Annotated in this window: 52 protein-coding genes (2 of these 52 cut by a window edge); 34 read left to right on the forward strand and 18 right to left on the reverse strand. The window is 34.5% G+C overall.

All coding sequences use genetic code 11. The features are described from left to right. The 8 genes from purL to R2782_RS05915 form a co-directional block, all read left to right on the forward strand. Nucleotides 1–381: the 3' portion of a phosphoribosylformylglycinamidine synthase gene (gene purL, locus R2782_RS05880; RefSeq protein ID WP_371267146.1), read on the forward strand. 3273 nt of this gene lie to the left of the window's left edge; 381 of the gene's 3654 nt are visible here — the last part of the coding sequence; its start codon lies off the left edge, out of view; its stop codon occupies nucleotides 379–381. Nucleotides 382–1079: 698 nt separating this feature from the next. Next, complete coding sequence (locus tag R2782_RS05885; protein WP_371267147.1) at nucleotides 1080–2402, forward strand: LTA synthase family protein; 1323 nt, start codon at nucleotides 1080–1082, stop codon at nucleotides 2400–2402. A gap of 135 nt (nucleotides 2403–2537) precedes the next feature. After that, nucleotides 2538–4316: a long-chain fatty acid--CoA ligase gene (locus R2782_RS05890; protein ID WP_371267148.1), complete on the forward strand. Its 1779-nt coding sequence runs from the start codon at nucleotides 2538–2540 to the stop codon at nucleotides 4314–4316. A 146-nt stretch (nucleotides 4317–4462) separates the two neighbouring features. Further along, the gene (locus tag R2782_RS05895) at nucleotides 4463–4894 is read left to right on the forward strand and encodes a MarR family winged helix-turn-helix transcriptional regulator (RefSeq protein ID WP_371267149.1); all 432 of its coding nucleotides are present in this window, start codon (nucleotides 4463–4465) and stop codon (nucleotides 4892–4894) included. 234 nt (nucleotides 4895–5128) lie between these two features. Next, nucleotides 5129–7519 carry a 3-hydroxyacyl-CoA dehydrogenase NAD-binding domain-containing protein gene (locus R2782_RS05900; protein ID WP_371267150.1) on the forward strand — a complete coding sequence of 797 codons (2391 nt, stop codon included), beginning with the start codon at nucleotides 5129–5131 and terminating at the stop codon, nucleotides 7517–7519. 47 nt (nucleotides 7520–7566) lie between these two features. After that, nucleotides 7567–7923 (forward strand): four helix bundle protein, encoded by a 357-nt coding sequence (locus R2782_RS05905; RefSeq protein WP_371267151.1) that lies wholly within the window; start codon nucleotides 7567–7569, stop codon nucleotides 7921–7923. Between the two features lie 54 nt (nucleotides 7924–7977). Beyond that, nucleotides 7978–9159 (forward strand): acetyl-CoA C-acyltransferase, encoded by a 1182-nt coding sequence (locus R2782_RS05910; protein ID WP_371267152.1) that lies wholly within the window; start codon nucleotides 7978–7980, stop codon nucleotides 9157–9159. Between the two features lie 143 nt (nucleotides 9160–9302). Continuing rightward, nucleotides 9303–11093, forward strand: coding sequence for an acyl-CoA dehydrogenase family protein (locus R2782_RS05915; RefSeq protein WP_371267154.1), 1791 nt, complete (start codon nucleotides 9303–9305; stop codon nucleotides 11091–11093). A 97-nt stretch (nucleotides 11094–11190) separates the two neighbouring features. Here the strand turns inward: R2782_RS05915 and R2782_RS05920 are convergent, their stop codons facing one another. From R2782_RS05920 to pckA, 3 genes are all read right to left on the reverse strand, one after another. Continuing rightward, nucleotides 11191–12288 (reverse strand): endonuclease, encoded by a 1098-nt coding sequence (locus R2782_RS05920; RefSeq protein WP_371267155.1) that lies wholly within the window; start codon nucleotides 12286–12288, stop codon nucleotides 11191–11193. Between the two features lie 5 nt (nucleotides 12289–12293). Continuing rightward, complete coding sequence (locus R2782_RS05925) at nucleotides 12294–13508, reverse strand: RsmB/NOP family class I SAM-dependent RNA methyltransferase (protein ID WP_371267156.1); 1215 nt, start codon at nucleotides 13506–13508, stop codon at nucleotides 12294–12296. Nucleotides 13509–13631: 123 nt separating this feature from the next. Continuing rightward, nucleotides 13632–15251 (reverse strand): phosphoenolpyruvate carboxykinase (ATP), encoded by a 1620-nt coding sequence (gene pckA, locus R2782_RS05930; protein ID WP_371267157.1) that lies wholly within the window; start codon nucleotides 15249–15251, stop codon nucleotides 13632–13634. A 268-nt stretch (nucleotides 15252–15519) separates the two neighbouring features. Here pckA and lpdA point away from each other — a divergent pair, with 268 nt between their 5' ends. Then, nucleotides 15520–16923, forward strand: a complete 1404-nt coding sequence (lpdA, locus tag R2782_RS05935; RefSeq protein ID WP_371267158.1) for a dihydrolipoyl dehydrogenase — start codon at nucleotides 15520–15522, stop codon at nucleotides 16921–16923. A 52-nt stretch (nucleotides 16924–16975) separates the two neighbouring features. Here the strand turns inward: lpdA and R2782_RS05940 are convergent, their stop codons facing one another. The 10 genes from R2782_RS05940 to R2782_RS05985 form a co-directional block, all read right to left on the reverse strand. Continuing rightward, on the reverse strand, nucleotides 16976–17407 hold the full coding sequence (locus R2782_RS05940; RefSeq protein ID WP_371267159.1) for a hypothetical protein: 432 nt from the start codon (nucleotides 17405–17407) through the stop codon (nucleotides 16976–16978). A gap of 2 nt (nucleotides 17408–17409) precedes the next feature. After that, a complete protein-coding gene (locus R2782_RS05945) occupies nucleotides 17410–18786 on the reverse strand; it encodes an MATE family efflux transporter (protein WP_371267160.1) in 1377 nt (458 codons plus the stop codon). A 198-nt stretch (nucleotides 18787–18984) separates the two neighbouring features. Next, on the reverse strand, nucleotides 18985–19866 hold the full coding sequence (locus tag R2782_RS05950; protein WP_371267161.1) for a PPK2 family polyphosphate kinase: 882 nt from the start codon (nucleotides 19864–19866) through the stop codon (nucleotides 18985–18987). Nucleotides 19867–19993: 127 nt separating this feature from the next. Continuing rightward, a complete protein-coding gene (locus tag R2782_RS05955) occupies nucleotides 19994–20485 on the reverse strand; it encodes a CAP domain-containing protein (protein ID WP_371267162.1) in 492 nt (163 codons plus the stop codon). Nucleotides 20486–20712: 227 nt separating this feature from the next. Beyond that, nucleotides 20713–21357: a pyridoxamine 5'-phosphate oxidase gene (gene pdxH / locus R2782_RS05960; RefSeq protein WP_371267163.1), complete on the reverse strand. Its 645-nt coding sequence runs from the start codon at nucleotides 21355–21357 to the stop codon at nucleotides 20713–20715. 146 nt (nucleotides 21358–21503) lie between these two features. After that, nucleotides 21504–22409, reverse strand: coding sequence for a ribonuclease Z (locus R2782_RS05965; RefSeq protein ID WP_371267164.1), 906 nt, complete (start codon nucleotides 22407–22409; stop codon nucleotides 21504–21506). Between the two features lie 78 nt (nucleotides 22410–22487). Continuing rightward, nucleotides 22488–22820, reverse strand: coding sequence for a ribonuclease Z (locus tag R2782_RS05970; RefSeq protein WP_371267165.1), 333 nt, complete (start codon nucleotides 22818–22820; stop codon nucleotides 22488–22490). Nucleotides 22821–22872: 52 nt separating this feature from the next. After that, nucleotides 22873–23799, reverse strand: coding sequence for an aspartate carbamoyltransferase catalytic subunit (locus R2782_RS05975; protein ID WP_371267166.1), 927 nt, complete (start codon nucleotides 23797–23799; stop codon nucleotides 22873–22875). Then, the gene (pyrR, locus tag R2782_RS05980; protein WP_371267167.1) at nucleotides 23792–24355 is read right to left on the reverse strand and encodes a bifunctional pyr operon transcriptional regulator/uracil phosphoribosyltransferase PyrR; all 564 of its coding nucleotides are present in this window, start codon (nucleotides 24353–24355) and stop codon (nucleotides 23792–23794) included. The genes R2782_RS05975 and pyrR overlap by 8 nt, the downstream gene beginning before the upstream one ends. A gap of 87 nt (nucleotides 24356–24442) precedes the next feature. After that, the gene (locus tag R2782_RS05985) at nucleotides 24443–26059 is read right to left on the reverse strand and encodes an ABC-F family ATP-binding cassette domain-containing protein (protein ID WP_371267168.1); all 1617 of its coding nucleotides are present in this window, start codon (nucleotides 26057–26059) and stop codon (nucleotides 24443–24445) included. 153 nt (nucleotides 26060–26212) lie between these two features. Between R2782_RS05985 and R2782_RS05990 the strand changes: the two genes are divergently transcribed. Next, nucleotides 26213–27619, forward strand: coding sequence for a TlpA family protein disulfide reductase (locus R2782_RS05990; RefSeq protein WP_371267169.1), 1407 nt, complete (start codon nucleotides 26213–26215; stop codon nucleotides 27617–27619). Nucleotides 27620–27683: 64 nt separating this feature from the next. Here the strand turns inward: R2782_RS05990 and fsa are convergent, their stop codons facing one another. Together fsa and R2782_RS06000 are read right to left on the reverse strand one after the other, a co-directional pair. Beyond that, a complete protein-coding gene (gene fsa, locus R2782_RS05995) occupies nucleotides 27684–28340 on the reverse strand; it encodes a fructose-6-phosphate aldolase (RefSeq protein ID WP_371267170.1) in 657 nt (218 codons plus the stop codon). A gap of 144 nt (nucleotides 28341–28484) precedes the next feature. Continuing rightward, entirely contained in the window at nucleotides 28485–29288 is an 804-nt protein-coding gene (locus R2782_RS06000) for an SDR family oxidoreductase (RefSeq protein ID WP_371267171.1), read from the reverse strand. Between the two features lie 497 nt (nucleotides 29289–29785). On the opposite strand from R2782_RS06000, the gene R2782_RS06005 reads away from it, so the two are divergent. The 7 genes from R2782_RS06005 to R2782_RS06035 all read left to right on the forward strand — a co-directional run bounded on the left by R2782_RS06005 (nucleotide 29786) and on the right by R2782_RS06035 (nucleotide 37322). Beyond that, nucleotides 29786–31507 carry a tyrosine-type recombinase/integrase gene (locus tag R2782_RS06005; protein WP_371267172.1) on the forward strand — a complete coding sequence of 574 codons (1722 nt, stop codon included), beginning with the start codon at nucleotides 29786–29788 and terminating at the stop codon, nucleotides 31505–31507. A 61-nt stretch (nucleotides 31508–31568) separates the two neighbouring features. Then, nucleotides 31569–32282, forward strand: coding sequence for a hypothetical protein (locus R2782_RS06010; RefSeq protein ID WP_371267173.1), 714 nt, complete (start codon nucleotides 31569–31571; stop codon nucleotides 32280–32282). A gap of 171 nt (nucleotides 32283–32453) precedes the next feature. Continuing rightward, nucleotides 32454–33413, forward strand: a complete 960-nt coding sequence (locus tag R2782_RS06015) for a hypothetical protein (protein WP_371267174.1) — start codon at nucleotides 32454–32456, stop codon at nucleotides 33411–33413. Continuing rightward, nucleotides 33400–34470 carry a hypothetical protein gene (locus tag R2782_RS06020; RefSeq protein WP_371267176.1) on the forward strand — a complete coding sequence of 357 codons (1071 nt, stop codon included), beginning with the start codon at nucleotides 33400–33402 and terminating at the stop codon, nucleotides 34468–34470. Before R2782_RS06015 ends, R2782_RS06020 begins: the two co-directional genes overlap by 14 nt. Before the next feature lie 158 nt (nucleotides 34471–34628). After that, a complete protein-coding gene (locus R2782_RS06025; RefSeq protein WP_371267178.1) occupies nucleotides 34629–35225 on the forward strand; it encodes a hypothetical protein in 597 nt (198 codons plus the stop codon). Nucleotides 35226–35395: 170 nt separating this feature from the next. After that, nucleotides 35396–36469: a serine hydrolase domain-containing protein gene (locus R2782_RS06030; protein ID WP_371267180.1), complete on the forward strand. Its 1074-nt coding sequence runs from the start codon at nucleotides 35396–35398 to the stop codon at nucleotides 36467–36469. 253 nt (nucleotides 36470–36722) lie between these two features. Beyond that, nucleotides 36723–37322 carry a DUF6624 domain-containing protein gene (locus R2782_RS06035; RefSeq protein WP_371267181.1) on the forward strand — a complete coding sequence of 200 codons (600 nt, stop codon included), beginning with the start codon at nucleotides 36723–36725 and terminating at the stop codon, nucleotides 37320–37322. A gap of 197 nt (nucleotides 37323–37519) precedes the next feature. On the opposite strand, the gene R2782_RS06040 is transcribed toward R2782_RS06035, so the two are convergent. Further along, on the reverse strand, nucleotides 37520–39082 hold the full coding sequence (locus tag R2782_RS06040) for an IS1182 family transposase (RefSeq protein WP_371267182.1): 1563 nt from the start codon (nucleotides 39080–39082) through the stop codon (nucleotides 37520–37522). 276 nt (nucleotides 39083–39358) lie between these two features. Between R2782_RS06040 and R2782_RS06045 the strand changes: the two genes are divergently transcribed. The 7 genes from R2782_RS06045 (at nucleotide 39359) to R2782_RS06075 (ending at nucleotide 46457) form a co-directional block, all read left to right on the forward strand. Then, complete coding sequence (locus tag R2782_RS06045) at nucleotides 39359–39922, forward strand: phosphoesterase (protein ID WP_371267183.1); 564 nt, start codon at nucleotides 39359–39361, stop codon at nucleotides 39920–39922. 449 nt (nucleotides 39923–40371) lie between these two features. Then, nucleotides 40372–40767 (forward strand): YciI family protein, encoded by a 396-nt coding sequence (locus R2782_RS06050; RefSeq protein WP_371267184.1) that lies wholly within the window; start codon nucleotides 40372–40374, stop codon nucleotides 40765–40767. 313 nt (nucleotides 40768–41080) lie between these two features. Beyond that, the gene (locus R2782_RS06055; protein ID WP_371267186.1) at nucleotides 41081–41710 is read left to right on the forward strand and encodes a DUF4386 domain-containing protein; all 630 of its coding nucleotides are present in this window, start codon (nucleotides 41081–41083) and stop codon (nucleotides 41708–41710) included. A gap of 43 nt (nucleotides 41711–41753) precedes the next feature. After that, the gene (locus tag R2782_RS06060; RefSeq protein WP_371267187.1) at nucleotides 41754–42491 is read left to right on the forward strand and encodes a DUF6090 family protein; all 738 of its coding nucleotides are present in this window, start codon (nucleotides 41754–41756) and stop codon (nucleotides 42489–42491) included. Nucleotides 42492–42509: 18 nt separating this feature from the next. Next, a complete protein-coding gene (locus R2782_RS06065) occupies nucleotides 42510–43559 on the forward strand; it encodes a serine hydrolase domain-containing protein (protein ID WP_371267188.1) in 1050 nt (349 codons plus the stop codon). Nucleotides 43560–43703: 144 nt separating this feature from the next. Beyond that, nucleotides 43704–44909, forward strand: coding sequence for a diaminopimelate decarboxylase (gene lysA / locus R2782_RS06070; protein WP_371267190.1), 1206 nt, complete (start codon nucleotides 43704–43706; stop codon nucleotides 44907–44909). 129 nt (nucleotides 44910–45038) lie between these two features. Continuing rightward, a complete protein-coding gene (locus tag R2782_RS06075) occupies nucleotides 45039–46457 on the forward strand; it encodes an alkaline phosphatase (RefSeq protein WP_371267192.1) in 1419 nt (472 codons plus the stop codon). A 52-nt stretch (nucleotides 46458–46509) separates the two neighbouring features. Here R2782_RS06075 and R2782_RS06080 read toward each other — a convergent pair whose 3' ends face one another. Further along, nucleotides 46510–47682, reverse strand: a complete 1173-nt coding sequence (locus R2782_RS06080) for a proline dehydrogenase family protein (RefSeq protein ID WP_371267193.1) — start codon at nucleotides 47680–47682, stop codon at nucleotides 46510–46512. Between the two features lie 113 nt (nucleotides 47683–47795). Here R2782_RS06080 and aroB point away from each other — a divergent pair, with 113 nt between their 5' ends. The 4 genes from aroB to R2782_RS06100 all read left to right on the forward strand — a co-directional run bounded on the left by aroB (nucleotide 47796) and on the right by R2782_RS06100 (nucleotide 52071). After that, nucleotides 47796–48863 carry a 3-dehydroquinate synthase gene (gene aroB / locus R2782_RS06085; RefSeq protein WP_371267194.1) on the forward strand — a complete coding sequence of 356 codons (1068 nt, stop codon included), beginning with the start codon at nucleotides 47796–47798 and terminating at the stop codon, nucleotides 48861–48863. A gap of 290 nt (nucleotides 48864–49153) precedes the next feature. Next, the gene (locus R2782_RS06090; protein ID WP_371267195.1) at nucleotides 49154–50554 is read left to right on the forward strand and encodes an arginine decarboxylase; all 1401 of its coding nucleotides are present in this window, start codon (nucleotides 49154–49156) and stop codon (nucleotides 50552–50554) included. Between the two features lie 87 nt (nucleotides 50555–50641). Further along, nucleotides 50642–51616: a deoxyhypusine synthase family protein gene (locus R2782_RS06095; RefSeq protein ID WP_371267196.1), complete on the forward strand. Its 975-nt coding sequence runs from the start codon at nucleotides 50642–50644 to the stop codon at nucleotides 51614–51616. A gap of 11 nt (nucleotides 51617–51627) precedes the next feature. After that, nucleotides 51628–52071 (forward strand): DNA primase, encoded by a 444-nt coding sequence (locus R2782_RS06100; protein ID WP_371267197.1) that lies wholly within the window; start codon nucleotides 51628–51630, stop codon nucleotides 52069–52071. A 37-nt stretch (nucleotides 52072–52108) separates the two neighbouring features. On the opposite strand, the gene R2782_RS06105 is transcribed toward R2782_RS06100, so the two are convergent. Then, a complete protein-coding gene (locus R2782_RS06105) occupies nucleotides 52109–52837 on the reverse strand; it encodes a biotin--[acetyl-CoA-carboxylase] ligase (RefSeq protein WP_371267198.1) in 729 nt (242 codons plus the stop codon). A 93-nt stretch (nucleotides 52838–52930) separates the two neighbouring features. On the opposite strand from R2782_RS06105, the gene rsfS reads away from it, so the two are divergent. The 6 genes from rsfS to R2782_RS06135 all read left to right on the forward strand — a co-directional run. Next, complete coding sequence (gene rsfS, locus R2782_RS06110) at nucleotides 52931–53302, forward strand: ribosome silencing factor (RefSeq protein WP_371267199.1); 372 nt, start codon at nucleotides 52931–52933, stop codon at nucleotides 53300–53302. Between the two features lie 25 nt (nucleotides 53303–53327). Continuing rightward, entirely contained in the window at nucleotides 53328–55283 is a 1956-nt protein-coding gene (ftsH, locus tag R2782_RS06115) for an ATP-dependent zinc metalloprotease FtsH (protein ID WP_371267200.1), read from the forward strand. A 117-nt stretch (nucleotides 55284–55400) separates the two neighbouring features. Further along, complete coding sequence (locus R2782_RS06120) at nucleotides 55401–56003, forward strand: LUD domain-containing protein (RefSeq protein ID WP_371267201.1); 603 nt, start codon at nucleotides 55401–55403, stop codon at nucleotides 56001–56003. Nucleotide 56004: 1 nt separating this feature from the next. Then, on the forward strand, nucleotides 56005–56811 hold the full coding sequence (locus R2782_RS06125) for a phosphatidate cytidylyltransferase (protein WP_371267202.1): 807 nt from the start codon (nucleotides 56005–56007) through the stop codon (nucleotides 56809–56811). Continuing rightward, complete coding sequence (locus tag R2782_RS06130) at nucleotides 56801–57451, forward strand: phosphatidylserine decarboxylase family protein (RefSeq protein ID WP_371267203.1); 651 nt, start codon at nucleotides 56801–56803, stop codon at nucleotides 57449–57451. The genes R2782_RS06125 and R2782_RS06130 overlap by 11 nt, the downstream gene beginning before the upstream one ends. Before the next feature lie 3 nt (nucleotides 57452–57454). Next, a protein-coding gene (locus tag R2782_RS06135) for an acyl-CoA-binding protein (RefSeq protein ID WP_371267204.1) crosses the window boundary here: on the forward strand, nucleotides 57455–57671 show its 5' portion. 56 nt of this gene lie beyond the right edge of the window; only the first 217 of its 273 coding nucleotides appear in the window; its start codon is at nucleotides 57455–57457; the stop codon falls past the right edge of the window.

Consider the following 57671-nt stretch of genomic DNA (forward strand, 5'->3'; position numbering starts at 1 on the left):
GATAGTCAGAAACACGAAAGCGGATTTACTTCAGTAAAAATCCAAGAAAATAATTCGGTGATGCTTTCCACACTAGCAGGTACAACTTTAGGTGTTTGGATATCGCATGGCGAAGGAAAATTCAAATTACCGTATGAAGAGAGTCAATATAATATTGTAGCCAAATACGGTTATGAAAATTATCCCGCTAACCCAAATGGTTCCGATTTTAATACAGCAATGATGTGCGATAAAACGGGTCGTCATCTGGTGATGATGCCGCATATTGAACGTTCTACTTTTCCTTGGAATTGGGCACATTATCCTAAAAACCAAAACGATGAAGTTTCACCTTGGTTAGAAGCATTTGTGAACGCTAGAAAATGGATTGAAAAAAATTAAGCAAATATTAAGTAAGTATTAAGTTACTGTTAATCAATTTCGGTATTTATAAAAGTACATTTGACTTTACAAATACTGAAATGAGAAATATTACCTATTTAAGACCGTTACTAATTTTTTTTTGCTTAGGTATATTAATTACTTCTTTAAGTAGATTTATTCTGTTTATTTATTTTATTGATAGAGTAATACAAACGGAGAACTATTGGTATATCTTTCCCATAGGTCTACGTTTTGATATTATTCTTCTGAGTTATCTTTCCTTTCTCCCGTTTGTTTTTTTAACATTTACCCCCAGAAAGTTTCTACACATCATTCAAAAACCAATCAATCTCTATTTCCTGTTTTTTTTGCTGATAATTTTACTAACAGAAATAACTTCTGTCAATTTTATCAGTCAATATGATACTAGACCAAATAGAATTTTTCTGGACTATTTAATTTATCCTAGAGAAGTAATAGGAACATTATTAAAAAGTTACTTACCGTCACTACTGTTAACAATAATAACCTTAGTAATAGCTTGCTACTTTGGCATAAAAAAAAGTAAACTTCTCTTTAAAATTGAGCCTAAATCTTTAAAGAATAGATTAATCGTAATGCCGGTATTTTTATTTCTATTGGTTTTTGGGGCACGTTCAAGCTTAACATCTAAACGTCCTATTAACCTAAGCAATGCTGTCTTCTCAACCGACCAAATGACTAATTCATTGGGATTAAACTCTTTATACACACTTGGATTTGCAATTTATTCCATTAAAAATGAAACTAATATTTCAAAATTATATGGAAAAATGGCAATTGATGAAGCCTATGATAGGGTAAAAAAATACATGACTACTAAAAAAAGTGGGTTTACTTTTGATAGTATTCCTTTTTTACACAGCAATAAAACAGACAGTATATCCGAAAAATACAATGTTGTCATCATTCTAGAAGAAAGTCTGGGGGCAGAGTTTGTAGGCTCTTTGGGCGGATTACCGCTAACTCCGGAATTTGATAAACTCACTAAAGAAGGGTTGCTGTACACCAATTTATATTGTACAGGAACAAGAAGTGTTCGTGGTATTGAAGCAGTGATTTCCGGATTTTTGCCAAGCTCATCAGAAAGCGTCGTGAAATTAAGTAAGGCACAAGACCATTTTTTCACATTAGCATCAGCCTTTCAAGAAGAAGGATATGATACTAGTTTTATATATGGAGGAATGGCCAATTTTGATAACATGGCTTCCTTTTTCAGTGGAAATGGATTTAGAACTATTATTGACGAAACAGATTTTGATAAAGATAATCAACACTATGCTTTAAAAGGAACTTGGGGATACAGTGATGAAGATTTGGTAACTAAAGCCAATCACTACTTTAAATCATTAAATGATAAACCCTTCTTCTCATTGCTTTTTTCAACTTCAAATCATGAGCCTTTTGAATACCCTGACGGAAGAATAATTCCTTATGAAAAAAATAAAAACACGGTGAATAATGCTATTAAATATGCCGATTTTAGTATTGGTAAATTTTTTAAATTAGCTAAAAAAGAAGACTATTTTAAAAATACTATTTTTGTAATTATCGCTGACCACAATACTAGAACTTACGGAAAGTATTTAGTACCTGTAAAAAAATTCAGGATTCCGGCTTTAATCATTGGTCCGAATGTACCAAAAGGGATGACTTTCAACTTACAATCTAGTCAAATTGATATACCGCCTACTATTTTGAGTTATAGCGGAATAAAAGCCGAAACACCAATGATTGGAAGAAGTATCTTCGAAATTAATGCTGAAACTAAAGGGAGAAGTATAATGCAATTCCATGATAATTTTGCTTTTCGGGTTGAAGATAATGTTGTAGTCCTACAGCCCAAATCTAAGCCAAGGCAATTTAAGGTAATAAACGATAGTATCCTTAAACCAACAAAAATAGATATAGAACTATCAAAAGATGCTTTAGCTCATTTGGTTGTAGCTGAGAATCTTTACAAAACAAGAACTTACAGGTCTAAAAAAAAATTACGCTAAATTTTAAAAAAATTAATTGTCAATTTTATTCTTTTATTTCTTGAAATCAGGGAGTTGATAAAATTCAACTCCTTTTTTTATGAAAATGATTTGAAAATGATTGTTTTTTCTCTAATTTGCGTAAAAACTATAGAAATGATTTCAATAACTCGACTTTTTGATTTTCCGTACTATCAATTAGAAAAAAACAACATTCCGGATTGTTTGGTTACTAAGTATAAAGGAGAATGGATCAAAACTTCTACACAAGAATACTTAGATAAAGCAAATGCTATTTCGAGAGCGTTTATTCGAATGGGTGTGCAAAAAAATGATAAAATTGCAATCATTTCTTCTACAAATAGAACAGAATGGAATATCATAGATATTGGTTCGCTTCAAGTAGGAGCTCAAACCGTTCCTATTTATCCTACTATAGCTTCTGAAGATTATGAATATATATTAAATCATTCGGAATCCAGTTATTGTATCGTTTCAGACCAAGAAGTGTATGATAAATTAATTGCAATTAAAATCAATGTCCCTTCGCTAAAAGATATTTTTTCTTTTGATGAAATTGCAACGTGTAAAAATTGGAAAGAATTACTAATTTTAGGTGCAGACACTTCCAATCAGGATGTAGTGGAAGACAGAAAAAACAATGTTAAACCGGATGAATTAGCCACAATTATTTACACCTCCGGAACTACGGGAAGACCAAAAGGTGTAATGCTTTCTCACAATAACATTGTTTCTAATGTTCTGGATAGTGCACCGAGAATTCCATTTGCAGAAGGTACTAGTCGTGCCTTAAGCTTTTTACCCGTTTGCCATATTTTTGAAAGATTGATTTTATACATCTATCAATATTACTCCGTATCAATTTATTTTGCTGAAAGTATTGATAAACTAACCGATAACTTAAAAGAAGTCCATCCAAATGTAATGACAGTTGTTCCTCGGTTATTGGAAAAAGTGTATGATAAAATTTACAGTAAAGGAGCTGAGTTGTCTGGAATTAAAAAAATGCTCTTCTTTTGGGCAATTAATCTGGGATTACGATACAAACCCTACGGCCAAAACGGTTGGTGGTATGAAAAACAATTAGGAATTGCCCGAAAATTAATATTTAGTAAATGGAAAGAGGCACTTGGAGGAGAATTAAATGTTATGGTCTCCGGAAGTGCTGCTTTACAGCCAAGATTAGCTAGAGTTTTTGCTGCTGCCGGAATACCCGTTATGGAAGGTTACGGCTTAACAGAAACTTCGCCTGTAATTTCTGTAAACGATATGCGAAATGGGTTATTTAGAATTGGTACTGTAGGTAAACTCATTAAAGGAGTTGAAGTGAAAATTGCTGAAGACGGAGAACTGCTATGCAAAGGTCCTAATGTAATGATGGGTTATTATAAAGACGAAACACTTACAAACGAAGTAATCAAAAACGGTTACTTTCACACCGGTGATATCGGTGAATTTGATAGTGATGGTTTTCTTCGCATTACTGATCGCAAAAAAGAAATGTTTAAAACTTCCGGTGGAAAATATATCGCTCCACAATTAATAGAAAATCGATTAAAACAATCTTTTTTTATCGAACAGGTAATGGTGATAGGAGAAGGGGAGAAAATGCCCGCTGCTCTTATTCAACCAAATTTTGATTTTGTGCGAGAATGGGCAAAAAGACACCATATATCTATCCCAGAATCTAATGAAGGTTTAGTAGCAAATCAAAAAGTAATTGAACGCTTTCAAGAAGAAGTGGATGAAGCCAATGAAAAATTCGGTAATTGGGAAAAAATCAAACGTTTTGAATTAACTCCGGATGTATGGTCCATTGATGGTGGACATTTAACACCAACAATGAAATTGAAACGAAAGATTGTTCGTGAAAAATACAAACATCTTTATGATAAAATTTATAAATCAACATAATCGCTCAACTCTCCTATCGGAGAGTTTTTTTTGCCTTAAACATTTTAAATTTTGATAAAAAAAAGTGAATATAAAAATGTTAAATTTTAAAAAATACTATGCGTGCATAATAAATTTTAGTATATTTGAAAACGTTTTCGTAAAAAATGAAATATAAAACAATAGATTATATTCTACGAGCAACTTGGCAAACAGTAGCCCGGATGTATAATGAAGAGGCATCTAAATTCGATGGCTCTATGGCTATCGGATTTGCATTGTTAAGCATTGATAAAGATGAAGGAACTCCTTCCTCCTACATTAGTAACCGGATGGGAATGGAAGCAACTAGCTTGACAAGGACTTTAAAAACACTAGAAGAAAAAGGGTTAATCGTCCGCAAAAAAAATCCCGAAGATGGTCGAGGAGTGTTAATTTACCTAACAGAATTAGGCAAAGAAAAAAGAGAATTATCACGGAATACCGTTTTAAAATTCAACGAGGTAATCAGAGATAACATTTCAGAAGAGCAATTAAAAAACTTTATGGAAGTTGCAGAAGTAATTACAGATTTGATTAATGAGAAGAAGATTTTTTAGATGGAAGTTGGGAGTATTCAGTCGCAGTATCAGTTTTCAGTGAAGTAATGATAAAATTATAAGCCATAATGAATCCATTCAAATCCTTTTGCGCCAAGCAAATAAAAAAAATCAGCGAAAATCCATTTAATCCAACTAATCCGTGTTCTATTGGATGATAGGTGAACTGTTAACTTAAAAAAATAAAACAAACAAAAACCAGCTGAAATTCTAACCCGCAATAAGAAATAAATAATGAAAAGAACAATTAAAAAAGTGGCTGTCATCGGTTCCGGAATCATGGGCTCCGGTATTGCGTGTCATTTTGCCAACATTGGCGTGGAAGTACTTTTGTTAGACATTATTCCCAATGCATTAACTGAGGCGGAAGAGAAAAAAGGACTCACTTTAGAAAGTAAAGTAGTTCGTAATCGCATCGTAAATGACAGTTTAACGAACGCTCTAAAGTCAAACCCCTCGCCTATTTACAGTCAAAAATTCGCCAACCGAATCACTACGGGTAATACGACGGATGATATGTCTAAAATCGCTTCAGTTGATTGGGTAATCGAAGTAGTAGTGGAACGTTTAGACATCAAAAAACTCGTTTTCGAACAAGTGGATAAATACAGAAAACCGGGAACTTTGGTCACTTCCAACACTTCCGGAATTCCGATTCAATTTATGAGCGAAGGAAGATCAGAGGATTTTCAACAGCATTTTTGTGGAACGCATTTCTTCAACCCGGCTCGATACTTAAAACTATTCGAAATCATTCCGGGACCAAAAACGAGTCAGTCGGTTTTAGATTTCTTAACCAATTACGGTTCTCAATTTTTAGGAAAAACGTCGGTCGTTGCCAAAGATACTCCGGCCTTCATCGGTAACCGAATTGGAATTTTTGGTATAATGAGTTTGTTTCACCAAGTGAAAGAAATGGGTCTAACCATTGAAGAAGTAGATAAATTAACCGGACCGGTAATTGGTCGTCCAAAATCGGCAACGTTTAGAACAGTCGATGTGGTTGGTTTAGATACCTTGGTTCACGTGGCAAACGGAATTTACCAAAACTGCCCGAATGATGAAGCTCACAACTTGTTTAAGCTCCCTACTTTCATTGATAAAATGATGGAGAACAAATGGTTGGGAAGCAAAACCAAACAAGGATTTTATAAAAAAGTAGATAAGGATATTTTGTCGTTAGATTTGGATACGATGGAATACCGCCCAAATAAAAAAGCTTCTTTTGCTACTTTAGAATTAACGAAAACTATCGACAAACCGATTGATCGTTTTCGTGTTTTGATAAAAGGAAAAGACAAAGCAGGAGATTTTTATAGAAAGAATTTTGCCGCCATGTTTTCCTATTGTTCAAACAGAATTCCTGAAATATCTGATGAATTATACAAAATTGATGACGCTATGAAAGCCGGCTTCGGATGGGAAAATGGTCCGTTTGAAATTTGGGATAGCATTGGTGTTGCAAAAGGAATTGAAATGATGCGTACAGAAGGCTATGAACCGGCCGCTTGGGTCACTGAAATGGTGAAATCTGAAAACGCTTCTTTCTACACCGTAAAAAATGGAGCCACTTATTTTTACAACATCCCAACAAAATCGCAAGAAAAAGTTCCGGGTCAAGATGCATTCATCATTTTAGACAACATCAGAGAAAGCCAAAAAGTGTGGGCTAATTCAGATGCCACGATTCATCATTTAGGTGACGGTATTTTGAATTTAGAATTCCATTCAAAAATGAATACCATTGGTGGTGGCGTTTTACAAGGCATCAATAAAGCCATCGATTTAGCGGAAAAAGAATACAATGGATTAGTTATTGGAAACCAAGGAGCAAATTTCTCCGTGGGTGCCAACATCGGAATGATCTTTATGATGGCTGTTGAACAAGAATATGATGAATTAAACATGGCTATCAAGCATTTTCAAAATACAATGATGCGTTGCCGCTACTCCTCTATTCCCGTTGTTGTTGCTCCACATGGCATGACACTTGGTGGTGGTTGCGAAATGACTATGCATGCCGACCGCGTTGTGGCTGCTGCAGAAACTTACATTGGTCTAGTTGAATTTGGAGTTGGAGTAATTCCAGGTGGAGGTGGTTCTAAAGAAATGACCGTTCGTGCTGCTGATTTATTCCGTAAAAATGATGTGGAATTGAATGTATTGCAAGAATATTTCTTAACCATTGGTATGGCAAAAGTAGCGACTTCCGCTTACGAAGCTTTTAATTTCGGCATTCTTCAACAAGGAAAAGATATTGTGGTGGTCAATCGTGACAGACAAATTGCAGTAGCCAAACAAATTGCATTGCAAATGGCAGAACAAGGCTACACTCAACCAATTCAACGCAAAGACATTAAAGTGTTAGGAAAACAAGCGTTGGGAATGTTCTTAGTGGGAACCGACCAAATGCAAGCCGGGAAATACATTTCGGAACACGATAGAAAAATTGCCAACAAATTAGCGTATGTAATGGCTGGTGGTGATTTATCAGAACCAACATTAGTGAGTGAGCAGTATCTGTTGGATATTGAACGTGAAGCATTTTTATCGCTTTGTACGGAACGCAAAACATTGGAGCGTATTCAATTTATGTTGACTAAAGGGAAACCGTTGAGAAATTAGTATTAAGACGGAAGTATTAAGTATTAAGACAGAAAAAGACTACATATATGCACAATTTTGAAAAACTTAAAATATGGCAAAAAGCAATGGATATTGCTGTTGAAGTTTATGAGATTTCTTTATTGCTTCCAAATGATGAAAAATTTAACTTAATACATCAAATTAAAAAATGTGCAGTTTCTATACCATCAAACATTGCTGAAGGCTCAGGAAGAAATCACAATAAAGAATTTATTCAATTTTTAGGAATAGCAAATGGATCAACTTTTGAATTAATAACACAATTAATATTAGCCAAGAGACTAAAACTCATAAATGAAGAAATAGTTCAACCCATCATTAACCAGTTAGTTGAAGTTTCAAATATGAACTTTTCCTTTCAAAAAACATTACAAACAACATAATTAATTAGGAGTTAAAGTCTTAATACTTAATATTCCCATCTTAATACCAAAAACATGAAAACAGCATATATAGTATCAGGATTTCGTACCGCAGTTGGTAAAGCCCCAAAAGGAGTATTCCGTTTCAAAAGACCTGATGAATTGGCAGCAGAAACTATTCAGTTCATGATGAACGAATTACCCGATTTCGACAAAAAACGCATCGACGACGTGATGGTGGGTAACGCTATGCCCGAAGCCGAACAAGGTTTAAACGTAGGTCGCTTAATTTCTTTGATGGGATTAAAAGTGACCGATGTTCCGGGTGTAACCGTGAATCGTTATTGTGCTTCCGGCTTAGAAACTATTGGAATGGCTACGGCTAAAATTCAATCCGGAATGGCCGATTGCATCATTGCCGGTGGAGCCGAAAGCATGAGTTTTATTCCAATGGGTGGCTACAAACCTACTCCGGATTATGCTGTTGCGGCAAATGGAAATGAAGATTATTACTGGGGAATGGGTTTAACGGCAGAAGCAGTAGCCAAACAATTCAACGTGTCGCGTGAAGACCAAGATGAGTTTGCCTATCATTCCCACCAAAAAGCTTTAAAAGCTCAGGCAGAAGGAAAATTTGACAAACAAATCGTTCCAATTACGGTTGAGCAAACCTTTTTGAATGAAAACGGAAAAAAAGAAACCAAATCCTATACCGTTACCAAAGACGAAGGACCACGAGCGGACACGAATAAAGAAGCATTAAGCAAATTAAAACCTGTATTTGCTGCCGATGGATCTGTAACCGCCGGAAATTCATCGCAAATGAGTGATGGTGCCGCTTTCGTATTAATCATGAGTGAAGAATTGGTAAATGAATTAGGCATTAAACCTATTGCCCGTTTAGTCAACTTCGCATCAGCCGGAGTAGAACCCAGAATCATGGGAATCGGTCCGGTGAAAGCTATTCCAAAAGCCTTAAAACAAGCCGGTTTAACATTGAATGATATAGATTTAATTGAATTAAACGAAGCTTTTGCATCACAATCTTTAGCTGTTGTTCGTGAGTTAGGTTTAAATCCGGATATAGTAAACGTAAACGGTGGTGCAATTGCATTAGGCCATCCACTTGGTTGTACAGGTGCAAAATTATCGGTTCAATTGTTTGATGAGATGCGTTTGCGTGGCAGTAAATACGGAATGGTAAGTATGTGTGTGGGAACGGGTCAAGGAAGTGCGGGAATTTTTGAATTGCTTTAAATAAGATAGATTCCGCTTTTTGTCATTCCGACGAAGGAGGAATCCCATAATGATTGAGGAATAACGTGATAAGATATCTCCTTCGTCGAAATGAAGAAACATAACTAATTGATAAAATAACTATCAAAAAATAATAAAGAATAATGGAAGATATAACAAGAGGAGGACAATTCCTAGTAAAAGAAACCAAATGTGAAAATGTATTCACACCCGAAGATTTCTCAGAAGAGCAAATCATGATGCGTGATTCGGTAAAAGAATTTGTGGATAAAGAAATTTGGCCAAACAAAGACCGATTTGAAAAGAAAGATTATACATTTACAGAGGAAATGATGCGTAAAGCAGGAGAAATGGGCTTTTTAAGCGTTGCTGTTCCGGAAGCGTATGGCGGAATGGGAATGGGATTTGTGGATACCTGTTTAGTATGTGATTATATTTCGGGTGCAACCGGTTCATTTTCCACTGCTTTTGGTGCTCACACCGGAATTGGTACGATGCCGATAACTCTTTATGGAACCGAAGAGCAAAAGAAAAAATACGTTCCCAAATTAGCCTCTGGCGAATGGTTTGGTGCGTATTGTTTAACTGAACCCGGAGCGGGTTCTGATGCAAATTCCGGAAAAACAAAAGCCGTTTTATCAGAAGACGGAACACATTACAAAATCACAGGACAAAAAATGTGGATTTCTAATGCCGGATTTTGTTCGTTATTCATTGTTTTTGCTCGCATTGAAGATGATAAAAACATCACCGGATTTATTGTAGAAAATGATCCTTCTAACGGTATCACGATGAATGAGGAAGAACACAAGTTAGGAATTCGTGCTTCTTCTACGCGTCAGGTTTTCTTTTCAGATACAAAAGTTCCGGTTGAAAATATGTTGGCCGGTCGTGGCGAAGGTTTTAAAATTGCCATGAATGCGTTAAATGTTGGTCGAATTAAATTGGCAGCTGCTTGTTTGGATGCACAACGAAGAGTGACTTCTAATGCAATCAATTATGCTAATGAAAGAATTCAATTCAACACGCCAATTTCTCAATTTGGAGCCATTCGCTATAAATTAGCGGAAATGTCCACTTCGGCTTATGCGGGAGAAAGTGCTACCTATCGTGCCGCAAAAGACATTGAAAACCGAATTAAAATTCGTGAAGCAGAAGGTGCAACGCACCAAGAAGCTGAATTAAAAGGAGTTGAAGAATTTGCTATCGAATGTTCAATTCTTAAAGTTGCTGTTTCTGAAGATGTGCAAAACTGTGCCGACGAAGGTATCCAAATTTATGGTGGAATGGGATTTTCTGAAGATACTCCGATGGAAAGTGCGTGGAGAGACGCCCGAATTGCAAGAATTTATGAAGGTACAAACGAAATTAACCGTATGCTTTCGGTAGGTATGTTGATCAAAAAAGCCATGAAAGGTCATGTGGATTTATTAGGTCCGGCCATGAAAGTGCAAGAAGAATTGATGGGTATTCCATCGTTTGATACACCGGACTATTCCGAATTATTTTCGGAAGAAAAAGAAATGGTAGCCAAATTGAAAAAAGCTTTCTTAATGGTTGCAGGTGCTGCTGTTCAAAAATACGGAATGGATTTGGATGCTCACCAACAATTATTAATGGCGGCTGCCGATATGTTGATTGAGATTTACATGGCAGAAAGTACCGTTTTACGTACCGAAAAATTAGCTAAAAAAGTGGGTGAAGACAAAGCCAAAGAACAAATTGCGATGGCTAAATTGTACTTATACAAAGCGGTTGATGTGGTATCCCAAAAAGGTAAAGAAAGTATCATTTCTTTTGCCGAAGGCGACGAACAACGCATGATGTTGATGGGCTTACGAAGATTCACCAAATATACCAATATGCCAAATATTGTAGGTTTAAGAGAAACCATAACGGCAAAATTAGTAGCTGAAAACAGTTACTGTTTTTAATCAATTTTAGTTTAGTTGTTGATGAAAGAGCCACGTTTGAAAAAGCGTGGTTTTTTTTATAAAAAAACTCCAAATTACTTTGGAGTTTTTCTTTATACTAATTAACAATGACTTTTTTTGTAACCGACTTACTCGCCGAAGTGATTTTTAAAAAATAAAATCCTGACGATAAATTGTCAATAGTGTATGTATTATGTTGTTGAACCGGATGATGAATTTGTTGAACTATTTGACCGTTGATTGAAATTAACTGAATTTCATCTAAAATTACTTCCGATTTAATGTGAATTCGATTACCATTCGAAGGATTTGGGAATACAGCAAAATTAAAGTTGGTTTCTGTTATCGGTACAGAAAGTGAATTTCCCCAAATAGCCTGCACCCACTGCGGATTATCAATAAAAGGATTTCTATTCCCTTGGTGCTGATAAACATCATTATTTCTATCAATTTCTTTTTGAGAAACAGGATCATTAATGTGCCAAGCATAAAGAATATCTAAAAATGGATCGGCAATCGCCTTGTTTGAACTTCCATCAAACATGGCATAGGATGACCAATTAGAAACTAAATTTTGATATCGTGTTACAAAATAAAAGTGAATTCTGGCAATATCGCCTTTGAATTCATTAATTGGTTCAAAAACTACTCCAGAATAACCAGCGGCTAAACCTGAATTGATGTTATTTCCTGCTTTAGAACCATTTTGAGTTGGATTTGAAATCCCGGATTGTGAAATTAAATTAGACCCCACAATACCATACGGATAATTCCCTCTAAATCCATTTACACGACCATCGGTTGGCAGTAAATGATGAGCATCACCCCGCATAGGTGAATTTGAACTAAATACAGACTGAGGAATAACATGTTCCTTATTGTAGCAATCTCCTTCACCACTATAATTTCCACATTCATCTTGAACATCAAAATTATACGGATCATTGCCATTGGGGTTTTCAGAATAAATATCTAAAATCGTATTATCATTTTCATAGTAATGATCAATGTCGGCAATCGGGAAAAAATTATCAATCGCATTATAACCCTGATCATTATGGTCTTTGATAATATTGTATAATTGCGTTTTTAAGGTAAAACCCGTTCCTGTTGCAGAGTTATAGTAACCGGCAGGAGGTTGCGCAAAAGCAATTAAAATAAAGAAAACAAATAAAAGAGTAATTTTAAATTTCATAGTAATTATAATTTTCGTTCTAACAAGGCCATATAAAACCCATCAAAACCTGATTCAGAGGCTACAATTTTTTTTTCTTTTACAAAGGTAAAGTTTTTTCCATTTTCTGTAGTTAAGAAATGCTTAACTTGTTGTTGATTTTCAGAAGGTAAAACTGAACAAGTTGCGTAAACTAATTTTCCGCCGGGTTTAACAATACGAGAGTAACTTTCTAAAACCTCAGCTTGTACTTTGCGTATATTATCAATAAATTCAGGTTGTAATTTCCACTTACTATCCGGATTACGTTTCATTACACCCAATCCACTACAAGGTGCATCAATAAGCACTCTATCTGCCTTTTCATATAATTTTTTGATCACTTTCGTGGAATCAATAATTCGGTATTCAATATTAAAGGCTCCATTTCGTTTAGCACGAAGTTTCAATTGCTTTAATTTACTTTCGTATAAATCCATCGCAATAAGCTGACCTTTGTTTTGCATTAAAGAAGCCATGTGCAAAGTTTTCCCTCCTGCACCGGCACAAGTATCTACTACACGCATTCCGGGTTGTACATCCAGAAAAGGAGCTACCAATTGCGAACTGGCGTCTTGTACTTCGAACAAACCTTCTTTAAATGCATCGGTTAAGAAAACATTGGCTCTTTCTTTCAATACTAAAGCATCGGGTTGATCTTTTAAAAATTCCGATGCAATGTCTAAATCCATTAAAATGGTACGTAATTTTTCTTTAGTGGTTTTTAAAGTATTTACGCGTAAAATTACTTGAGCTTGTTGGTTTTGAGCGGCAATTTCTTTTGTCCAAAGATCTTCACCTAATTCTTTCACCCCTAATTCATCCATCCAATCCGGAATAGACTCACGGTATTTTCTAATTTTTGATAATTCGTCAAAACGTCCTTTGATTTTACGTTGAGGTGTTCCTTCCAATTGTCGCCAATCCGGAATTGGATAACCTCTTAAAACTGCCCAAACAGCAAACATTCTCCATAAATCATCACGATTGTAGGGTTCTTTCACTTCGGCTATTTCGGCGTATAAACGCTTCCATCTCACAATTTCGTAGATGGTTTCTGCCACAAACTTTCTGTCGGAGCTTCCCCAACGTTTGTCTTTTTTTAAAGCTCTGGCCACCACTTTATCAGCATATTCGCCTTCGTTAAAAATAGCATTTAACGAATCAATGGTAGTATAAACTAAATTTCTGTGTAATCTCATTTCTTTAAAATAGCGAGCAAAGGTAGTATTTATTATCAGTTCGATAAAATTAATCATTAAAAAATCCAAACCCGATAGAAAACTCCATCGGGTTTGGTAAACTAAATTTATGATACTAAGTAGTTAGACCAAAACATTCTCTAAGGTTGGTCCGGCATACACTAACTGTTTGCCTTCTTCCGTATTAGTATATTGTTCAAAATTTTTAATGTACCGAGCTGCCAAATCTTTTGCTTTTATTTCCCACTCTTCTTCTGTTTTGTAGGTGTCACGTGGATCTAAAATTCCATTGTCCACATTTGGTAATTCTGTTGGAATAGTCAAATTCAAAAACGGAATGTGTTTGGTTTGCATTTCATCTATTTTACCGCTAATGATAGCATCGATTATCGCACGAGTATTTTTTAACGAAATTCTTTTTCCGGTTCCGTTCCAACCCGTATTGACTAAATAAGCTTTGGCTCCATGAGCTTTCATTTTTCCAATCAATGTTTTAGAATACATGGTTGGATGAAGGGTTAAGAATGCCTCTCCAAATGCGGGAGAAAATGAAGGTTGCGGTTCCGTAATACCTCTTTCAGTCCCAGCTAATTTTGAAGTATAGCCACATAAGAAATGGTATTGTGCTTGGTCATCGTCTAAGATAGAAACCGGAGGCAACACACCAAAAGCATCAGCAGATAGATATATAATTTTCTTAGCATGACCGGCTTTGGAAGGCAGAACTATTTTATTGATATGATAAATTGGATATGAAACTCTAGAGTTTTCGGTGATGGAATGATCATAATAATCTACTTCACCATATTCATTCACGACTACATTTTCTAACAAAGCATCCCGTTTTATAGCTCTCCAGATATCGGGTTCATTCTCTTCCGATAAATCAATGACTTTTGCGTAACATCCTCCTTCATAATTAAACACACCATTATCATCCCATCCGTGTTCATCGTCTCCAATTAAATACCGTTTTGGGTCCGCAGATAGTGTCGTTTTTCCGGTTCCTGATAATCCAAAGAATAGAGCAACATCTCCTTTTTCACCTACATTTGCTGAACAGTGCATAGAAGCCATTCCTTTTAAAGGTAGATAATAGTTCATCATGGCAAACATTCCTTTTTTCATCTCTCCACCGTACCAAGTTCCGCCAATAATTTGGATTCTTTCAGTTAAGTTGAAAACGATAAAGTTTTCAGAATTTAATCCATGTTCCTTCCAATTCGGATTGGTCGTTTTAGAACCATTCATGACAATAAAATCAGGTTCTCCAAAATTTTCCAATTCATAAATAGAGGGACGTATAAACATATTGGTTACAAAATGTGCCTGCCAAGCCACTTCCATTACAAAACGAACTTTAAGGCGGGTATCCGGATTGGTTCCACAAAATGCATCCACTACATATATTTTTTTGGAAGTAGAAAGTTGTCGTAAAACCAATGATTTTAATTCGCTGTAAATTTCTTTAGTAGTTGGAAAATTCACCTTGTCATCCCAATAAATGGTATCTTTTGTAACTTCATCTTTAACGATATATCTATCTTTAGGAGAACGTCCGGTAAATACTCCTGTTTTCACAGCCACTGCTCCCGTATCGGTTAAAGCTCCTTTTTCAAATCCTTTTCGCATGTGGGAAGTTTCCGCTTGAAACAATTCTTCGTAAGAAGGATTATAAACCACTTCATGATAGCCCGTGATGCCTAAATCATGTAATTCTCGAATGACTTTAATGTTTTTCATAATAATGGATATTTAAAGATTGTAATTTCATTTATCTATGTATCAAATTTCCGATTTATCTTAGGAAATAAACCTGATAAATATCACGTTTCAAAGAAATCTACGAAAACGTTTTCATTATTAATTATTGATTTTCAATAGGTTAATAAATCTTTAGGTCATCTATATTAATTTAGCTAAAGTTTAATAAGTTAATGCATTAAAGTCCTTTGAAACTTTCGTAAATTTGCAATCGTTTAACTGATTTTCAACTACTAAATAAAACTATATGAGTCAATTTGATGTGGCCATTATCGGTTCAGGACCAGGCGGATATGTTGCTGCCATCCGTTGTGCACAACTAGGATTTAAAACGGCTATTATTGAAAAATATTCGGTTTTAGGCGGAACCTGTCTTAATGTAGGCTGTATTCCCTCGAAAGCGTTACTATCTTCTTCTCATCATTGTCACGATGCAGTGGCTCATTTTGAAGAGCACGGTATTGAAGTAGGTAAAGTAAAAGTGAATCTTGAAAAAATGATTGCCCGCAAACAAGCAGTGGTGGATCAAACTACCGGGGGAATCAAATTTTTGATGGATAAAAATAAAATTACCGTTTTTGAAGGAGTTGGTTCCTTTGAAGATGCTACCCACGTGAAAATATCCAAAAACGATGGTTCATCTGAGACGATTGAAGCGAAATATTCAATTATTGCAACGGGTTCTAAACCGTCAAATTTACCCTTTATTACCTTAGATAAAGAACGTGTCATTACTTCTACCGAAGCCTTAAAATTAAAAGAAGTTCCAAAACATTTAGTCATCATTGGTGGTGGAGTAATCGGAATTGAACTAGGGCAAGTTTACCTTCGTTTAGGAGCACAAGTTTCGGTGGTGGAATTTATGGATAGAATTATTCCGGGAATGGATGCTTCGTTATCGAAAGAATTGACCAAAGTGTTGAAAAAACAAGGAATGAAATTCTATACTTCACACAAAGTAAAATCGGTGAACAAAAAAGGAAAAACCATTACTGTGGAAGCGGAAACCCCAAAAGGAGAAATTTTATCTTTGGAAGGCGATTATTGTTTAGTTTCTGTGGGAAGAAGACCTTATACAGAAGGTTTAAATGCTGAAAAAGCAGGTGTAAAAGTAACTGATAGAGGTCAGATTGAAGTAAACGATCATTTGCAAACATCCGCTTCAAATATTTATGCTATTGGCGATGTGGTTCGAGGAGCGATGTTAGCTCATAAAGCAGAAGAAGAAGGTGTAATGGTTGCCGAAATTTTAGCCGGACAAAAACCACATATCGATTATAATTTGATTCCGGGTGTGGTTTATACTTGGCCGGAAGTGGCCGCTGTTGGTAAAACAGAAGAACAATTAAAAGAAGAAGGTGTAGCCTTTAAATCAGGAAGTTTCCCATTCAAAGCATTAGGAAGAGCAAGAGCGGGTGGCGACACGGACGGATTTGTAAAAATCTTAGCTGATGCTAAAACCGATGAAGTGTTGGGTGTTCACATGATTGGTCCACGTTGTGCCGATTTAATTGCCGAAGCAGTTACTGCAATGGAATTTAGAGCCAGTGCCGAAGATATTTCGAGAATGAGTCATGCTCATCCAACGTTTGCAGAAGCCATTAAAGAAGCAGCTTTGGCTGCTACCGATAATCGGGCGTTGCATATGTAATCCAAAATGTTATATAAAAAAACCAACTCGAAAAAGTTGGTTTTTTTTATGCTTAAAACTTCCAATCAAATTCATCTTGATTTTTGATGATTGCTCCAATTTCTACTTTGATCACTTCATCAAATTCAGTTTGCAAAATCGTCCAAAAATCTTCATTGAATAAATTTGTGACTGTATCAAACGATTCTGATTCAAATGATTTTAATCCTTTTTTAGATAAAAATGCTTTGGATTCATTGGCGTTTTTACTGATGATTTTTTCACCAAATAAAACCGCATTTGGATTGGAAATGATAATGTAGCCTAACTTAAAATCTTCTTCTGCATAAAATGTTAAGCGAGCTTTTAATAGATTGTAAAGCATAATAACATTATCCTCATCATCGATAAATGAATGATTGGGTTTACCGTAAATAGCTTCTACATCATTTTGTTTCATGCCAAAAAGAAGTTGGTCATAGCCAAATTTTGGTTTAATTTCCATTGTTATGTATTTTGAATGATCAATTTTTTGGTTAATAAGTTAAAACGATAAAACAAGAACAATGCCGCTACGGTTAGTCCGGCCAACAAACCAATCCAAACGCCAATGGCTTTTAAATCGGTATATAATCCTAAATAAATTGAAATCGGAAAACCTACTATCCAATACGCTACAAAAGTAATATACATTGGAATTTTCACGTCTTGCAAACCGCGTAAAGCTCCTAAAACTACTACTTGTAATCCATCTGAAATTTGAAACAAAGCAGCTACCAATAATAAATTGGATGCAATTGCCACAACTTCTAAATTATCTTTTAAATAAACGACCTGTTCAATATCTAAAAATGGTAACGGTAGGACTTTATGAAAGACAACGAAAATCAAGGCAAAGAAAATTTCTAAAATTGTAGCCAATAAAAAAATAGAAATGGCCACTACTCGCAGCTTTGTATAATCTTGTAATCCTTTTTGATTACCCACCCGAATCATTGCCGTTACGCTCAATCCCATCGCAAACATAAAGGTTAACGAAGCTAAACTCAATGCAATTTGATTTGCCGCTTGGCTGGTTGTACCAATCATTCCGCAAAGCCAAATGGCTCCTGTAAATAATGCAACCTCAAAAAACATTTGCATGGCAGAAGGCGTTCCTAAATTGACAATCTTTTTAATCGTTTGTTTTGAAATTTCATCCCAACTGAATTTTTGAAAATACGGATGAAATTTTGGTTTCTTCACCATTACATAATGCATAAAAACCAACATTACAATTCGGGAAGTAATGGTACCTATGGCTGCTCCCAAGATACCCAATTGTGGAAAAATCCATATTCCAAAAATCAACAAATAATTGATTACCACATTAACGATATTTGCCACAACGGTAGCCCACATAGAATATTTTGTTTCACTTTTTCCATCGGCAAATTGCTTATATGCCTGAAACATAATCAATGGAATTAAGGAAAAGGCAACAATATCTAAATACGGTTTTGCTAAAGTAACCACCTCTTCGGGTTGCCCCATGAATTGAATAATGGGTTTCGCAAAAAAGATAAGTAGAAATAAAAGTACACCTAATAAAGTACATAAAAACAATCCGTTGTGAAATGCACTTCTCCCCTTTTCAATCGAATTTTCTCCATCAGCTTCAGCTACAATTGGTGTGATGGCTGTAGAAAAACCGATTCCTAACGACATTGCAATAAAAATAAAACTATTCCCAAGTGAAACAGCAGCCAATTCTTTTGGGCCGAGTTGTCCTACCATCGCATTATCTACTATACCCACAACGGTATGACCTAACATACCAATGATGATGGGATAGGCAAGGCGTAAATTGTAGTTAAATTCTTGAATGTATTGTTGGAATTTCATAGCTCTTTTTTCGGCAGACAAAATTAGAACTTTTAATGTGATAATTAAGAGTGAAAAAAAATGAAATTAACAATCTCATTGGCAAAGTTGAGACAAACAAAAATTTACAACCTTTAATCAAAAAAAAAGGCATCGCAATAGCTGTTCTTTTAATTATTAATTTGCCAATAAAAACTAATTGTGTTACAACAGCAATGCTTACCGCTCAGCTTTTAACAAATCATGATACATCTTAATGTTTTCCTTGACTTTATCTTCTAATTCAGGTTCTTTGATGTCGGTATACTTTTGTAATTCTTCGAGAATGGTTTTTGCAACAATATAGCGAGCGGTTTCCTTGTTGTCTGCCGGTACAATATACCAAGGAGCATGTGGTTTTGAAGTGCGATTAATTGCTTCTTCATAACAGTTTTGGTAATCATCCCAAAGTGCTCTTTCTTTCAAATCACCGGGAGAAAATTTCCAATTGTGTTTCTCAGTTTCAAGGCGACGAAGCAAGCGGTGTCGTTGTTCTTCTTTACTGAGATGCAAGTAAAATTTAAGAACAATTATTCCGTTTGAAGCAATATGTTTTTCAAAAGCATTAATACTTTCAAAACGGTTTTCCCAGAATTCAGGTGTAATATCATCCACGGTTTCAATTCCGGGGATATTTTCATTCAATATATATTCCGGATGTACTCGTGTCACCAGCACATTTTCATAATGTGTTCGATTGAAAACAGCAAATTTTCCTTTTTCCGGTAAGGCAATATAATGTCGCCACAAATAGTCGTGTTCCAACTCAGTTGAATTAGGTGTTTTAAAGCTGTGTACAACCACACCTCGTGCATTGAACTCTTTAAAAACTTCTCTAACTAAACTGTCTTTACCTGCAGTATCCATTCCTTGTAGACAAATTAAAACACCATAGCGGTTATGTGCATACAAGGTATCTTGTAATTTACTTAACTTTTCCCTTGTTTTTTGAAGCAGTTTTTCCTTCTTTTTTTCAGATATTTCAATATCTAAAAAAGTGGGGGTTTTAGCTAAACTTATCTCTGAATCTACTTTAAAATGTTCAGGTTGTATATTTTTCATTGCGTATGGAATTAATATTTCAGCAAATTACAAAAAATAAATGAACACAATAATATTCTATTATACATAAAAAAAACCATCCGATAACGAATGGTTCTTCTTAGGTTAAGGTAAAATTGGGGCAAAATTACCTTTTCATAAAAATGTTGGTGTAGTATTTTTTTCCGGTTGTAGGATTAGTTTTTACTGAAATTCCAAAGTGTGTAAAATCACCTTCTATATTATCTTTGTGCCCATCACTCATCAACCAAGCATGTAAAACACCCTCGTTTGATTGATAATTATATGCCACATTTTCACTTACTTGAACAGCTCCTAAAACTTGTTTGATATTAGATGCTCTTTGGTCAAAATATTGGTGACCTACAACATCATTTTCAATCATGTAGTCGTTGTGCTCTGATGATTTAAAAGAAATGTGATTGATTTGTTCTAATGGATTTAGACCTACGCTAATTCTGTGCTCATTGATTTTATTCATCAAATCCAGCTCAGTTTCATTGTATGAAAAATTTTCAACGATAGGTGCTGTAGTATCTTCTGCAGAATCAGAAGAACAAGAAACTAAAGTGAACATAATTGCAATCGGCAACAATGCTCTGAACATTTTTGCTTTCATAGTAGTAGGTTAAGTTTTTAAAAGTAGATGTGGGGCAAATACTTTTATGTTGTTTTAATTATTTTTAATTAAAGCGTTAAAATAGATGTGGGGCAAATATCTTTATGCTATTAATAAGAACGTTTCGTTTGATTTGATGTGTCAATATTACTACTATGTCGTTAAAGTGCAAAATAAAATCGATGAAATGCACTTTTTTTAAAATTAAATTTCTTTTTTCTTACAATTTATGGTGATAATCGTTCTATTTTCCAAGAATAGTCTTTTTGTAATTGGTAACGAATTCTGTCATGCAATCGGTTTGGACGACCTTGCCAAAACTCTACCTCCTGTGGTCTTACTAAAAATCCGCCCCAAAAAGCCGGTCGTGGAATTTCTTTTCCTTCAAATTCAGATTCCAAAACTTTCAACTTCTCTTCTAAAACAGTTCTGGAAGCGATTACCCTACTTTGATTGGAAACAATTGCTCCTAATTTACTTCCATCGGGACGCGAATCAAAATAATTATCAGAAACCTGAGCAGAAGTTTTCTCGGCAATTCCTTTAATAATGACTTGTCTTTCCATCGAATGCCAAAAAAAGGACAAACAAACATTCGGGTTGGTTTCAATAGCTTTTCCTTTTTCTGATTCGTAATTGGTATAGAAAATGAATCCCTCTTCGTTGAACTTTTTTAATAAAACCACACGTGCTTTTGGAAATCCATCTAAACCAATGGTTGAAACGGTCATGGCATTGACTTCTTCTATATCACTTTGTTCCTCCGTTTCATAAAACCAACGATGGAATAAATTGATTGGATCTTCCGGAATGTTTTTTTCAATGAGTTCACTTTTTTCGTACGATTTTCTGTAATTGCTAAGATCTTTCATTTTTTAGAGGTGCTAGGATTTTGAAGTACTAAGGTTCTCAGGTACTGAGTGGCTAAGGTACAAAAAATGGTGGATAGTTTTCAGTGAACAGCCGCAGTTTACAGTCTCAGTCAGTCGGCAACAGACAACAGACAACAGATAACCGATTAAAACTCAAACTCCTTCCCATCATCCGCCAAAAGGATAGTTGGGAAAATAGTTTCAGCCTCGGTTTTAAATAATTCAATAGAATTGTAGCGAGTAGAATAATGCCCTAAAACAAGGTTTTTTACTTTTGCCTGTTTGGCAATTTCTGCGGCTTGTTTAGCCGTAGAATGCATAGTTTTCTCCGCAAGGTGGGCTTCTTTTTCTAAAAAGGTTGCTTCATGATACAAAACATCTACCTTTTCTATTAGCGGAATTAAATTTTCATCATAAACCGTATCCGAACAAAATGCATAACTTTTTTCGTGTTCAGGATCAAATGTAATTTCTTGATTAGGAATAATTGTACCATCATCTAAGGTTATATCGCCTCCGTATTTGATTTTTTGGTAATAAACAACATCAATTCCTAGGCTTTGAATTTTATCAATATTGAGTTTTCGCTCTTTATTTTTTTCTTGGAATAAAAATCCGTTCGTGTAAATACGGTGCTTAAGCGGGATGGTTCTTACAATCACTTTTTCATCTTCAAAAAGCACTTCACTTTCTTTCGACTCTAACTCATGAAAATAAAGGTTGTAACCGGTGTAGGAATTTCCTGCTCTTAGTTGTAATAAAATTAATTCTTTAATCCCTTTCGGTCCATAAACATGCAAATCACTTTCCCGATTAAGTAACATAAACGTAGAAATCAATCCGACCAAACCAAAAAAATGATCGCCATGCAAATGCGAAATAAAAATGTGATTAATTTTAGAGAATTTAATTTTGTTTTTCCGCAATTGCACTTGTGTTCCTTCACCACAATCAATCAAAAACATACGGTTTTTAATTTCTAACACTTGTGAAGTGGGATTAGTAATGGTACGTGGTGTGGCGGCGTAACAGCCGAGGATGGTTAGTTTCAATGTTTTTTTGTTTCAGGTTTCAGGTTGAAAAACTTTGTTAAATAATTCCAACTCCAAACTAATTACTCCCAACTCCAATTAAAATCCTAAATCGCGTTCAATTTCTTCCATCTCAATGATATCGTGGGCTTCTAAAAGTGTTGGGACAACAGTTAATTTGGTTGGAATGGCATTAAAATCAATGCCATCAGCCACAATAACAAAGGATTTTTTTCCTTTTTTATGAATTTTTGATAAATCGCCAAACAGCTTAATTTGTTTTAAGTCAACCGATTTATCCATCGACATGTCCAAAATCAAATTTTGATTTTTAAAACCGTTGTGTTGCGTAGTTACTTTTTCTAAAAAAGCTAAACAATCACCTTGCGTATTTTTTAAAATGGTAGTATGTCCTTTCTGATCGACTTTCATATTTTCTGAAAAACTGAGGTACTTGGTTGCTGAGTTACTAAGATATGGAAAATTATTTGATTTTTGAAGCCAAAAGGTAAATAACTGCCATTCTAATCGCTACTCCGTTTTCCACCTGGTCTAAAATAACCGATTGTTTGGAGTCGGCTACATCACTCGTAATTTCTACTCCACGATTAATTGGCCCAGGATGCATGATGATAATTTCTTTGTTTAATGAATCCAAAAGTGATTTATCTACCCCATATTGCATAGCATACTCGCGTGTGGAAGGAAAATAATTCACATCCATTCGTTCGTTTTGCACACGAAGCATATTGGCTACATCACACCATTCTAGAGCTTTTCGTAAATTAGACTCCACCGAAACCCCTAAACTTTCAATATGCTTCGGAATTAATGTTTTTGGGCCACAAACTTTCACTTCTGCCCCTTGCATTTGCAAAGCAAAAATATTGGAAAGGGCCACTCGGGAATGCAAAATATCGCCTACAATCACTACCTTCTTCCCTCCTACTTCTCCTAATCTTTCTCTAATGGAATAACTGTCTAACAACGCTTGGGTAGGATGCTCATGAGCTCCATCACCGGCATTGATGATGCTTGCTTTTACATTTTTTGAAAGAAAATAAGCTGCACCGGGATTGGCGTGACGCATTACGACCATATCGACTTTCATCGCCAAAATATTGTTGACTGTATCAATTAACGTTTCCCCTTTTTTAACGGATGATTGTGCTGCAGAAAAACTAATCACATCCGCAGAAAGTCTTTTTTGAGCGAGTTCGAAGGATAATTTTGTCCGTGTACTGTTTTCGAAAAAAATATTAGCTATGGTAATATCCCGTAAAGAAGGTACTTTTTTAATCGGACGGTTGATTACCTCTTTAAAATGATCGGCTGTTTCAAAAATAAGTTGAATATCTTCCGGTTGAAGGTATTTGATGCCTAATAAGTGGTTAACAGTCAATTCAGACATTTGTTGTTGTTTGTGTGTTGGTAGTTATTAAATATACAGTATCCTCGCCTTCATTTTCAGTCCAGCAGACTTTTACTTTTTCATTGTTAATGGCATCCACTTGTCGTCCGCGATAATCAGGTTGTATCGGTAAATGACGACTAAAACGGCGGTCAATCAGCACTAAAAGTTCTATTTCGCTTGGTCTTCCGAAGGATTGAATGGCGGTTAACGCAGAACGGATACTCCTTCCGGTGAATAAAACATCATCAATAAAAATCACTTTTTTATCTTCTACAACGCAATCAATTTCCGTACGGTTGGCTTCCAAAGGTTTATCACCACGCCGAAAATCATCTCTGAAAAATGTAATGTCTAAAAGTCCTAACTGAATGTCTTTAATGTTGTATTCTTCTTGCAATAATTTTACGATTCGCTTTGCTAAAAATGATCCGCGAGGTTGCAATCCAATAATTACAGTATTTGAAAAATCATGATGTTTTTCAATCAGCTGACAGGCCAAACGATGGAGAATGATATTGACTTCTTTGGAAGTGAGCAATACTTTTTGACTCATAGAGATTGTGTTTGGAGTGTAAAGATATACTTTTTTGTGGTTTATTTTTCAAAAAAAATCCCGAAACAGTGTTACGGGATTATGTTATTAGGCATACATTTTTTTTCTCAATTCTTTGATTTTATCGTTCTCTAAATATTCATCAAAGGTCATGTATCGGTCGATAACGCCATTTGGTGTAATCTCAACTACGCGATTGGCAACCGTTTGAGCAAATTCGTGGTCATGTGTGGTGAACAAAACCGAACCTTTAAAGTTCTTCAAAGAATTGTTAAAGGCTTGAATTGATTCCAAATCCAAGTGATTGGTTGGTTCATCCAACATTAACACATTGGCACGAAGCATCATCATCCTAGAAATCATACAACGTACTTTTTCTCCACCCGATAAAACACGTCCGGTTTTAAGAGCTTCTTCTCCGGAAAAAATCATTTTTCCTAAAAATCCGCGAACATATACTTCATCACGTTCCTCTTCTGTTTTGGCCCACTGACGTAACCAATCGACTAACGTATAATCATTTTCAAAAAAGGCATGATTATCAGCCGGTAAATACGATTGGGTAGTTGTTATTCCCCAATCAAAAGTTCCCGTATCGGCTTTTAAATTACCATTTAAAATTTCGTAAAATGCGGTGGTAGCACGTGAATCTTTTGAAAACACGACTACTTTGTCGCCTTTTGCCATGTTCAAATCTAAATTTTTAAACAATGTTTCACCTTCAAGTGAAGCACTTAAACCCACTACATTTAAAATTTGATCGCCGGCTTCACGTTCCTGGTCAAAAATAATAGCCGGATACCTTCTGCTAGACGGTTTTATTTCATCTAAATTTAACTTTTCAATCATTTTTTTACGCGAAGTAGCTTGTTTGGATTTCGCTACATTGGCACTAAAACGACGGATAAATTCTTCAAGTTCTGCTTTTTTCTCTTCAGCTTTTTTGTTTTGTTGAGCACGTTGTTTGGCGGCTAATTGGCTACTTTCATACCAAAACGTATAGTTTCCTGAATAGTGCGTAATTTTTCCAAAATCAATATCGGAAACATGTGTACAAACCGCATCCAAAAAGTGACGGTCGTGCGAAACCACCAACACAGTATTTTCATAATTGGCTAAAAAATTCTCTAACCAACCAATGGTTTCAAAATCCAAATCGTTGGTAGGCTCATCCATAATTAATACATCCGGATTACCGAAAAGAGCTTGAGCCAAAAGTACACGTACTTTTAATTTGGCTTCCATTTCACTCATTAAGGTATAATGATAATCGGCAGGAATACCTAAATTGGATAACATCGAAGCGGCGTCAGAATCGGCATTCCATCCGTTCATTTCTTCAAATTGTACTTGTAATTCACCTATTCGCTCCGCATTAGCATCATTATAATCGGCATACAAAGCATCCATTTCTGCTTTTACAGCATACAAGACTTTGTTTCCCATTAATACGGTTTCCAAAACAGTATGTTCATCAAACATGTTATGATTTTGATTTAATACCGACATTCTTTTTCCGGGTTCTAAAATAACACGACCCGAAGTGGGCTCCATTTCGCCGGAAATGATTTTCATAAAGGTTGATTTTCCGGCACCATTTGCTCCGATTATACCGTAGCAATTACCCTGTGTGAAGGTTACATTAACTTCATCAAACAATATTCTCTTGCCAAATTGAACTGATAAATTGGAAACTGTTAACATGTATTTCTATTTTTTTAAAAGCGATGCAAAAGTAGCAAAAATAAAGCAATTTAAAGCCGTCGTTATTTAGAATAAATATAGGTTTAATTTAACTGTCTGTTAACAAGATGTAAACAGAAGATAAAATACTTTTGTTATAAATTAATACCACAAATGATTGCCTATTCAAAAAAAATACCTCACTTAACTATTTTAACGCTATTATTATTTTTTTCCGGATGTCAAAAAGAATTTGGGAGTGATAATTTTACGGCTTATTTTGGTGGTGAAGTCATCAATCCGAAAAGTAATTTCGTCTTATTTCTCAAAGATGACGAAGTAGTTGATACGCTTTTTTTGGATAAAAACAATCGGTTTATTAAAAAATTCGATTCTCTTGCTCCCGGTCTTTATACGTTTAAACACGAACCCGAATACCAATATGTTTACTTTGATAAAAATGACAGCTTGATGGTTCGGATTAACCCCATAGAATTTGATGAGTCTATTGTTTTTTGTGGTCGTGGAGACGATAAAAACAACTTTTTAATGGAACTTTATCTTAAAAATGAAGCCGATAAAAACAAAATGTTTGATGTGTTCGATTATCCGGTTGAACAATTTATTGCCAGTTGTGATTCGGCCTATAAAAGTAAAGTATCCTTTTATGAAGCTAAAAAAGAGAAATTGAAATGGACAGATGATTTTGATTTGTTTGCCAAAACAATGTTGAACTATCACCATTTTTCTAAAAAGGAAATTTATCCGATGGCTCACAAAATGAGAACCGGCGAAAACATTAGTAATCTGTTGCCGGCAGATTATTACGCTTACCGTAAAGAGGTAGATTTTAACAACAATCTATTGGTTAATTATTCTCCTTTTGTGCGGTATTTAACTCATTTCTTAGGCAATGTTTCATTCAGTGAAACACATGCTGTAAATGTGGAAGATGAAGACCTGGCACAACACATTCACAAATTGAACATAGCCGATACCCTTTTTAAAAACGAAAAAATAAAAAATAAGATTTTAGATAATATTGCTTTTTCTTATTTATTAGAAGATCAAAACATTGTAAATAATCAAAAGTTTTTATTGCGTTATAATGAGTTATCGACGGATAAAAGCAAACAAAACGAAATCAATAAAATTGGTACATCGATTCAAAATTTGAAATCCGGTAATGAGTTACCGAATGTAGCTTTGGTTGATTTGAATGGAAAATTGGTTAATAGCCAAACCCTATTTAATCGAAAAACTGTAATCTTCTTTTGGACAGAAAATGCTGAATCACATTTGTTGGCTGTACACAAAAAAGCATTGGCTTATTATCAAAATAACCCAAACTATCAATTTGTTGCCATTAATATTGATGAAGACCAAACTAAGTGGAAAAACTTATTAGCAAACTACCGTTTTGGTACTATTAATGAATTTAGAGCCGCTAATTTTGAGGAATTAAAAGACAAGTGGGTGATTACAAAATTACACCGTACCATCATTTTGGATGAAAACGGTAAAATTCACAACGGGTTTGTTAACCTATTTGATGTTCAATTTGCTGCTAAATTGAAATAGAAGGAAACACAAAATAAAAATCCCGTCATTTTTTTAAAATGACGGGATTTTTTATCTTTAAAAACTATTGATTAGCTTTGGCATGATCAGCCAAAAATTGAGCCAATCCAATATCTGTTAATGGGTGTTTTAGCAAACCTAAAATGGCCGATAGTGGTCCGGTCATTACGTCTGCACCAATTTTTGCACAATTGACAATGTGCATCGTGTGACGAACCGAAGCTGCCAATATTTCGGTTTGATAACCATAATTATCATAAATATCTCTGATTTCTTCTATCAAAGCTAAACCGTCAGTTGAAACATCGTCTAATCTTCCAATGAAGGGAGAAACATAAGTTGCACCTGCTTTGGCTGCCAATAGAGCTTGACCGGCAGAGAAAACTAAGGTTACGTTGGTTTTGATACCTCTGTCTGAAAAATATTTACACGCTTTTACCCCTTCTTTGGTCATGGGTAACTTTACGACAATTTGTTCATGTAATTCCGACAACTCCTCGCCTTCTTTAATCATTCCTTCGTAGTCGGTTGCAATTACTTCGGCACTTACATCACCATCTACAATGTTACAAATGTCTACATAATGTTTCAATACATTATTTTTTCCGCTGATGCCTTCTTTTGCCATCAAAGACGGGTTAGTTGTTACGCCATCTAAAACGCCTAAAGCTTGTGCTTCTTTGATTTGTTCAAGGTTGGCAGTGTCAATAAAAAATTTCATAAGTGAGTTGTGTTTAAATTCAGATGCAAAGTTACAAAAATCAATAGCAATGACAATATCAAAAGTCAATGACAATAGAAAATAGATAATCAAAAACTAAACAACATTATTTTGAAATTGATTTTTGATATTACCATTGAATCTTTAAAGTTTGTAATGCTTCATCAACATTTTTTCATACATCTTATCCGGTAAAATGCGTTTTAAAACAATTGAAAAACGTTGAAGAAAACTGCCTACTTTATAATGCACATGGGGTTGAGCGGTTTCAATAATTTTATGAATAGCATACGCCATTTCATCCGGATTACTGCCAGAATCTACATGTTCATCCATCATTTTAAGGGTGTTTCCGTAGTGAAGTTTATACGCTGAATCGTCGATTAACGGAGCATGATAACGACCTGTGGCAATATTAGTAGCAAAATCGCCAGGAGCCACATTGGTCAATTGAATACCGAACGGTTTAACTTCCATGCGAATGGCTTCTGTAATAAGTTCCAAAGCTCCTTTGGAGGCGGAATAAACACTACGGTAAGGCAACCCCATGTAACCGGCAATGGAGGTAACATTGATGATTAAACCCGATTGTTGCTTTCGCATTTGTGGCAAAACAGCTTTGATTACTTCAATGGGGCCAAAAAAATTGGTTTCAAAGTTATTCTTGATTTCTTGGGTGGGAATTTCCTCCAGCGGACCGGTAATTCCGACACCGGCATTGTTGATAACTACATCCAACCTACCTTCGTTTTGGATTAATTCGGAAACGGCTTTATTAATACTGTTCACATCACGTACATCTAATTGTAATAGTGGAAAAACCGAATCTTTTACTTGATTTGGATTTCTACTTGTTCCATAGACAACATAGCCTTTTTGATGCAAAAAAGCACCAATGGATTTACCAATTCCGGAGGAACCGCCGGTGATGAAAACGACTTTAGACATGCTTGGTTTTAAAATGCCAAAGATACAGAAAAAGTAGTTGATGAAGACTGTGCTGTTTAATTCTATTCAACAAACAAAATAGCAATAAAACAAAAATACCAAAAGCTTTAGCAAAGGTTTAGAACATATAAAGTGTTTGTCTTACTAGAATGATTTGACTTCATTTGACATGATTTGAAATGATTTGAGCCCTTTTGACTATTTTATTGCCTTTCACAGGAGTTTTGTTCGGGTTTTGTTCGGGTTTTGTTCGAACCGTGTTCGGAAAAAGAGGGTGTTTTCCGAACAAATACGGAAGCTCTTCCGAACAAATCCCGAACGAAACCCAAAAAAAGTGTCTTTTTTTGGGTTTTGTTGTAGTATTATTTTTATTTTTTTTAAACATTAAGAAGTGAAGCGTTTTTTAAATTGAATAAGTACAGGTATCACTCAGCACCTTAGCCACTTAGTCACTTTTATAATTTATTTTTATATATTTGTTTTTTATTATACGCCATATGACTATATCTATCCGAAAAATTGAGCACAGAGAAGCAGTACGCATTGGTATTTTTTTTGAAAAAAATTATACCATTCAACAACAATTAAAAACGATTGGTGCGGTGTACAGCAAGACTTTTCAATGTTGGTACATCGATTACTCCAAAGTAGCTTATCAACAACTTAAAGCCTTATTTCCTGATTTACAGATTCAGCAACCGGTGGCCGGTGAAACAAGTAGCCGTGACCTTCCACCCACAGCAACAAGCGACATTCAGTTAGGTTTACCACCACTAAACAATCCTGAACACAAAGTGACACCCTCACTTCAAACAAAATTACAGCCGAAACTGTTAAACAACATTGGCAAATATTGGGTTTTTACATTGCGGTATCATCAATTGATCAACAAACAACTTTTATCGGTTAAGGGTGTTTATTGGAATGCCAATTATAAATGTTACATGGCCTTGCGACATCCGGATGTAAAAAAATCGGTGGAGCAAATTCTTGAACAGCCTCATTTCTTTGGTGAAGATTACCTCAGTAAAGAGCGTAGTTTTAAAGGCGAAAAAATCATCATTAAACCTCATTTGGAAGACGAGGCTTGGATGGAAGTCTATGTACCTAAATTAGTAGCCGTACATGAAAAAATCAAACGTTTTTCGATGGCACGTTACAGCAAAATAAAAGACTGTTATTTGATTCCTGCTGCTCCCGTAGCTTATGAGAGTTTGGGTTTACAAATGGACGTTTTATCAATTGAAATGGTCAATCAACTTCCACCCAATTACCTACAAAAGAAACATTTACCCAACCGAAAACAAATTGAATTACGCAATGCAAAGACGCGTATTTTTGACCAAGTTCCGGAAGTGGGTAGGCCTTTTGTAGTAAAAATGATGGACACCATTATGGCCTGTAACTACAGTTACAACACTTTACAATCTTACAGTAGTGCATTTATTCAGTTTTTGAAGGAGTTTGACTTTCGAGATCCTGCTACTATTGAGCCAGATGCCATCATCCGTTTTTTGGCCTCCTTGATGGAACGCGGATTAAGTGCCTCCAGCGGTCATACAATGGTAAATAGTATTCAATTTTATTACCATCAGGTGTTGGATAAAAAATATTACACGTTTAAATTGCCTCGACCAAAGAAAGAGAAAAAATTACCAACGGTGCTAACCATGGAGGAGTGTTTACAAGTATTTAAGGCTGTAGACAACCCCAAGCATAAGTTACTTTTATTGATTGGGTATGGAGCCGGATTACGTGTAGGCGAAATTGTGACTTTACAATGGAATGATATTTTGTTTGATGAGCATAAGATTCATTTAAAGAACGCAAAGGGCAAAAAAGACCGCATGGTTATGCTACCCTACTCAATTATTCAGTCGTTACTGGTTTATAAAAAATTGTACAAAGGCAAACAATATGTTTTTGAAGGACAATTTGCCGGAGAACCTTACAGCACTACGAGTGTTCAAACGGTTATGCGACAGGCTTTGGAAAAAAGTGGATTAAGCAAAAAAGCTACCGTTCATACCTTACGACACAGTTTTGCCACGCATTTATTGGAGAATGGCACGGATATTCGCTATATTCAACAATTCTTGGGTCACGCCAGCATTAAGACTACCACCATTTATACGCATTTGACCAAAAGTGCCGTGGATAAAATAAAAAGTCCGTTAGATATTATGGTGGATGAAAATAACAGGAAAAAACTTGAGTAGTTATTTTGCGGATTAAAAAAAGTTATATAAACTTGTGTATATTTACTAGTTGCCTGTAATTATGAACGACTATTACGTTTACATACATCTGAATCCAACGACTAACGAAATTTTCTACGTTGGAAAAGGCAAAGGACACAGAAAATCAGCAAAGACTTCTCGGAACGAAAAATGGACTGAATATGTTTCAAAACTGTCTGAACCGCACAAAGTTTTAGTTTTAAAAGAAAATTTAAGTGAAAAAGATGCTTTGGACTTGGAAAAAAAAGTTCTGAAAAAAATTGACTTTCATTATGACGATACAACAACAAATATTGCAGAATCTGAACCTGACTGGAACGAAAATAGTGGAATTCTAATCAAATTAGATTTTGGAAATATCTTTTCGGAATCAGACAAAACGATTAGTTACCGATTTCAAAATCTGACTGACAAAGAAATAATTAAATCCTTACTTGATTTTCCAAACGAAATCAAACTTTCAGAAATACAAAAAGAATTTGATTTGATTTGCGATTTCTTCCACGATAATTATGACAAATTGGAGGAAATTGACGATGACCTATTTATGGATATAGAAAGTGCATTAGACTCAATAAATGACTTAATAGACGAATACAAAGTTTCGGATAACGAGAATCTGACCGAATTCCTTAAAGACTTGGAAAGAGAAAGATTTGATGTAGAATTTATTCTCGACGAGAAACCAAAAGGAATGCAAAAGCAAATTGCCAAAAGAATTATTAATTGGATAGACGAAAAAATAAAAAAATAACTACAGGCAACAATGGCTATAATTCATTGCGGTTGAATTCCTCATCGGAATTCAACGCAAATTTGCTATCTTTCGGCTACGGCGGAAAGAATCCTGCGGATTTTTCCGCAACGAAATCATAGCCTAGACCGTTATGCAGCACCCGAAGAAGATACTACGACTTAAATTAAGATGACAGTGAAAAAAATTACACGCGGAATAAATAAGGACTTTGCAGACGCATTCAAACAATGTGAACTTGATAAGCTTTTAGCAGACCATAAAGACGAATTATTTATTGGAGTTCGAAATAACTATTTGAATCTTTATTACAATTGCGACAGTATTGCGAAAGTTGAATATAAACAAGGTAAAATAATTTGTGAGATAGATAAATATTATCTTGATGGAAAACATTATAAGGGCAGTAATAAAACAAAGAAAATTGATTCTTCCGAAATCTATAAAAATTACCAAACAATTAAAGCAAACAGTAACACTAAAGCGACAGACGAAAAAAAATCACAATCAAAATTAGTCCTTTTGAACAACAATAATAAGGATTCAAGATGGTACTGTTTTGATGTTGAATGGGTAAAAGCATTTGAGAATCAACAACAGAAAAATGAAGCAAAATTTAATGGACGGTTTGACATTATGGCTATTTCAAAAAAGAAACCACAGAAAGTTGCTTTAATTGAACTAAAATACGGCAATGGTGCAATTGGAGGGGAAAGTGGAATATTCAAACACATCGAAGATTTTAAAAAATATAAAGACAAAAAATATTTCGACAAATTTGAAATTTGTCAAATAATTGAGAGTCAAAAGTTTCTTGGAGTAAACCTTCCTGATTCATTAAAAAATCTATCAATAATGGATATTGGAGGCTATGAATTTTATGTAATCACATTGAATAATAATTCCGAAAATATTAATGGAAGTACTCCAAAACAAACAATGTCGGGTTATCTTTTTAGTGATAAACGTTGGAATTGTAAAAAAGTATCCCAAAAAACAGTACAAGCCAGCTTTGGCGATGTAACAGACATAAATAATTCACTACACGTAAATTTCTTGTTTTCAAAACAAAATCTTGATGGGTTGATAATTAATGATATCATAGAACATACTGACTATGAAAGAGAATAATAGTTTTAGAGAAAAAAGAAAACAGCATGATTTAAAACTAATCGAAGCTGGCAAAATTTTTAATGGCGACAAAGGAAAGAAACCATACTTTTTACGAGACAAAAATAATCTAAACGGCATTTGGTTACCGAAAGCCGACTTACTTATGAATAGTAAAAACAATTTTTATCCTCAAATTGCAGATGAAGTAATCTTGTATTTTGCTCTAAATAGTATTTCATTTCATCATTTAGAAGGAGACACCGACGTTGGTTTTTGTATCCCTTCTGGTCATACTCTATCATCTCAAATTGCATGTTTAAATCATCTTTATCCGCTACGTTACGACAAAGAAGCAGTTCTTTCCATTGCAAAGCAGATTAATTCTGAAATTGTAGATGTCATGCAAATTGAATCAGATACATTTTTACCAGGGTTCATTTCATTTGAAGTTATTAGCAATATTGACCATTTGAACGAAACAAAAGGGAGTCAAAAGCTTACTCGTGGGACAATGTGTACTTCTGTAGATGCGTTGATTTATGGTAAACTTAAAGACGACAATAAAATAATCATTCCAATTGAATGGAAATATACTGAAAATTACCACGAAGACGGAAAGATAGACAAAGATTATTCTATTGAAAATAGAGGGAAAGAAAAAGAGGGAAAAGGGAATGAGCGTTTGCATCGATATTCCGACCTGATTAATTGCTCAGAACAACTTTCATGGAAAGAAGATGACTACAAAAGTTCTGTGTATTTTTTTGAGCCATTTTACCAACTTATGCGGCAGACACTTTGGGCAGAACAAATGATAGCGAATAAGAAAACTGAAACAACCAAAGCAGAAAAATTTATTCATGCACATATAATTCCAAACGAAAACGAAGAATTGCTACAATATGAATATCCTGTCAGCATGAAAGGTATGAAAGAAACATGGGAATCATGTTTGACAGACATTAATAAATATAAAATAATTGAGCCGAAGAATCTCCTTGCAAACATAGATAAAGCTAAATATCAAACACTTATTAATTACCTGACAACTAGATATTGGAACGACAATGAATAAATAAACGGGCGACTGCATAACAAAGGCTAAAATCAAGCGGGCAGAGTGTGGTAATTTGAAGGGCAGTGCAACTAATAAACTGCATCGTAAATTGACAGTGAAGTGCTCCGAAATGCCCGCCAGCTTTTAGCCTCAGCCGTTGTGCACAAGCTGAAAAAATGAGAATTACACAAAAAGATAAGGAAAAACTCGATTTAGCATTTAACGAATCGAAAATAAACTATGTTGGAATTAAATCGGATACAGTTGAAATCCTTATGGATTGTATTTCTATGAATTCAGAAAATAAATTCCCAGAAGATGACCGACACAAATTTATGTTTAATGATTTTGGGAGAATAGCAATTAGTTACAGATTGGGAGAATGGGACAATGAAAAAGCAGAAATAATAAAAATTAACGAAACTGAATTGAAGTCAAAATTTGACAAGTTAAAGTTGGACTCAATGTATGGCTGGGAATATATCAATCTTGGAGACAAAACCTTTGACGATTGGAATGAAAAATTAAGTCTTGACCTAATTAAAAAAGACAATTGGAATGAAATGAATACGATTGACTTATTTGCAGAACAAATCGGAAAAGATGCTGTGACAATCGATATCAGAATTTGGTTCACAGACTTTCAAATTTTCGACTATTTTGGAAAAGAAATAACGAAAACGGAATTTGTTGCAAATGCTGAAAGAGGTTGGAATCAACTATACAAAACTGGAATTTCGTCTGATAATCATAAAACAAAAATAATTGAATAAAAGCCAGTGCACAACAATGTATAACCGCAATTACGGCGGATTCGACTACGTCCGAATCCACTCGGAATTGCTAACGTCAGTGCCAAACCGAAAATAATCGCTAATTTAACCCGTAACTGACGGTTATACGAGACCGTTAGCTGCAAGTGTACAAAAAATCACGTATAAAAATGAAATATTACCTTTTCCTTCTATTAATTTTTTCATTAAAATTAACTGCTCAAAACTTTGAAAATTCAATTGAAAAAACTGAGAAATTAGTTGAGAAATTTCAAGGCAAAAACAAAATTCCTGGGATTGCTATTTCAATTTCTTATAAAGATAAACTTATCTATTCAAAAGGATTTGGAGTTTCAAATTTAGAAACAAAAGAACCAATTGATCCGTCAAAAACAAAATTTAGAATTGCAAGTATGACAAAAAGTCTAACTGCATTAACTATCGGAAAATTAATGGAAATGGACTCTATTGACATTAATAAAAGTGTATATTCTTACCTAAAAAAATTACCTAAGAAAAAATATGACTTTACAGTTAAAGATGTTGGAGGACATTTGGCTGGAATTATAAGAGTTCCAACCGGAGAAAGATACGATTGTAAAAATACATATTCACAAGCGGATTTTTATAACTCTTTTGAAAATGACGATTTACTTTTTGAACCAAAAAAACAATTGAGTTACAGTAATTACGGATATAAATTGCTTGGCTTAATAATTGAACAACAATGTGGAGATAATATTACAAATTGTCACCGAAAATTAATTTTAGATAAGTTAAATCTTGACAATATAACTCCCGATTCTAAAAATAACGAATCTTTAAACAATAATTTTTACATTGAAGAAAAAGGACAAAATGTTTTAGCTCCTTGTCTGGATTGCACATTCAAACACGCTCAAGGTTGTTACATTTCTACGTCTGAAGACATTATTAAATTAGCTAATGGAATAATTTATAAAGACCGATTATTAAAAGAAGAAACGATTAAAGAGCTTATTAAAAGTCAAGAAACACTTGATGGAAAAAAAACGGGATATGGATTTGGGTTTTCTTCAAGAAGAGATTTTTTTGGAAACTATTTTTTTGGGCATAACGGAGGTTACCAAGGAACCACAACAGAATACAGAATATATCCCAAAGAATCACTTGTCATAACGGTTTTAACAAATAAAAGTGGAGATTTTAGATTAGATGATTTGTTAAATGAAATAGGATTTCAATTTATTGAGCAAATTAAATAAAAACACCTGCAGCTAACATCGTATTGCTAAAATGCGGGATTGAAGGCTCTTGCGTTAAAAGTTTTGTAAAATTTAGTCGCAAAAAAATGTTTCCGCTTCCATTTTTTATTAATTTAGTCAGCGGAAAACATTTTTTGCTTTTTGCAGTTTTTAAGAGAAATTTCAGGTGTAAAAGCCCGCACTTCAGCAATACGTTTCTCGTTAGTGGCTATTTTAGGACGGTACTTCGTAAGAACAAAACGACTTCAAAAGAATGAACTATAAAAGCATTGCTGAAAATATAATTGACTTGAAAAATGCAGACTTAGCATTAAGGGAGAAACTAATTCAAAGCCGACAACTTAGTAATGGGTATAACGAAGAAATGAAAGAGTTGCATAACAGAAATGCTAAAATATTAAGCGACATAATAGACAAAATCGGCTATCCGACAATGGACAAAGTTGGTAAAGAAGCAAACGAGGCGACTTGGTTAATAATACAACATTCTATCGGACAACCTGAATTTATGAAAAAATGTGCAAAACTGTTGAAAAAAGCCGTTAGCGAAAACAAAGCAGCTCCGAAAAGTTTAGCCTATCTAACTGACAGAATAGCAGTTTTTGAAGGTAAGAAACAACTTTACGGAACTCAATTTGATTGGGACGAATATGGAAATTTAAGTCCAAATCATTTTGACGACTTAACCAAAGTAAATGAAAGAAGGAAATCAATAGGACTTAACACACTTGAAGAGCAAACGGAGATTATAAGAAAACAGGCGGAAAATGAAAATCAATTGCCACCGACAGACCTTGAAAAAAGAAAGCAGGAAATTGAAGAATGGAAAAGAAATGTAGGTTGGACAAAATAAAAACAGCCACTAACACGGGTTTTGCGTCAGGCGGGCTGACGTGCAAACCTGAAGCTTTGTGCTACTCATAAACTTTAGTAATAAATAGAAACTTTGTGCTTCGAAACCCGCCCGAACGCAAAGCCCGAAACCGTCAGGCTGTGAAAAAACCCACTTTCCTTCAAAATTTTATTTTATAAATCGCTTATAACTTTGTTTTAAGCCACTCTAAATTGGGTTGTGTTTTGATTGGTTTCAAAAATGATTTGAGCTAAATACAGCTTTAAATATGTCGTTTTTAAACAAAACAAGAACTTTTTCTTGTAGGGTGAGTTCCAAGTGTGTAGTTTGGCTATTAAATCGGGTACACCAAGGATGTTGATCGAGCGTTTGATATTATAAACCAACATAATTAAGCTGTGTTCTCCGTTTACTTTTTCGAGTCCTATTAAGTCGGTGTAGTTGTAGCCCCATTTGCGTTTGATTGTTCCAAAGATGTGTTCGTTTATTTCTTGCCGCTTTCGGTAGAGTTGAGGGTTGGCTTGATAACGTTTTTGATTTTCTTCTACGGCATCGGCATATTGGCTTCTATCGATTTCTCGTCCTCCTTTTCTACTGGTGCATTGGTCTTTTACCGGGCAGGTTTTGCAAGCTGATGTGCGGTATTTTTGGAACATATAACTTGTATTTTCTCCATCTCTGGTTTTCTTGTGCCAACTGCCCGAAGTGGTAAGAATTTGACCCTCAGGACAAGTGTAGGTGTTGTTTTCTTTATTGTAGATAAACTTGGATACCAAGTAATCGGGTTGTGTACCATTTTCGTTGCTCTTGCCTTGGTCTGGAACCGCTACGATGGTGGTGATGCTGTCTTTTTTACAGGTTTCTATTTCTCTTCCGTTGTGATAACCTTTGTCTACTAATACGGTAAAGGTTGCTACTTCGAGGTTTTCTTTGGCTTCCTTTGCAATGGCCGAAAGTGCGTTTTTATCATTTCGATTTATGGTGTGCGTGGCTACTACCAAGTTGTGTTTGTCGTCTACGGCGGCTTGAATGTTATACGACACTTCGACCACTTGACCTTGAACCAACAAAGCTCTAGCATCGGGATCGGTAGTACTTACTTGCGGTTCGCCACTGGCTTGGAGCTGTTCTTCCAGCAGTTCGTAGCGGATTTTATTTTGCTTTAAACGCTCTATCTTTTGTTGAATATTAGTAATCGTTGTGGTGTTTTCTTGGCTGTCGTTTTGCTCTAAAGCGGTGAGATATTCTTCGGTTTTAGCTTCGATATACGCTAAGTGCTTGTCTATTTTCTTTTGATTGAAGTTGGCCTTTTTGCTATTGTGGGCTCTGGATTTAGTGCCATCAATGGCAATGGTATTTCCGGAAATTAAATCGGCCTCTTTTAAAAACGAAACAAAAAGTTTAAAGAGTTGTTTCAGGGCTTGGGGATTGTCTTTCCTAAAATCAGCTATCGAGTGATAATTGGGACTAATTGCCTCTAACAGCCATTGCATCTCCAGATTGCGAAGGCATTCTTTTTCGAGTCGTCTCGAACTGCGAATACCGTTGAGATAACCGTATAAATAGATTTTTAAAAACACTACGGTATCAAAACTCGGACGACCTTCTGATTTTAAAACTCTTGGGGTAAATCCTAATTTTTCTAAATCGATATTACCCACAAAAGCGTCAATAAATCGAACAGGATTCTCAGCGGATATAGTATCTTCTAAACTCGATACTTGTAACTGGTTACGGGAAATTCCTTGGATATGTTGCATCTTTAAATATAAACCTTTTCTGTTTTTCTTACAAGTTTTTTGGTATATTTGTTAGAAGGATTACTGCGTCAATTCGCTACCGCTCGGGTGTGGAGGTTTTTTCACAGTCTGACGTTGTAGGGCATTAAAACAGAAACCCTTAAATTTGAAACTTATAAAAATATAATATGCGAACCTTTAAAAATAGAAAGATGTAACCTTCGGAGTCCAAAGTTGAATTGAGAATTCAATAATCGAAAAGAGTGAAAAAATAATTATAATTTAAAGTACAATAAGATGAGTAAAATATATTTTACCTCAGACCACCACTTTGGACATAAAAATATAATCAAATTTTCTGAACGCCCTTTTAAGGATGTGAATGAAATGGATGAAATTTTAATCCAAAAATGGAATGAAAAAGTAAACCCAGAAGATGAAGTTTATCACTTAGGTGATGTTGGACTTTCTTCTTCGGGAAAATTAAGAAAAATTCTTGACAGACTGAACGGAAAAATTTATCTGATTAATGGAAATCACGAAAAATCAGCCCAAGATTGTCACTCAAGATTTGAATGGATAAAAGACTATTATGAACTAGTCGTTAAAGATGATGAATTTGAAAGAGGCGAACAATTGATTGTCCTTTTTCATTATGCAATGAGAGAATGGAACGCTTCACATTGGGGAGCATATCATTTATACGGTCATTCTCACGGAACATTATCTGACGACCCAACTTCACGTTCATTTGACATTGGAGTTGATTGTCATAATTTTTATCCACTATCATATGAAGAGGTTAAAGCGATTATGAAAACTAAAAGCTGGAAACCACCATTTGAAAAGGGTAATAGATAATAACGCCCTACAACAAGGTATAAAAAACATAGGGCGTTTGGAGTTAAATTCAAACGTCCTTGTTACTTACAAATTTTAGACATTAACCGAAACGTACGGCTTGTCAACTGCCCTACGTTTCTTATACAAATACGTTAAGTCAAAATTGGCTACGCCTACGGACAAATCGCAACTGCGTTGAAAAGTAATCAACCGAAAAAGAAGCTAATAATCCTGAATTGGTAGCGACTTCTCAAACCGATACCTTAAAATTCACCTCTGGAATACGAGCTATCTTTTAAGACAGTAATGGCAATTATTGGTTTGGAAGTCATAATGAAGGCTTAAGTTTTTATATTGGAACATTACTAATTGAACAAAATAGAAAAAAACAAGTCGGAATAAAAAATCTGTTTACCTGAAATGATAAAAATTTTTTGCCCATAAAAATAACAAACAACACAAATAAAATGAAGTTACCAGCTAAAGAAATAATTGTATCAATTGTCCTATTCTTTTTTTTATCAGCTGATTTATACTCGCAAAATAATAAGCCATCAGCTCCTACAACATTTTTTGTTCTATTCCATACTCCGGGAAAAAATTGGGTGGCATCATTGCCTTTTAAAGAACAACCCAATGTAATGGAACATGTTAAATACATGTCAACTTTTTTGGAAAGCAAAAAACTCATCATGGGTGGTCCTTTTTTAGATAATAGCGGCGGTATGATGATTTATAGTTGTGAAAAAATCGAAGAAGCTCTTAAAATAGCAAATGATGACCCTTGTGTTAAAAATGGATTATTAAATGTTGAAGTAAAGCAATGGTTTGTGCCAATGAAAACAATTGAACAAAAAAATTAATAAATAGCATTATAAATATTAACCTACTTCCTTTCCTTTTTTTGAGTCAGTAAATCCAATTGAGATTAACTTTATATCAAATTTTTAATTGCATCATGCTTAATTAATTTCACTTCACTTTTTTGAGTATTGATGAGTAAAAGTATTTTGCTCGTATTTATTTGCTTTTAAGTAAATACCACTGTGTGTGCTATTGCTAAAGCTGTTATTTTTAAAAACCATTAATTAATGGTATATTTGAAAAGTCTGTTATTGAAGTCACATGTTTACCAAGTGATATAACCAAAGGAATAAATTTCCATTTACTTTATAAATGAACAAAAAAACAGTAAATCACAGATCACTATCAATCATTGCCGGTATTAGCTATTTGATAATTTTTTTCTCCGCAGTATTTGCCAATTTCTTTGTAATAGCATCAATTCAAAACGAGCCTTTGGTAACGCTACAAGAAAATCAACTGATGGTACGATTAGGAATAATGGCTTTTTTACTCACCGTTGTTTTTGATGTAGTAGTAGCATGGGCCTTACAAAAACTATATCATGACCATGTTTTAAGTAGTCTCAGTACTTATTTCAGACTGATGCATGCAGCCATAATGGGTGTTTCTGTCTATGCTATTGTAGAATGTTTATCGCTATCGTCTGAGGTCGAAATCATCAAACACATTGATACATTTAATACCATTTGGTTGATTGGGTTATTCTTTTTTGGCTTCCACCTCATTCTTTTAGGGCAAATACTCAAAAGACCTTTATTAATTTCTATTTTTCTCATTATTGCCGGCTGTATGTACATTATAGATACCGGTGCACATTTTTTGCTTTCTGATTATAAAAAATACAGTTCAATATTTATCCTTTTAGTTGCTATACCAAGCGTTATTGGTGAAATGGCTTTGGCAATTTGGCTTTTAGCCAAGAAAGACCGTATAAAATAAATACATCGAAATGATAAAGTTTTTTAGAAAAATAAGAAAAAAAATGCTCTTTCAAGCAAATACCATTCAATACTTAAAGTATGCAATTGGTGAAATTATTTTAGTCGTTATTGGTATCTTGATAGCCCTACAAATCAATAATTGGAATCAACGCCGATTAGATAAAAAAAATGAACAAATTTATTTGAATGGATTAAAGGAAGAATTTCAAATTAGTAAACGAAAGTTAGAAGAATTGAGAAGCGTTAATCAAAAAAATTACAACGGAGCAAAAAAAATAATTGAATATATCAACTCAGAAAATCAATTACCCACAGAAGAACTGTTTTCTAAATTATTGTATCAAACATTTTCTAATGATATTGCCTATAATCCTAATAATTCTCTTTTGAATGAAATGATTAATTCGGGTAATCTAAAAAACCTGAGCAATACATCCTTACGAAAAGAATTAACCAATTGGATTTCTTCATTAGAAGATGTTGCAAAACAAGAAGATGAGTTGTCGATTCAACGCGTAAAAGTATTGGATATGTTTCGAAACAGTGAAACTGATTTAAGTGCCATTTTTAAACATGCCGGTATTATTGATATGCTGGGTTTACCCAATACCAAAACAGAAATCAGTAATCTGATTTTATTAAATTCAAACGAATTTCATAATAATGTCTTAATGTTTATCTTCACAAATTATGCAACTGAAAAAGCACATTTTGAACCCTTGATGCAGGATTTGAATACTATCATCAAACAAATAAATCAAGAATTAGATCAACAGTAAATTCGCACTTCATCAACAATGATTAAAAACCCCAAAAAAAATAGTATTCGAATTATACTGCTCGTCGGAACTATAATTTCGCTCTATTTTGTTCCTTGGCCTCTTGTAAAAGCTTGGGTAAAACCTTTGCCAAATTCTGTACAAGAGCAAGTAAACGCTGCATTGGACATGGGTTTTGACGGAATTATTGTATATGTAGATGGACCTAAAAATGATTCAGCACATTTTGTAGCTGGTTTAAAAAACAGAGCAAACAGAATTCCGGTTGATCAAAATGCTCTTTTTAAAATTGCCAGTGTAGGAAAACTTTATTATGCCCTGGCTATTGCCAAATTAGTGCGAAGTGAAAAACTTTCTTTAGATAAAACCCTTACCGATTATTTACCCGAGTTAAAAGGCCGAATTGAGTATGCAGAGCAAATCACCTTAAAAATGATGGTACAACACCAAAGCGGAATTCCAAATTATACTGACACTTATATGTATTGGGCAAATCCTAAAGAAACAGCTGATGAAAATCTTGCTCTCATATTAAATAAACCTGCTAATTTTAAACCCGGTGAAAAATATCAATATTCAAATACAAATTATTTATTAATCGATAGAATTATTAACAAAACACTAGGATATCCTACCTTTCATTATATACAAAAAGAAATTCTGGATCCTTTAAACCTGCACCACACTTTTGGCTCCATTACAAATGTAAACATAGAGGATGTTATGAGTGGTTACTATGTAGGATATGACAAAGATTTAAAAACAGAGAACAATGGTTCTATGCTTGCCACAGCAAAAGATTTGGGAAAATTTATCCGAGCATTGAATGACGGTACGGTATTTAAAGATAAAAAAGAACAAGAAATTTATAGTGCTATTTATGAATTCGGACATACCGGATTAATTCCCGGTTACCAAACAATTGCCAAATACCATGCAGATATTGATACGGTAGTCATTCAATTTACCAATACGGTAAATTTTGAAGGTTATCTTTGGAGTTTATCAGAGATTGAATACAACCGAATTGTAAAGATATTGAGAAAAAAAAGTAATCGGAATAAATAGATTTTCCAAAAGAGCAATACTACCTTAGTAGTATAATTCGCTTCGCATTATTGTTACAAATATAACAATTTGTTGTTTTTTGTTTTATTCAGTCAGAAAATTGTACGCTGTTCACTTTACGTCTACATTTGCCGAAAAATTGAAATGAACTCCTCCGATTTATTACATTTAGCCGAGCGATTTGGAAGCCCCTTATACGTTTACAATGCCGAAAAAATTGAATCTCAATACAATCGTTTAGTCAATGCCTTTTCAAAAGTAGAACGATTGCAAATCAATTATGCCGTCAAAGCTTTGTCTAACCTTTCAATACTAAAATATTTTAATAAACTCGGATCGGGTTTAGATACGGTTTCATTTCAAGAAGTTCAATTGGGCATAGCTGCCGGTTTTGATCCGAATCGCATCATCTTTACTCCAAACGGCGTTTCTATTGATGAAATTGAAGAAGTAGCGGCATTGGGTGTTCAAATCAACATTGATAATTTATCTATCTTAGAACAATTTGGTACAAAACATCCGCAAACTCCGGTATGCATTCGTATCAATCCGCACGTGATGGCAGGCGGCAACACCAATATATCGGTAGGTCATATTGATAGTAAATTTGGTATTTCTATTCATCAATTGCCACATTTACTTCGCATTGTAGAAAATACAAATATGCACATCAACGGCATTCACATGCACACCGGTTCTGATATTTTAGATATTGAGGTGTTTTTGTATGCTGCTGAAATTCTTTTTGAAACAGCCAAAAATTTTAAAACATTAGATTTTATAGATTTTGGAAGCGGATTCAAAGTGCCTTATAAAAAAGACGACATTGAAACCAACGTAGAAGAGTTAGGAAAGAAATTAGCGAAACGCTTTAACCAATTTCAAGCGGAGTATGGCCGCCCACTAACCTTGGCTTTTGAACCGGGAAAATTTTTAGTAAGTGAATCCGGTTATTTTTTGGCTAAAGTAAATGTGGTGAAGCAAACTACTTCCACTGTCTTTGCAGGAATTGACAGTGGATTTAATCATTTAATCAGGCCAATGTTATACGGGTCATATCACCATATAGACAATATTTCAAACCCTAAAGGAAAAGAACGTTTTTATTCAGTGGTGGGCTACATCTGTGAAACCGATACGTTTGCCAACAACCGCAGAATTGCTGAAATCAAAGAAGGAGATATTTTATGTTTCCGAAATGCCGGTGCATATTGTTTTTCTATGGCTTCTAATTATAATTCAAGATATCGCCCGGCAGAAGTACTTTGGTATGAAGGAAAAGGGCATTTAATTCGGCAACAGGAAAACATGGAGGATATTTTGAGAAATCAGATTGAGATTACTTTTTGATATTACGCTAACCAACATAACTGTAAAAAAGTCGGAATTGAATTTCGACTTTTTTTTTGACTTGTAATTAATACTAAATTAACGGTTTTTTTATTTCCTTTTTCTACTTTTGAAAAAAATTAATACCCTATGAACAGAAGGAATTTCTTCAAAAACGGCTCAATGGTTACATTGGGTGCAGCGTTAGCTAATCCGCTTGAATCCTTACTTTTATCTGAGGATGTGGCAACAGCTCAAAAAAATAAAAAAGCAAAAAACATCATCATGTTGGTGAGTGACGGCATGAGTTCCGGAACGTTAAACATGGCCGATATATATCTTCAACAAAAAAACGGAAAAGGTTCAAACTGGTTAAATTTATATCGTGAAAACATTGTTTCTAGGGCGTTAATGGACATGGCTTCGGCCTCTTCTATTGTTACCGATTCGGCTGCTGCAAGTTCTTCATGGGGAAGTGGCTTTCGTGTGAAAAACGGTGCGTTAAATATCGGTGTAAACGGAGAAGAATATTTACCCATTTGGCAAAAATTTAAAAAAGCCGGTAAAATGGCGGGGTGTGTAACAACCGTTCCTATTACGCATGCCACTCCGGCCGGTTTTTGTGTAAATAGTAAAAGTAGAAACAGCCAAGCTGATATTGCCGAATCTTATTTAACTCAAAATTTTGATGTATTGATGGGTGGTGGTCAACAGTATTTTTCTCCTAACTCCAGAACAGATAAAAAAGATCTCTATACAGCTTTTCAATCCAAAGGGTATCAAGTAGTAAAAACAAGAGCAGAAATGTTTGCTACATCAAACACCAAGCCTATTTTAGGTGTTTTTGCTGAAGACGGACTTCCCTACTCCATTGATTGTAAAAACATAAAAGATTTAGTAAATACCATTCCTACTCTCGCCGAAATGACTCAAAAAGCCATTGATAGCATGAAAAATCATAAAAATGGTTTTGTATTGCAAGTGGAAGGCGGAAAAGTAGATTGGGCAGCTCATGCTAATGATATTGCCGGATTACTGTATGATCAAGTGGCTTTTGATGAAGCGGTAAAAGCGGCCATCGACTTTGCTGAAAAAGACAAAGAGACATTAGTGATTATTACCACCGACCATGGAAATGCCAATCCGGGATTAATATATGGTCACAATGTGAACAATCATTTTGACAGTGTTCAACATTTTAAACATACAAATGAATGGATATTAAATGGTTTTACAGCCAACACATCAACCAATCAAATTAAGGAACGGATTGCGTTTGCGAATGGTTTTAACTTAACTGATGAGGAAGCCAAAACAATTTTAAGTTATTATACTAATTTGGAAAAAAAGGATGACGGATTATATAATTATAAAAACCTCCCTTATAAAATCTTTGCCGAAATGCAAAAAAGCAGAACATCCGTAGGATGGATAAGTATGGATCATTCTGCCGATTATACTGAATTGGCGATGTTTGGACCGGGAAGCGAAAAATTGAAACCCTTTATTAAAAACACCGATTTACATTATTTTATGCTGGAAGCAGCAGAGGTGGAAAATAAATTTTAAAGTTACCTGCCTTATAATCTAAAAAAACACAGCTTAAGGCTGTGTTTTTTATTTACTCTTCTATTTTTCTTCTTCCCCGCTCCTTCTTAATCAACATCAACTCCCGACTCGTTTGTCCGGCTACAGAAGTATTTTCTTCTGCTCTTCGAATCAAGTAGGGCATCACATCTCGAACCGGACCAAAAGGCAAATATTTGGCCACATTGTAACCATTTGCTGCTAAATTAAAACTAATATTGTCGCTCATACCATACAATTGTCCAAACCAAATGCGTTCGTCATTAGGAGCCAATCCTTTTTCTTTCATCAATTCCATTAACTTGTAGGAGCTCCATTCATTATGCGTTCCGGCAAAAATGGCCATTTTGTCAATGTTTTCAACCATATAGGCTACGGCTGCATCATAATTATCATCGGTTGCTTGCTTTGTTTCACAAATGGGAGATTTATATCCTTTTTCTTCAGCACGTTTGTTCTCTTTCTCCATGTAAGCACCACGAACAAGCTTCATCCCAATATAAAAGCCTTCCGATTTGGCTTGTTGGTGCAGTTTTTTTAAATAATCTAATCGATCCCAACGGTACATTTGCAACGTATTGAATACAATGGCTTTTTCTTTGTTGTATTTTTTCATCATTTGTGCAACCAAATCATCGGCGGCATCTTGCATCCAACTTTCTTCACCATCAATTAACAGGGCAACATCTCGCTCGTAAGCTAACTTACAAATGGTTTCATAGCGGGCTACCACCCTATCCCATTCGGCATGCTCATCAAAAGTCAAAGGATTCTTTTTGCTTACTTTTTTATATAAATCAAACCGTCCAAAACCTGTTGGCTTAAAAACTGCAAACGGAATGGCTTTTTTTTCTTTGGCAAATTCAATAATTTTTAGCGTTTTTTTCATAGCGGCATCAAATTCTATCTCGTCTTCTTTGCCTTCCACAGAATAATCCAATACAGAACAAACACCTTTGGTAAACATTTTTTCCATCACCGGCATACAATCATCTTCACTTACTCCACCACAAAAATGGTCAAAAACCGAAGCCCTGATTAAACCCTCTACCGGTAAATGGGCTTTGAGAGCAAAATTGGTAACCGCAGTTCCAATACGAACGAGTGGTTCACTATCAATCATTTTAAATAAAAAATAAGCTCTATCTAATTCAGTATCACTTTTTAACGAAAAAGCAACTTGTGTATTATCAAAGATTTTTTCCATATTTTGTTGAAAATAATATAGCAAAGATACGGAGTGTTTGAGAATGTTATATTTTTTTTGACTTAATTTGTATCAAATTTTTTTTGAATTAAACGTACCTAAAGTTGAATTTCATGCAATCCATCCAAGCCGGTGATTATTCCATTTATTTTAACCAAGAATCCTACGCTTTTTTAAATTCCTTTTTAAAAAAACAAAACTATTCTAAGTTATTTATTTTGGTTGATTCCAATACGAATGAAAATTGTCTTCCTCACTTTTTAGCTCAATTGGCGACCGAAAATGAAATTGAAATCATCGAAATAGAATCCGGTGAGGGTTTTAAAAATATTGAAACATGTATTCAATTGTGGGAATCACTCACTGAATTAGGTGGTGATAGAAAAAGCTTACTCATCAATGTTGGCGGTGGCGTGATTACCGATATCGGTGGGTTTGTAGCTTCTACTTTCAAACGGGGAATCGATTTTATTAATGTCCCAACTACCCTACTGGGTATGGTTGATGCATCAATTGGAGGAAAAAATGGCGTTGACTTAGGCAATTTAAAAAATCAAATTGGGGTAATTCAATCACCTAGAGCGGTTTTGATAGATAGCATTTATCTGGAGACACTTCCTCAAAACGAATTGCGTTCCGGATTAGCTGAAATGTTAAAACACGGACTCATTTTTGACAAACAGTATTGGACTAAATTTAAAAATTTGAGTCAATTCACTTTCGATGATTTAAATGAACTCATTTACCAGTCCATCCAAATAAAAAATACCATTGTGAGTCAAGACCTGACAGAAAACGGTATCCGAAAAGCCTTGAATTTCGGACACACATTAGGTCATGCCATTGAAAGCTATTTTTTAGAAAACCCTGCAAAAAACACACTGTTACATGGCGAGGCTATTGCTGTTGGAATGATTTTGGAAAGTTATCTTTCGTTACAAAAAGAAATAATTACTACGGAAGAATACCATGAAATTAAAACCCTTATCAAAGCTAATTTTACAACAATTCAATTTGATGATAAAGACATTAAACCTATCTTAAATTTATTGATTCACGACAAGAAAAATGAATATGGAAAGGTGCAATTTGTTTTGTTAGATGGAATTGGTCATATAAAAATTAATCAACAGGTCGAAAATGATTGGATTATCGATGCTTTTGACGATTATAAAAGATAATTTTTTTTTAAGATTTGGTTTGCATTTAGCTTAGAATATTTTTTACATTTGTCACAATGAAAAACAAACCAAATAAAACGATTAAAATTGTTCAAAACAGTGATATTCATTGTGTTTTTCAACGCTTCATAAGAAAATCAGAGTTCAAAAAAAGTCCTTTAGGTTTAGATGTTTCTGAATGTTCTAGCCTCTTTAACGAAAAACTACCTATTATTTTTGAAAATATTAGAGTTTGAAAATTTAGATTAATTATTTTTAAGCAAACAATTAATCTAAAATACTAAAACTAAATGAACACAAAATATTCCGACTTAATCAATCAAACATTCTACTTCCCACAAGAAGAATTTACCCTAAACAAAGATAACCTACAATTTCACCATATTGATTTGATGAAAATTGTAGAACAATATGGAACACCTCTAAAGTTCACCTATTTACCACAGATTTCTAACAACATCAATCGTGCAAAAGGTTGGTTTAGAAAAGCAATGGAGAAAAACAAATACGATGCAAAGTATTATTATTGCTATTGTACCAAAAGTTCGCATTTTAGCTTTATTATGAATGAAGCATTTAAAAACAACATTCATATAGAAACTTCCTCTGCATTTGATATCAACATTGTAGAAAACTTGATGGCCGAAGGAAAAATCAATAAAAACACCTATGTGGTGTGCAATGGTTTTAAACGTGAACAATATATTGAAAATATCGCTCGATTAATCAATAACGGACACAATAAAACTATTCCGGTCATTGACAATTTTGAAGAATTGGATTTACTTCAGGAAAAAATTGACGGTAAATTTAAAATTGGCATTCGCATCGCTGCCGAAGAGGAACCAAAATTTGAATTTTACACTTCCAGATTAGGTATTGGGTACAAAAACATTGTTCCCTTTTATAGAAAACAAATTGAAGAAAATAAAAATGTAGAGCTGAAAATGCTTCACTTTTTTATCAATACCGGTATACGTGATACAGCTTATTATTGGAATGAGTTGTTAAAATGTATGAAAGTATATGTTTCATTAAAAAAAGAATGTCCAACGTTGGATAGTTTAAATATTGGTGGCGGATTCCCTATTAAAAACTCATTGGCCTTTGAATACGATTACCAATATATGATTGATGAAATTATCAATCAGATAAAAATTGCCTGTGAAGAAGCGGATGTAGATGTACCCAACATTTTTACTGAATTTGGTTCATTTACCGTTGGCGAAAGTGGTGGAGCCATTTACCAGGTTTTATATCAAAAACAACAAAACGATCGTGAAAAATGGAATATGATTGATTCATCATTCATCACCACATTACCGGATACTTGGGCAATCAATAAGCGTTTTGTGATGTTAGCGATTAATCGTTGGAACGATACCTATGAGCGGGTTTTGTTAGGAGGATTAACTTGTGACAGCGATGATTATTACAATTCTGAACAAAACATGAATGCGGTCTATTTACCAAAATACAATAAAGAAAAACCGTTGTATATTGGTTTTTTCAATACAGGAGCCTATCAAGAAACCATTGGCGGTTTTGGTGGTTTGCACCATTGTTTGATACCGCAACCAAAACACATTTTAATCGATAGAGACGAAAACGGCATTTTAGCCACCGAAGTATTTTCTGAACAACAAAGTGCAGAAGAAGTACTTTCGATTTTGGGTTACGATAAAAAATAATAATTTGAGTAAAAAGAATTTTTCTTTTCGGAAAAAAAGTTTTTCTTTGAACTCAAATAAGAACAAGTACAACTTAAGAATTATAAAATGAATAAAGGACCTATAAGTCAATTTATTGAAAAAAACTATCTTCATTTTAATGCTGCTGCCTTAGTGGATGCTGCCAAAGGATATGAGCAACATCTGCTTGAAAACGGTAAAATGATGATTACATTAGCCGGTGCAATGAGTACAGCTGAGTTAGGAAAATCATTAGCCGAAATGATTCGTCAAGACAAAGTACACATCATTTCATGTACCGGTGCTAATTTAGAAGAAGATATAATGAATTTGGTCGCTCATGATTCTTATAAAAGAGTACCTAATTACCGTGATTTGAGTCCACAAGAAGAATGGGATTTATTAGAAAATCATTACAATAGAGTAACTGACACTTGTATACCGGAAGAAGAAGCATTCCGCAGATTGCAATCACATCTATACGACATCTGGCATAATGCCGATGCTAAAGGAGAACGTTATTTTCCGCATGAATTCATGTATCAAATGATTAATTCGGGTGTTTTACAACAATATTATGAAATTGACCCGAAAGACTCTTGGATGGTTGCTGCTGCTGAAAAGAATCTACCTATAGTTGTACCGGGATGGGAAGACAGTACGATGGGTAATATTTTTGCCTCTTATTGTATCAAAGGTGAATTCAAACCTACCACCATGAAAAGTGGTATAGAATATATGATGTGGTTGGCCGATTGGTATCCGAAAAATTCATCCGGAAAAGGTGTTGGATTTTTCCAAATTGGAGGTGGTATTGCCGGAGATTTCCCAATTTGTGTGGTGCCGATGTTATACCAAGATATGGAAATGCATGATATTCCGTTTTGGAGCTATTTTTGTCAGATTTCTGACTCAACCACCAGTTACGGTTCCTATTCCGGTGCCGTACCCAATGAAAAAATTACATGGGGTAAACTGGATATAACCACTCCCAAATTTATTATAGAATCCGATGCTACCATTGTAGCCCCTTTAATCTTTGCTTACTTACTTGATTTATAACAGATTTTTTTATGAGAAGAATTATTGTTGACTATGCTAAATTAACAAACGACATCTTATCGCTGTTGGTAGAAAAATTTCCCGACGGATATGAAGACACAGACATCATTCGCTTTCGAAACGCTCAAAACGAGTTAATTGAAGCAGTTGAAGTTCGTACAGAAGATACTATTTATTTGGTTAAAGTCAGTAAAAAATTAGCCACCCGAATAGAAAACTTCGAAGAGGATGAGGATTTAGATGTTGAAGTAGAATCAATTGCACCGGTAAAAGGACTGGATTTAGAGGAAGATATTGATGAAGTTGATGTTGATGAAGAAGATGAAGATGCACCTTCAGATGATGATGTAGAAATCGATTTATTAAAAGATGCCGGTGGCTCGGATGATGATGATGAAGACGACGATTTTGACGACGATGAACCTTCGGATGACGACGATGAAGATGAATATTAAAATTAATAAAGAGTGAGCCTGAATGGCTCCTTTTTTTTTAATACAACATTTTCACTTCTTTGATAGCAAATGAGACCTGCAAATCATCCTCCATTAAAATTGTCAATAACCCATCCTTTGAAACGCTTTGAATAATTCCCATAAACTTTTTACCATATTTATCCTCAAAAGCCATCGGAACACCAATTTTAAATAATTTTTGGTGATATAAATCCCAAATTGAGTCCGTTTGAGCATACATGCGTTGCACAAATTGTTGAATGGATTGGCAAAGCTCAGAAAGCAAATTAGCTAAGTTATAATCCAATCCGGTTATTAATTTTAAAGAAGAAGCTTTCGGCAAAGTATCAAAATTCATTTGATTGATATTCAATCCAATCCCAACGATTGAATAAACTTCTCCATCCGATTTAAAACTATTTTCAATCAAAATGCCACCAATTTTATGATTACCTGACATAATGTCGTTTGGCCATTTCACACGTAACTGCGGTATTCTATATTTTTCAAAAACAGTAATAATAGCCAACGAAATCACAATATTCAATGTAAAAAGTTGCTGTACATCAATTATCAAATCCTTTATTAAAACACTAAATGTCAAGTTTTTACCGGACTCAGAAAACCATACAGACCCCATTTGACCTTTGCCTTTATTTTGACTATCTGTAACAACTACGGTAAAATTTGAAACTACTTGATTCGAGATTAACTGCTTTAAATAGTCATTAGTGGAATCTATGGCACTTAGTTTGATAATATGCATAACGTGGATAATATAAAAATCGTTCTAAAGTTGTGTTAAGCTTCAAAAATAAACACAATTTTTGATAACTTTGCGAAAATATAAGAATAGTAAATGACGAATAAGAAAGTTAGTAAAGATGAGTTGTTACTAAACATCATCAAAGGGATAGAAGAAGTAAAAGGGAATGACATCGACATCTTAGATTTGCGTGAAATTGAAAATACGGTCTGTGATTATTTTATTATTTGCAACGGAAACTCTAATACACAAGTTAACGCCATCGTTAACTCAGTACAAAAAACTGTTTCAAAAGAATTAAAAGACAAACCATGGCATGTAGAGGGTACTGACAATGCAGAATGGGTTTTAATGGATTATGTTGACATCGTTGTTCACGTTTTCCAAAAACATGTGCGGGAGTTTTATAATATCGAAGGGTTGTGGGGAGATGCCAAAATTACAACAATACCAAATAAAATTTAAAAATTGCTTAAGAAGGATATAGATAATGTCAAAAGAAAATAATTCAAACCCAAATCCAAATAAATTTAAATTTAATCCTTGGCTCATTTATTTTATTGTAGCCGGAATTTTTATCTTTATCAGTATTATTTCCGGAGGAAGTTCTTTCCAAGAACCCGGAAAACTAACCATCTCCAAATTTAATGAATACCTTAACAATGGCGAAATAGAAAAAGTTTTGGTATATAATAAAGGTGAAAATTTAAGTGAAGCCGAAATTTACATTACCAAAGAAGCCCTAAAAGATCAAAAGCACAAAGCGGTTGTAAATGATGTTTTTGGTAGGGAAAATAAAGGTGCCCACTATCTTTTACCTAACATTGGTGATGATAAATTGTTCCAAGACAAACTAGAATTAGCTAAAAAAGAAAATAAACTGGCTGATTATAATTACTTGGTAAAAAACAATTGGAGCGGAATTTTAATTAATTTTTTACCCATCATTTTAATCATCGTAATTTGGATAATCATCATGCGAAGAATGTCCGGAGGCGGTGCAGGCGGTGGTGGCGGTCAAATTTTTAACATCGGGAAATCACGAGCAAAACTTTTTGATGAAAAGAACGATGTTAAAGTCACTTTTAAAGATGTTGCCGGATTAGAAGGAGCGAAAGAAGAGGTGCAAGAAATTGTAGAATTTTTAAAAAACCCCGAAAAATATACCAATTTAGGTGGAAAAATTCCTAAAGGAGCACTGCTTGTTGGTCCTCCGGGAACAGGTAAAACACTTTTAGCTAAAGCGGTAGCCGGTGAAGCAAAAGTACCTTTTTTCTCGTTATCAGGTTCAGATTTTGTTGAAATGTTTGTGGGTGTAGGTGCGTCAAGAGTAAGAGATTTATTCAAACAAGCCAAAGACAAATCACCTTCAATTATTTTTATCGATGAAATAGACGCAGTAGGTCGTGCCAGAGGAAAAAACAACATGTCCGGCTCAAATGATGAAAGAGAAAACACACTCAATCAGTTGCTTACCGAGATGGATGGATTTGGCACCAACACCAATGTGATTGTATTAGCGGCGACCAATCGTGCCGACGTTTTGGATAAAGCATTAATGAGAGCAGGTCGTTTTGACCGTCAAATTTATGTTGATTTACCGGACATTCGTGAGCGAAAAGAAATCTTTGAAGTACATTTAGCCCCGCTGAAAAAAGTTGAAGGATTGGATACTGACTTCTTAGCGAAACAAACACCCGGATTTTCCGGTGCAGACATTGCCAACGTTTGTAATGAAGCAGCTTTAATTGCTGCCCGAAACAATAAATCGGCTGTAGATAAACAAGATTTTTTAGATGCAGTAGACCGAATTGTTGGTGGTTTGGAAAAGAAAAATAAAATTGTTACCCCTCAAGAAAAAAGAGCCATTGCCATCCACGAAGCCGGTCATGCCACAGTCAGCTGGATGCTTGAACATGCGGCTCCTTTAGTCAAAGTAACCATTGTTCCTAGAGGGCAAAGTTTAGGGGCAGCTTGGTATTTGCCGGAGGAACGATTAATTGTTAGACCCGATCAAATGTTAGATGAAATGTGTGCCACAATGGGCGGAAGAGCCGCAGAAAAAGTAATTTTTGATACAATTTCAACAGGGGCTTTAAGCGATTTGGAAAAAGTAACCAAACAAGCTCGTGCCATGGTCACAATTTATGGTTTGAATGATAAATTAGGTAATATTACCTATTACGACTCAACCGGACAAAGTGAGTATAGTTTTTCAAAACCTTATTCGGAGGAAACCGCAGTAACAATTGATCAGGAAATATCCGGATTGATTGAAAGTCAGTACCAACGAGCAATAAAACTATTAGAAGAAAACAAAGATAAATTAATTCAATTAGCCGATATTTTAATTGAAAAAGAAGTAATCTTTAAAGACGATTTAGAAACGATTTTTGGGAAACGTCCTTTTGGAGAAGAAAGCCATGTTACGGTTGGAGTGGAATAAATTACTCTTTTTTTAGTAAAAATTATAAAAATCTCAATTCATTATCATTTTTGAATTGAGATTTTTTTATCTTTGAACGATTTCAATTACGAAATTACAGAATTGTTTACAAAAGTTATGAGTCTTTTTAAAAAGTTATTTGGCTCCGGAAATGACGCTTCTGATGAAAAAAAAGAAAAAGAAGCTAGTCCTTTTAACCCCGAAACCAAAATTCCTGTAGATGAAATGTTTACTTTCAATTTTAAAAAAAATGGAGGTAAATTTTTGTATTGTGAAAACTTAGAGGAGATTAATGAACAATTTCTTAATATCTTAGAAGAAAACGATTGGTTTGAATGCGAGGCAGTATGCTACGAGTCGAAACTTTTTCATCTGTTAGATGAAAATAAATTAATTTACAAAAATACAAGTAACCCGAAATTTCTCTTAGCTAGTTGTGAGAACTTGATTGCTGATGAAGGCTCCGTTTTATTAACTTCTAATCAGATTAAGCAAAAAAAACCCCATGAATTACCGGCTAACATTGTTGTTTTTGCTACAACCAGCCAAATTTTAGAAAGCAAAAGTGACGGTCTAAGAGAAATCAAAAAACGTTACGAAAAAGATTATCCCACGAATATCACTACTATTAAATATTTTGAAAAAGCAAAAGAAGAGGATTTTCTACACTACGGAAGTGCAGCAAAAAACTTATACCTCTTGCTTTTAGAAGACCTATAAAATGAATGAAACGCTTGTAAGAGCTTTATCTGGAGCAGTTTATATTCTATTATTATTAAGCTGTATACTTTATTCAAACATTACTTTTTACATTTTGTTTGGTCTTTTCATGGCTCTGGCTGTATTGGAATTTTGCAGATTAATCAAACTGAATTATGTCTTCCCACTCATCCTGGCAATAGTTGGTTATGTAATTTTTTACAATACTCCTTTCAACCAAATTTATGATGGAACCATTACTTTAATTAGTATCTTGGTTTCAATTCAATTGGCTTTTTTTCTCTTTTCAAAAAAAGATAAATCATTTAAGAAATACGAAAAATGGCTTTATTTAATTGGCTACATTATTTTACCTTTTATTATTCTAACAAAAATTCCTATTGGGGTAAATGGGTATAATCCCAGAATACTTATTGGTATTTTTATATTGATTTGGACAAACGATACATTTGCCTATGTTGTCGGTAAATCAATCGGAAAACATAAACTTTTTGAACGCATTTCTCCCAAAAAAACAATAGAAGGCTTCTTAGGTGGTTTAACTTTTAGTATTTTAGGTAGTTTTCTGATTGCGAAGTACTTTATCGGAACTGCCAATATTGGAATTTGGATTGGAATAGCCATTTTAGTTAGTATATTTGCAACATTAGGTGATTTAATTCAGTCCAAATTCAAACGATTAGCAGGCGTAAAAGACAGTGGTAAAATCATGCCGGGTCACGGAGGAATTTTAGATAGATTGGATAGTATTATTTATGTAGCACCTTTCATTTTTTTGTTTTACCAAATTTTAAATTATGTTTCATAAAGAAGGAGCAAAAATTATTTTAATAGCAACAGTGATTGTAACTGCTGTAATTTTATTAGCTGATTATTTTATTACAATGGATTGGTTAAGAATGACTGTACAAATTATTGGACTGATTTTTTTAATATTAATCTTGCAGTTTTTTAGAAATCCGAAAAGATATACACACAATGACGACAACCACGTAATAGCTCCAGTAGACGGAAAAGTTGTGGTGATTGAAGAAGTTTTCGAATCCGAATATTTCAATGATAAGCGACTACAAGTTTCTATCTTTATGTCGCCAATAAATGTACACGTTACACGCTACGCCGTGAATGGAAAAGTTAATTTCAGTAAATACCACCCCGGAAAATACTTGGTTGCTTGGCATCCAAAAGCAAGCACAGAAAATGAGCGAACAACCGTTGTTATCGAAAATAGAATTTTTGGTGAAATACTTTACCGTCAAATAGCCGGTGCATTGGCCAGAAGAATAGTAAATTACGCAAAAGAAGGTACCATGGTAAAACAAGGAACAGATGCCGGATTTATTAAATTTGGTTCGAGAGTAGATTTATTTTTACCTTTGGGTACTCAGCTAAACGTTAGTTTAAACCAAACTGTTAAAGGTGGAGAAACTGTAGTCGCTGAAAAATAAGCAATGACTGAAAAAGATTTAGATACTCGCTTTCAGGAAGCATTTGAAAAAGCTTCTAACATGACGGAACAACTGCCACAAGATGTTATGTTGCGTATTTATGCTTACTACAAACAAGCCACTTATGGTAGAATCGGATACAAACAACTTAGTAATAATGATTTGAGAAATGCATTTAAAACCAATGCGTGGATGCAAATTAGCCATATTTCACCTGATG

The organism is Flavobacterium sp. (assembly GCF_041392085.1).
Lineage (GTDB): Bacteria > Bacteroidota > Bacteroidia > Flavobacteriales > Flavobacteriaceae > Flavobacterium.

What these genes read in the sequence shown, in the direction of transcription:
- R2782_RS05885 (WP_371267147.1), top strand. Translation starts at nt 1,080, where the DNA reads ATGACTAATTCATTGGGATTAAACTCTTTATACACACTTGGATTTGCA.
- R2782_RS05890 (WP_371267148.1), top strand. Translation starts at nt 2,538, where the DNA reads ATGATTTCAATAACTCGACTTTTTGATTTTCCGTACTATCAATTAGAA.
- R2782_RS05895 (WP_371267149.1), top strand. Translation starts at nt 4,463, where the DNA reads ATGAAATATAAAACAATAGATTATATTCTACGAGCAACTTGGCAAACA.
- R2782_RS05900 (WP_371267150.1), top strand. Translation starts at nt 5,129, where the DNA reads ATGAAAAGAACAATTAAAAAAGTGGCTGTCATCGGTTCCGGAATCATG.
- R2782_RS05905 (WP_371267151.1), top strand. Translation starts at nt 7,567, where the DNA reads ATGCACAATTTTGAAAAACTTAAAATATGGCAAAAAGCAATGGATATT.
- R2782_RS05910 (WP_371267152.1), top strand. Translation starts at nt 7,978, where the DNA reads ATGAAAACAGCATATATAGTATCAGGATTTCGTACCGCAGTTGGTAAA.
- R2782_RS05915 (WP_371267154.1), top strand. Translation starts at nt 9,303, where the DNA reads ATGGAAGATATAACAAGAGGAGGACAATTCCTAGTAAAAGAAACCAAA.
- R2782_RS05920 (WP_371267155.1), bottom strand. Translation starts at nt 12,288, where the DNA reads ATGAAATTTAAAATTACTCTTTTATTTGTTTTCTTTATTTTAATTGCT.
- R2782_RS05925 (WP_371267156.1), bottom strand. Translation starts at nt 13,508, where the DNA reads ATGAGATTACACAGAAATTTAGTTTATACTACCATTGATTCGTTAAAT.
- pckA (WP_371267157.1), bottom strand. Translation starts at nt 15,251, where the DNA reads ATGAAAAACATTAAAGTCATTCGAGAATTACATGATTTAGGCATCACG.
- lpdA (WP_371267158.1), top strand. Translation starts at nt 15,520, where the DNA reads ATGAGTCAATTTGATGTGGCCATTATCGGTTCAGGACCAGGCGGATAT.
- R2782_RS05940 (WP_371267159.1), bottom strand. Translation starts at nt 17,407, where the DNA reads ATGGAAATTAAACCAAAATTTGGCTATGACCAACTTCTTTTTGGCATG.
- R2782_RS05945 (WP_371267160.1), bottom strand. Translation starts at nt 18,786, where the DNA reads ATGAAATTCCAACAATACATTCAAGAATTTAACTACAATTTACGCCTT.
- R2782_RS05950 (WP_371267161.1), bottom strand. Translation starts at nt 19,866, where the DNA reads ATGAAAAATATACAACCTGAACATTTTAAAGTAGATTCAGAGATAAGT.
- R2782_RS05955 (WP_371267162.1), bottom strand. Translation starts at nt 20,485, where the DNA reads ATGAAAGCAAAAATGTTCAGAGCATTGTTGCCGATTGCAATTATGTTC.
- pdxH (WP_371267163.1), bottom strand. Translation starts at nt 21,357, where the DNA reads ATGAAAGATCTTAGCAATTACAGAAAATCGTACGAAAAAAGTGAACTC.
- R2782_RS05970 (WP_371267165.1), bottom strand. Translation starts at nt 22,820, where the DNA reads ATGAAAGTCGATCAGAAAGGACATACTACCATTTTAAAAAATACGCAA.
- R2782_RS05975 (WP_371267166.1), bottom strand. Translation starts at nt 23,799, where the DNA reads ATGTCTGAATTGACTGTTAACCACTTATTAGGCATCAAATACCTTCAA.
- pyrR (WP_371267167.1), bottom strand. Translation starts at nt 24,355, where the DNA reads ATGAGTCAAAAAGTATTGCTCACTTCCAAAGAAGTCAATATCATTCTC.
- R2782_RS05985 (WP_371267168.1), bottom strand. Translation starts at nt 26,059, where the DNA reads ATGTTAACAGTTTCCAATTTATCAGTTCAATTTGGCAAGAGAATATTG.
- R2782_RS05990 (WP_371267169.1), top strand. Translation starts at nt 26,213, where the DNA reads ATGATTGCCTATTCAAAAAAAATACCTCACTTAACTATTTTAACGCTA.
- fsa (WP_371267170.1), bottom strand. Translation starts at nt 28,340, where the DNA reads ATGAAATTTTTTATTGACACTGCCAACCTTGAACAAATCAAAGAAGCA.
- R2782_RS06000 (WP_371267171.1), bottom strand. Translation starts at nt 29,288, where the DNA reads ATGTCTAAAGTCGTTTTCATCACCGGCGGTTCCTCCGGAATTGGTAAA.
- R2782_RS06005 (WP_371267172.1), top strand. Translation starts at nt 29,786, where the DNA reads ATGACTATATCTATCCGAAAAATTGAGCACAGAGAAGCAGTACGCATT.
- R2782_RS06010 (WP_371267173.1), top strand. Translation starts at nt 31,569, where the DNA reads ATGAACGACTATTACGTTTACATACATCTGAATCCAACGACTAACGAA.
- R2782_RS06015 (WP_371267174.1), top strand. Translation starts at nt 32,454, where the DNA reads ATGACAGTGAAAAAAATTACACGCGGAATAAATAAGGACTTTGCAGAC.
- R2782_RS06020 (WP_371267176.1), top strand. Translation starts at nt 33,400, where the DNA reads ATGAAAGAGAATAATAGTTTTAGAGAAAAAAGAAAACAGCATGATTTA.
- R2782_RS06025 (WP_371267178.1), top strand. Translation starts at nt 34,629, where the DNA reads ATGAGAATTACACAAAAAGATAAGGAAAAACTCGATTTAGCATTTAAC.
- R2782_RS06030 (WP_371267180.1), top strand. Translation starts at nt 35,396, where the DNA reads ATGAAATATTACCTTTTCCTTCTATTAATTTTTTCATTAAAATTAACT.
- R2782_RS06035 (WP_371267181.1), top strand. Translation starts at nt 36,723, where the DNA reads ATGAACTATAAAAGCATTGCTGAAAATATAATTGACTTGAAAAATGCA.
- R2782_RS06040 (WP_371267182.1), bottom strand. Translation starts at nt 39,082, where the DNA reads ATGCAACATATCCAAGGAATTTCCCGTAACCAGTTACAAGTATCGAGT.
- R2782_RS06045 (WP_371267183.1), top strand. Translation starts at nt 39,359, where the DNA reads ATGAGTAAAATATATTTTACCTCAGACCACCACTTTGGACATAAAAAT.
- R2782_RS06050 (WP_371267184.1), top strand. Translation starts at nt 40,372, where the DNA reads ATGAAGTTACCAGCTAAAGAAATAATTGTATCAATTGTCCTATTCTTT.
- R2782_RS06055 (WP_371267186.1), top strand. Translation starts at nt 41,081, where the DNA reads ATGAACAAAAAAACAGTAAATCACAGATCACTATCAATCATTGCCGGT.
- R2782_RS06060 (WP_371267187.1), top strand. Translation starts at nt 41,754, where the DNA reads ATGCTCTTTCAAGCAAATACCATTCAATACTTAAAGTATGCAATTGGT.
- R2782_RS06065 (WP_371267188.1), top strand. Translation starts at nt 42,510, where the DNA reads ATGATTAAAAACCCCAAAAAAAATAGTATTCGAATTATACTGCTCGTC.
- lysA (WP_371267190.1), top strand. Translation starts at nt 43,704, where the DNA reads ATGAACTCCTCCGATTTATTACATTTAGCCGAGCGATTTGGAAGCCCC.
- R2782_RS06075 (WP_371267192.1), top strand. Translation starts at nt 45,039, where the DNA reads ATGAACAGAAGGAATTTCTTCAAAAACGGCTCAATGGTTACATTGGGT.
- R2782_RS06080 (WP_371267193.1), bottom strand. Translation starts at nt 47,682, where the DNA reads ATGGAAAAAATCTTTGATAATACACAAGTTGCTTTTTCGTTAAAAAGT.
- aroB (WP_371267194.1), top strand. Translation starts at nt 47,796, where the DNA reads ATGCAATCCATCCAAGCCGGTGATTATTCCATTTATTTTAACCAAGAA.
- R2782_RS06090 (WP_371267195.1), top strand. Translation starts at nt 49,154, where the DNA reads ATGAACACAAAATATTCCGACTTAATCAATCAAACATTCTACTTCCCA.
- R2782_RS06095 (WP_371267196.1), top strand. Translation starts at nt 50,642, where the DNA reads ATGAATAAAGGACCTATAAGTCAATTTATTGAAAAAAACTATCTTCAT.
- R2782_RS06100 (WP_371267197.1), top strand. Translation starts at nt 51,628, where the DNA reads ATGAGAAGAATTATTGTTGACTATGCTAAATTAACAAACGACATCTTA.
- R2782_RS06105 (WP_371267198.1), bottom strand. Translation starts at nt 52,837, where the DNA reads ATGCATATTATCAAACTAAGTGCCATAGATTCCACTAATGACTATTTA.
- rsfS (WP_371267199.1), top strand. Translation starts at nt 52,931, where the DNA reads ATGACGAATAAGAAAGTTAGTAAAGATGAGTTGTTACTAAACATCATC.
- ftsH (WP_371267200.1), top strand. Translation starts at nt 53,328, where the DNA reads ATGTCAAAAGAAAATAATTCAAACCCAAATCCAAATAAATTTAAATTT.
- R2782_RS06120 (WP_371267201.1), top strand. Translation starts at nt 55,401, where the DNA reads ATGAGTCTTTTTAAAAAGTTATTTGGCTCCGGAAATGACGCTTCTGAT.
- R2782_RS06125 (WP_371267202.1), top strand. Translation starts at nt 56,005, where the DNA reads ATGAATGAAACGCTTGTAAGAGCTTTATCTGGAGCAGTTTATATTCTA.
- R2782_RS06130 (WP_371267203.1), top strand. Translation starts at nt 56,801, where the DNA reads ATGTTTCATAAAGAAGGAGCAAAAATTATTTTAATAGCAACAGTGATT.